The organism is Streptomyces sp. NPDC058758, from assembly GCF_042746075.1.
Classification (GTDB): domain Bacteria; phylum Actinomycetota; class Actinomycetes; order Streptomycetales; family Streptomycetaceae; genus Streptomyces.
The window spans coordinates 167,908-225,352 of sequence record NZ_JBHYPS010000001.1 but is presented as its reverse complement, the minus strand read 5'-3'; the positions used below and the strand labels follow the sequence as shown (position 1 = coordinate 225,352).

Genomic DNA, 57,445 nt, shown 5'->3' with positions numbered 1-57,445 from the left:
GCGGCGGCGGACACCGAGGACGCGGACGGCCGCGAGGACGCCGCGGACGGCGGCCCGGACGACTCCGACGCCTCCGGTGACTCCGACGGCGTGGAGAAGGGCGCGGGGAACGGCGCCGGGTCGGCCGCCAAGGGCTGACCCCCTCCCGCACGCACGACACGAGGGCCGCCGGGACCGCACAGGTCCCGGCGGCCCTCGCGCGTGCCCGGGGACGGCTCAGCAGACGCGCTCCGCGAGGGCGAGGACCCGGTGGGCGCCCGCCACCACCGCGGCGTCCACGAACCGCCCGTCCGCCAGGGCCAGCGCGCCCCGGTCGGTCTCGGCCGCCGCCACCACCGCGCGGGCCGCGTCGACCTCCTGCGGGGTCGGCAGGTAGGCCCGCTCGATGACCGGCAGCTGCCGGGGGTGGATGGCCGCCCGGCCGAGGAAGCCGAGCGCCCGGCCCCGGGCGCAGCCGGCGGCGAGCGCCGCGAGGTCCCCGACGTCGGGGTGGACCGACTGCACCGGAGGCGGCAGCTTCGCGGCACGGGCGGCGACCACGATCCGGCTGCGCGGCCAGTCGAGCCCGCCGTCCTCCCGCACCCCCAGGTCGGCGCGGAGGTCGGCCTCGCCGAGGGAGAGGCCCCGGACCGCCGGGTGGGCGGTGGCGATGGCGTACGCGTGCTCCACGGCCAGCGCGCTCTCCAGGAGCGGGTAGAGCGGCAGGCCCGGCGCCAGCTCGCTGATCCGGTGGATGTCGGAGGCGTGTGCCACCTTGGGGACACGGAGACCGCCGAGGCCGGGGAGGGAGGCCAGGACGGGGATGTCGCGCGGGGTGTGGATGCGGACGTGCACCGGGACCGGGTGGACGTCGGAGAGCAGGTCGGCGGTGGCGTCGAGGGCGTACGCCTTGCGGTCCGGGGCGACCGCGTCCTCCAGGTCCACGATGACGACGTCGGCGCCGGAGCCGAGCGCCTTGCCGACCACGTCGGGGCGGTCGCCGGGGGCGTACAGCCAGGTGAGGGGGAGGCGGCCGCGGTGCCGCCCGCCGTTCACGGAGCCGGGGGCGCTCATACCGCCCCCTGGGCGCGCAGGGCGCTGATCTCGGCCGGGGCGAAGCCGGCCGCCGTCAGGACCTCGTCGGTGTCGGCGCCGTGCGGGCGGCCGGCCCAGCGGATTCCGCCCGGGGTCCCGGAGAGCCGGAAGAGGACGTTCTGCATGCGGATGGGGCCCAGCTCCGGGTCCGGGACCTCGGTGACCGTGCCGAGCGCCCGGTACTGCGGGTCGTCGAGGACGTCCCGGACGTCGTAGACCGGGGCGATCGCCGCCTCCGCCTTCTCGAAGGCGGACATGGCCTCGTCACGGGTGTGGCGGGCGATCCAGGTGCCGACCGCCTCGTCGAGCTCCTCGGCGTGGGCGGCCCGGCCCGTGCCGTCGGCGAACCAGGGCTCGTCGATCAGCTCGGGGCGGCCGACCAGGCGCAGCACCCGCTCGGCGATGGACTGCGCCGAGGTGGAGACGGCCACCCAGGAGCCGTCGGAGGTCCGGTACGTGTTGCGGGGGGCGTTGTTGCGGGAACGGTTGCCGGTGCGCGGCTGGACGTAGCCGAGCTGGTCGTACCAGAGGGCGTGGGGGCCGATGACGGAGAGCATCGGTTCGATGATGGCCATGTCGACGACCTGGCCCTCGCCGGTCGTCGCCCGGGCGGCGAGCGCGGTCATCACCGCGTACGCGGTGGCGAGGGCGGCGATCGAGTCGGCGAGGCCGAAGGGGGGCAGGGTCGGCGGGCCGTCCGGCTCGCCGGTGATCGCGGCGAAGCCGCTCATCGCCTCGGCGAGGGTGCCGAAGCCGGGGCGGTGGGCGTACGGGCCGAACTGGCCGAAGCCGGTGACCCGGGCCAGTACCAGGCGGGGGTTGACCGCGGACAGCTCCTCCCAGCCCAGGCCCCAGCGTTCCAGGGTGCCGGGGCGGAAGTTCTCCACGATCACGTCGGCGTCGGCGGCCAGCCGGAGCAGGGCGTCCCGGCCGCCGGGGGCGGACAGGTCGAGGGTGACGGTCCGCTTGTTGCGGCCCAGCACCTTCCACCACAGGCCCACCCCGTCCTTGGCGGGGCCGTGGCCCCGGGACGGGTCCGGCTTGCGGGGGTGCTCGACCTTGACGACGTCGGCGCCGAAGTCGCCGAGCATCATGGCGGCCAGCGGCCCGGCGAAGAGCGTCGCCAGGTCGAGGACGCGCAGCCCGTGGAGGGGCGGGAGCTTCTCGGACGGGGGCGGGACGGTCATGCGGGATCGGCCTCCAGGGTCTCGGGGGTGCCGAGGGCCGCGTCGATCTCGGTGCGGTACGGCATCGAGGTCGACGCGCCCTCGCGCCGGACGGACAGCGCGGCGGCCGTGCCGGCCCAGGTCAGCGCCTCGGGCACGGGACGGCCCTCGCCGAGGGCGACCGCGAGGGCGCCGACGAAGGTGTCGCCGGCCGCGGTGGTGTCCACGGCCCGCACCCGGGGGGCGGGGACGGTGAGCAGCTCCGCGCCGCGCGCCGCGTAGAGGCAGCCGGCCGCGCCGAGGGTGACGACGACCTCGGGGACGGCGTCGAGGAGGGCGAGCGCGGCGGCGTGCGGGTCGGCGCGGCCGGTGAGCGAGGTGGCCTCGTGCTCGTTGGGCACCAACAGGTCGGTGACGTCGAAGAGTTCGGGTGGGAGCGGCTGGACGGGAGCCGGGGTGAGGACGGTCTTCACGCCGCGCCTGCGGGCGTGCGCGGCGCCGTCGACGACGGCGGAGAGCGGGAGTTCGAGCTGGAGGAGGAGCAGGTCGGCGGTGGCGATCAGGGCCTCGTCGCCCTGGCTGAGGGAGGTGACGGTGCCGTTGGCGCCGGGCACCACGACGATGGCGTTGCCGCCCTCGTCGTCCACGACGATGTGGGCGGTGCCCGAGGGGCCCTCGACGGTGCGGAGCAGGTCGGTGTCGACGGAGCAGTGCTCCAGGGTGTCGCGGAGCCGGTATCCGAAGTCGTCGGAGCCGACCGCGCCGATCATGGCGACCTCGCCGCCCGCGCGGGCGGCGGCGACCGCCTGGTTGGCGCCCTTGCCGCCGGGGATCGTGCGGAACGAGCGGCCGGTGACCGTCTCGCCGCGGGCCGGGGCCTTCGCCACGTAGGCCACGAGGTCCATGTTGGTGCTCCCGAGCACCACGATGCTGGTCATGGGCGTACTGCCTCCAGGTGGGTCAGATCGGCGAGGGCGTCGAAGCCGATGCCGTCGAAGGACGGCACCGAGGTCGCGAGCCGGTTCTTCAGGGGGACGGTCCAGCGGTCGGGGAGCCGGTCCGGGTGGCCGGCCAGGAGGCCGGCGACGGAGCCGGCGGTGGCGCCGTTGGAGTCGGTGTCCCAGCCGCCGGAGACCGCACCGCAGATCGAGCGGGTGAAGTCGCCGTCGGCGTGGGTGAGGGCCGCGGCGAGCAGCGCGGTGTTCGGCACGGCATGGACCCAGTGGTACCCGCCGTACCGGGCGTGCAGCCGGTCCACGACGGTGTCGAGGTCCGGGGTGGTGCGGGCGGCGGCGATGCCGTACCGGACCGCCTCGGCGAGCCGGGAGCGGGGCGGGACGACGGAGAGGCCGGTGGCCAGCGCCCGGTGGACGTCGGCGGTGCCGCCCGCGGCGGCGGCCACCGTGGCGGCGACGAACATCGCGCCGTGGACGCCGTTGCCGGTGTGGCTGAGGACGGCGTCCCGGTGGACCTGGGCGGCGGCCGCGGCCGGGTCCCCGGGGTGGGTCCAGCCGTGCACGTCGGCCCGGATCTGGGCGCCGATCCACTCCCGGAAGGGGTTGCGGCGCAGGGCGGTCAGCGGGGGCTCGACGCCGTCGAGGAGGTTGCGGTAGGCGATCCGTTCGGCGGTGAAGGCGCGGCCGGCGGGGAGTTCGTCCAGCCAGAGCCGGGCCACGTCGGCGGTGGTGAAGGAGCGGCCGTGGCGGCGCAGGAGCAGCAGGGCGAGGAGCGGGTAGTTGAGGTCGTCGTCCTCGGGCATCCCGTCGATGGTCTCGGCGAGCGAGGTGGCGGCGGAGCGGCGGTTCCAGGGATGGGCCGCGAGCAGCTCCGGCGGCACCCCGCGGGCGGTGAACCAGTCGCGGAGCGGCCAGTTCCCGGCGGCCCGGGCGAGGGCCCGGATCGCGTCGAGCGGCAGCTTCTCGACGGGCTTGCCGAGCAGGCAGCCGGCGGCGCGCCCGAGCCAGGCCGCGTGCAGCCGGTCGCGGAGGGCGGGGTCGTGGGCCGCTCCGCCGGGGGACGGGGCGGGCGGGGCGGGGCAGGCGGCGAGGATCGCGTCGAGCGCGGTGGGCTCGGCGTCGGCGAGGGGGGAGGGGAGGGCGGCGAGTTCGTCGAGCAGCTCCTCGGCGAGCGCCCGGAGCCCGGGACCGGCGCCGGGAGAGGCGCCGGCCGTGGGCGGCGCGGGGTGGCCGCCGGCCGCGAACCAGCGGCCGGCGATCTCCCCGGCCTCCCGCCCGTCCTCGGCGGCCTGCCGCAGCTCGTGCCCGACGAGGTCCTCGGGCTGCACCCAGGTGAGCCGTACGGGGGCGTCGCCGGGGGCCGGGGCGGCGGGCGTCACCGGGAGGCGTCCGTCAGGGCGGCGCGGGCGGACTCGTGGGCCCGGCGACGGGCGGTGTCGCGGGCGAAGACCTCGTGGGCCACGGCGGTCAGGGCCCGCGCCGGGGCGTGCAGGTCGAGGCGGCTTGCCTCCGCCACCCGCTTCGCCCAGTCCGCGGGGACGGCCGCCTCGCCGTGCAGGGCGCCGGCGACCGCGCCCGCCATGGTGGCGATGGAGTCGCAGTCGCGGCCGTAGTTGACCGCGCCGAGGACCGTGCGGCGGTAGTCGCCCTCGCCGACCAGCAGCATGCCGAGCGCGATCGGCAGCTCCTCGATGGAGTGGAGGCGGGAGGGGCGGCGGGCGTCCAGGCCCGGGTTGCGGTAGTCGGGGCCGACGGAGTCGTACGGGGCGACCGCCCTGCGCAGCGGGACCAGGGCGGACTCGAAGTCGCGGTGCCGGTCGGCGACTTCGGCGACCGCCTCGATCGCGGCGCGGGTGCCGTCCTTCGCGAGGGCGAGGACGGTGTCCACGACCGTGCGCGGGGTGGCGCCGGGGACGCAGGCCGCCGCGACCGCCGCCGCGAAGACGCCCGCGGCCTCGCGGCCGTACGAGGACTGGTGGGCGCCGGCGACGTCGAGGGCCTCGGCGTAGGCGCCGTGCGGGTCGGCGGCGTTCACCAGGCCGACCGGGGCCATGTACATCGCGGCGCCGCAGTTGACGATGTTCCCGGAGCCGGCCTCGCGCGGGTCGTGGTGCCCGTAGTGGAGGCGGGCGACGAGCCACTTCTCGGCGAGGAAGATCCGCTGGAGCGGGAGGGCCTCGGCCTCCAGCTCGGGGATCCACACGGGGGAGCCCATGAGTTCGGGGACGAGGTGGTCGGCGACCGCGTACGCGTCGAGGTGGTCGCGGACCGTCTCGTACACCCGGATCAGGGCGTGGGTCATCAGGGTGTCGTCGGTGACGTGCCCGTCGCCCTTGTGGTACGGGGCGATGGGGCGGGCGGTGCGCCAGGAGTCGCCGTTCCAGGGGCCGACGACGCCGGTGACCCGGCCGCCGTGGCGTTCGGCGATCTGCTCGGGGGTGTACCCCTCCACGGGGCCGCCGAGGGCGTCGCCCACGGCGGCACCGAGGAGACTTCCGGTGATCCGGTCATCCAGAGTGGGTGTCATGTCTGAATTGTCCACCTGGGGGCGCTGGTTCCGTGGCTCCGAGGAGCCCGGCGAGTTCCACCAGGTCGGTGCCGGCGAGCCGGGGGAGCGCGCAGCCCGAGAGCGTCCGGCAGGCGTCCCGCCAGCTCGCCGGGACCGAACGGCCGCCGCCCAGCGCGCCGGTGAGCGCGCCGGCCAGGGCGGGCGCGGAGTCCGCGACCCGGGACAGGCAGGCCGCGGCCGGGACCGCCGCCGCCATCGCGCCACGCGCGGCGACGGTCAGCGCGAGCGCCACGGGGACGGTCTCGGCGGCGGCGATGCCGTAGCTGTACACGTGGTCGACGATCTGGTGCTCCAGGAGGGGGACCAGTTCGAAGGCGGAGTCGGCGGTGCGGGCCAGCTTGACGGCGTGGCGGGCGTTGCGGCCGATCTCGGTGACCGGTGGGAGTTCGGCGAGCGCGGCCTCCACGGCGGTCCCGGCGTCCGCGCCGCCGAGCGCCGCGGCGACCGCCGCCGCGGTGGCCCGGGCGCCGTGCACGCCGTCGCCGTCCTGGGTGTACCGGGCGTCGAACTCGGCGAGTTCGGCGGCGGCGCGGGGGTCGCCGGGGTGGACGACCGCGAGGACGGCGGCCCGGACGCAGGCGGCGTCGTCGAAGTAGTGCGGGTTGTCGTGGCCGGTGGCGGGCGGGCGCAGACCGGTCGCGAGGTTGCCGAGGCCGGCGCGGACGGAGATGCGCGCGCGCAGGGGGAGGACGGCGGACTCGATCTCGGGGGCGCGGTCGGCCGCGGCGGCGACCTGGCCCGCGAGGTGGTTCCAGGCGAGGTCCACGGCGGCGTGGAGGCGGCGCTCGGGAGGGAGGGCGGCGAAGAGGGGGCCGTCGGCGGCCAGGACCGCCTCCGCCGTGAAGGCCGCCCACTCGGCGTCGTCGGAGGGGCCGAGGCGCAGCGGCTCGGGGGGCTGGTTCAGGGCGATCGGGACGGGGAGGGTGGTCGTGGCGTTCTGCTCCGCGAAGGTGTCGAGCTCGCGGGTGAGGCGGCGGGTCCACTCGGGCATCCGGGCGGCGCGGTGGCGGGCGGCGGGCCAGCCGGCGGCGTCGCCTGCGGCGAGGCCGAGCAGGAGGCCCTCGATCCTGGCGCGGCTCGCCCTCGTCCGGCCGGCCGGCCCCCGCTCCTCCCGGGGCCAGGCCCCCGCGTGGGCCTTCATGGCGGCGTCCGGCACCGGGGTGGCGTCCGGCGGGGCAGCCGTCACCGGGGCGGCCCCCCGCACCGGTGTCTGTGCCCGCCCTCCCCCGGAGGGGGAACCCCCACGCCCCGCGGAACGCCTGCCCACAGCGGGGGCGGGGGGAGCGGCGGGAGCCTGCGGGGCGACGGGCGCGCCGGAGGCGGCGGGGAGCGTGGGGGCGGCGGGAGCGAGGGGGCCGGGAGCCGCCGGGGCGGCGGGGGTGGCCGGCGTGCCGGAGAGGGCGGTGGGGGTGGCCGGCGCGCCTGAGGCGGCGGGGGTGAGGGGGGAGGTGGAGGACGCGAGGAGGCCGGGAGCGGCCGGGGCGGCGGGTCCGCCGGAGGCGGCGGTGGGAGAAGGGGGAGCGGCCGGGGCGGCCGGCGCGCCGGAGGTGGTGGGGGGAGTGGTGGCGGTGGTGGGGGGCGTCGTGGTGGTGGGGTCGGGGTTCATCGGGGGTGCTCCGGGGTGAGGAGGTCGGCCACGTCGAGGACGTGGTAGCCGCGCATGGAGGGGAGGCAGCTGCCGGTGACGGGGGCGATGGCCGTCGCCCAGGGCTCCGGGATCGCGGAGACGCCGCCCATCGCGCCGGCCAGCGCGCCGGCGACCGCGGCCGTCGTGTCGGCGTCGCGGCCCATGTTCACGGCGGTCAGGACCGCCGTGCGGAAGTCGCCGCGGGCCGCGGCGAAGGCGCCGAAGGCGAGGCCGACGGCTTCGGGGGCGAGGTCGGTCCAGGGGTAGCCGCCGATGACGACCGCCGAGCGGACCTGGCGCTCGCGGGTGAGCGGGTCCGGCTGGACGCGCTGCGCGGCGACCACCGCGCGGCGCAGGGAGCGGGCCGTCCAGGAGTCCATGGGGATCACCGAGAGGGCCGCCGCGATCACGGACGTGACGGTCGCGCCGGACATCGCCGCCGCGACGCCCGCGGCCACCGCCTGGCCGCCGTAGATGCCCTCGCCCTCGTGGCTGACGCTCCCGTCGACGGCGACCAGGCGGGCGGCCTCCGCCGGGCGGCCGGCGGCGAAGACGCCGAAGGGCGCCGCCCGCATGGCGAGGCCGTCCGACCACGCGTGGCGGTGCTGGGCGGAGATGGGGGCGGCCAGGCCCCGCCGGAGGTTCTCCAGGGTGCCGCGCTCGGAGAAGCCGGCGCCGCGGAAGGGGCCCTCGTCGAGGTCGGCGATCCAGTGGTGCCAGGCCCGCTCCACGTGGGCGACGGTGAGGGCCGAGCCGTGCCGGGCGAGCAGCAGCGCGGAGAAGATCGCGTACTCGGTGTCGTCCGTGCCGGCCGGACGGTCCGTCAGGAAGCCCTCGATCCGGCCCCACCGGCGGCGGATCTCGGACGGTTTCATGTTCTCGGCGGGGGCGCCCAGCGCGTCGCCGACGGCGAGGCCGAGCAGCGCCCCCCTCGCCCGTTCACGGGTGTCGCATGTCGTGGCCACCATCTCCGCGCGCCCTTTCCTCGGTGCGGGGCACCTCTTCGGCGGTACCCCCTCGCCTGGATCTGTGCCACGACGGGCCGACGACTCGCCGGTGGGCGGCTTCTGTCACCCGTCTGTCATCCGTCCGGCAGTGCGGAGCGCCCTGGTGAGGGGGCGTCAGGCAAGGCTTCCCACACTGAGGCGGGCCTTACTAAGTACGGCCTGCCTTGCTGGCGCGCCCCTTACATCGGGCGTATTTTCGAGGGTGTTGGGGGCGGCGGGTGCGACCCGGCCCGCCGGAACGAGGGGAGAACCATGTCCATCATCGAGGCCCAGGCACCACTGCACGAGGCGCACCGCGACAACCACACCCACCGCGACGTGAACGGCGGCTGGCTGCGGCCCGCGGTCTTCGGCGCGATGGACGGACTGGTCTCCAACCTCGCCCTGATGACCGGCGTCGCCGGCGGCGCGGTCTCCTCGGGCACCATCGTCGTCACCGGCCTCGCCGGACTCGCGGCCGGCGCCTTCTCCATGGCGGCCGGCGAGTACACCTCCGTGGCCTCGCAGCGCGAGCTGGTCCAGGCGGAACTGGACGTGGAGCGCCGCCAGTTGCGCAAGCACCCGATCGACGAGATGGAGGAGCTGGCCGCCCTCTACGTCTCCCGCGGGGTCGAGCCCGCGCTCGCCCGCGAGGTGGCCATGCAGCTGTCGAAGGACCCCGAGCAGGCGCTGGAGATCCACGCCCGCGAGGAGCTGGGCATCGACCCCGACGACCTGCCGTCGCCGCTCGTCGCCGCCGTCTCGTCCTTCGGTTCCTTCGCGCTCGGCGCGCTGCTGCCGCTGCTTCCGTACCTGCTCGGCGCCACGTCGCTCTGGCCGGCCGTGCTCCTCGCGCTCCTCGGGCTCTTCGGCTGCGGCGCGCTGGTGGCCCGGGTGACCGCGCGCGGCTGGTGGTTCAGCGGTCTGCGCCAGCTGGTCCTCGGCGGTGCCGCCGCGGCCGTCACGTACGGGCTCGGCATGCTCATCGGCGCCGCCGTGTGACCCCCGGGACCCGGTCCCGCCCGGCCTGATCCCGACCCGCGGGAGCCGCGACGGAATCCGTGCCACCGCAGAAGCCCGAGAAGCCCCCGGAAGGGACTTCTCGGGCTTTTCGGGGTGACATATCGGGGCGTATGCCCCATTCTCGCTGTGACGTATATCCCTGGTCGGAAGGCGTGCGGCGGTGAGACACTATGCAGGACGCCACATATGTAGCCGGTTACTCGGCGGTTTCGAACCCGTGACCAACGGGAAAGAGGCAGAAGCGTCGCGGGGCAACGAAGCCCTCCCCCGACGGACCGGTACGGTTCCGTCCCCCGCGGGGCGGTCACGGAGCCGTCACTGCCCCCGCACCCAGAGAAAACAGGTGAACGCACACCACCGCTCCGTGTCGGAGGTGTCCGCATGCTGGAACGAGCTATCCGCTAGGCGAGAAGCACTCCATCATGTAACCTGCACGAAATTTCGCGGAGGGCCAACGTCGTCCCTCGGCAGCTTCATATGCCACGACGACGACGGGAGAGCCGATGCGTTCCGACGCCTGGTCGCCCATGGACGGTCGCCCCGCCCCCCAGGGCATGTACGACCCCCGTAACGAGCACGACGCCTGCGGTGTCGGGTTCGTGGCCACCCTCACCGGTGTGGCCAGCCACGCGCTGGTCGAGCAGGCGCTGACCGTACTGCGCAACCTCGAACACCGCGGCGCCACCGGTTCCGAGCCGGACTCCGGCGACGGCGCCGGCATCCTGTTCCAGGTCCCGGACGCCTTCTTCCGCGAGGTCACCGACTTCGCGCTGCCCGAGGCCGGCGCGTACGCGGTGGGCATCGCGTTCCTCCCCGTCGACACCGCCGACGAGAGCGCCGCCGCGATCGAGGCCATCGCCGCCGACGAGGGCCTCACCGTCCTCGGCTGGCGCGAGGTCCCCGTCGCCCCCGCCCTGCTCGGCGCCACCGCCCGCTCCACCATGCCGGTCTTCCGCCAGCTCTTCGTCACCGACGGGGAGTCCACCGGCATCGCCCTGGACCGCAAGGCGTTCGTGCTGCGCAAGCGCGCCGAGCGCGAGGCCGCGACGTACTTCCCGTCGCTCTCCGCCCGCACCCTCGTCTACAAGGGCATGCTGACCACCGGCCAGTTGGAGCCCTTCTTCCCGGACCTGTCGGACCGGCGCCTGGCCTCCGCCATCGCCCTCGTCCACTCCCGGTTCTCCACCAACACCTTCCCGAGCTGGCCGCTCGCCCACCCGTACCGCTTCGTCGCCCACAACGGCGAGATCAACACGGTCAAGGGCAACCGCAACTGGATGACCGCCCGAGAGGCCCAGCTCGCCACCGACGTCTTCGGCGAGAGCCGCGACGGCAAGGGCCTCGACCGGATCTTCCCGATCTGTACGCCCGACGCCTCCGACACCGCCTCCTTCGACGAGGTCCTGGAGCTGCTCCACCTCGGCGGCCGCTCGCTGCCCCACTCGGTCCTGATGATGGTCCCCGAGGCGTGGGAGAACCACGACTCCATGGACCCCGCGCGGCACGCCTTCTACCAGTACCACTCCACGATGATGGAGCCCTGGGACGGCCCCGCCTGCGTCACCTTCACCGACGGCGTCCAGGTCGGCGCGGTCCTCGACCGCAACGGCCTGCGCCCCGGCCGCTACTGGGTCACCGACGAGGGCCTCGTCGTCCTCTCCTCCGAGGTCGGCGTCCTCGACATCGACCCCGCCCGGGTCGTCCGCAAGGGCCGCCTCCAGCCCGGCAGGATGTTCCTCGTCGACACCGCCGAGCACCGCATCATCGAGGACGACGAGATCAAGGCCGGCCTCGCCGCCGAGCAGCCCTACGCCGAGTGGCTGGAGACCGGGGAGATCGAGCTCTCCGACCTCCCCGAGCGCGAGCACATCGTGCACACCCACGCCTCGGTCACCCGCCGCCAGCAGACCTTCGGCTACACCGAGGAAGAGCTCCGCGTCATCCTCGCCCCGATGGCCCGCAGCGGCCTGGAGCCGATCGGTTCCATGGGCACCGACTCGCCGATCGCGGCCCTCTCCGAGCGCCCCCGGCTGCTCTTCGACTACTTCACCCAGCTGTTCGCGCAGGTCACCAACCCGCCGCTGGACGCCATCCGCGAAGAGCTCGTCACCTCGCTGCGCTCCTCCCTCGGCCCCCAGGGCAACCTGCTCGACCCGAACGCGGCCTCCTGCCGCTCGGTCACCCTGCCCTTCCCGGTGATCGACAACGACGAGCTGGCCAAGCTCATCCACATCAACCACGACGGCGACATGCCGGGCATGAAGGCCGCCACGCTCTCCGGCCTCTACCGGGTCTCCGGCGGCGGCGAGGCCCTCGCCGCCCGCATCGACGCCATCTGCGCCGAGGCCGACGCCGCCATCGAGGGCGGCGCCCGCCTGATCGTCCTCTCCGACCGGCACTCCGACGCCGAGCACGCGCCGATCCCCTCGCTGCTGCTCACCGCCGCCGTCCACCACCACCTCATCCGCACCAAGCAGCGCACCATGGTGGGCCTGCTGGTCGAGGCCGGCGACGTCCGCGAGGTCCACCACGTCGCCCTGCTCATCGGCTACGGCGCCGCGGCGGTCAACCCGTACCTCGCCATGGAGTCCGTCGAGGACCTGCTCCGCGCCGGCACCTTCCTGTCGGACATCGAGCCCGAGCAGGCCATCCGCAACCTGATCTACGCCCTCGGCAAGGGTGTCCTCAAGGTCATGTCGAAGATGGGCATCTCCACCGTCGCCTCCTACCGCGGCGCCCAGGTCTTCGAGGCCGTCGGCCTCGACGAGCAGTTCGTCGCCCGGTACTTCAACGGCACCGCCACCAAGATCGGCGGCGCCGGCCTGGAGGTCATCGCCAAGGAGGTCGCCGCCCGCCACGCCAAGGCGTACCCGGCCACCGGCATCGCCTCCGCGCACCGCGCCCTCGAGATCGGCGGCGAGTACCAGTGGCGCCGCGAGGGCGAGCCGCACCTCTTCGACCCGGAGACCGTCTTCCGCCTCCAGCACGCCACGCGGAACAAGCGGTACGACATCTTCAAGAAGTACACCGACCGGGTGAACGAGCAGTCCGAGCGCCTGATGACGCTCCGCGGCCTCTTCGGCTTCAGCTCCGACCGCCCGTCGATCCCCGTCGACGAGGTCGAGCCCGTCTCCGAGATCGTCAAGCGCTTCTCCACCGGCGCCATGTCGTACGGCTCCATCTCCCAGGAGGCGCACGAGACCCTCGCCATCGCCATGAACCAGCTCGGCGGCAAGTCGAACACCGGCGAGGGCGGCGAGGACCCGGACCGCCTGTACGACCCGGCGCGCCGCTCCGCGATCAAGCAGGTCGCCTCCGGCCGCTTCGGCGTCACCTCCGAGTACCTGGTCAACGCCGACGACATCCAGATCAAGATGGCGCAGGGCGCCAAGCCCGGCGAGGGCGGCCAGCTGCCCGGCCACAAGGTCTACCCGTGGGTCGCCAGGACGCGTCACTCGACGCCCGGCGTCGGCCTCATCTCGCCGCCGCCGCACCACGACATCTACTCCATCGAGGACCTGGCCCAGCTGATCCACGACCTCAAGAACGCCAACCCGGCGGCCCGCATCCACGTGAAGCTGGTCTCCGAGGTCGGCGTCGGCACGGTCGCGGCCGGCGTGTCCAAGGCCCACGCGGACGTCGTCCTCATCTCCGGCCACGACGGCGGCACCGGCGCCTCCCCGCTCACCTCGCTCAAGCACGCGGGCGGCCCCTGGGAGCTCGGCCTCGCCGAGACCCAGCAGACCCTGCTGCTCAACGGCCTGCGCGACCGGATCGTCGTCCAGACCGACGGCCAGCTCAAGACCGGCCGCGACGTCGTCATCGCCGCGCTGCTCGGCGCCGAGGAGTTCGGCTTCGCCACCGCGCCGCTCGTCGTCTCCGGCTGCGTCATGATGCGCGTCTGCCACCTGGACACCTGCCCGGTCGGCATCGCCACCCAGAACCCGGTCCTGCGCGACCGCTTCTCCGGCAAGGCCGAGTACGTCGTCAACTTCTTCGAGTTCATCGCGCAGGAGGTCCGCGAGCTCCTCGCCGAGCTGGGCTTCCGCTCGATCGAGGAGGCCGTCGGCCACGCCGAGCTGCTCGACACCAGCCGCGCCGTCTCCCACTGGAAGGCGCAGGGCCTGGACCTGGAGCCGCTCTTCCACGTGCCCGAGCTGCCCGAGGGCGCGGTCCGCCACGCCCTGGTCGAGCAGGACCACGGCCTGGAGAAGGCCCTCGACAACGAGCTGATCCAGCTCGCCGCCGAGGCCCTGGGCGCCGCCTCCGCCGAGGAGGCCCGGCCCGTCCGCGCCCAGGTCGCGATCCGCAACATCAACCGCACGGTCGGCACCATGCTCGGCCACGAGGTGACGAAGAAGTTCGGCGGCGCCGGCCTCCCGGCCGACACCATCGACCTCACCTTCACCGGCTCCGCCGGCCAGTCCTTCGGCGCCTTCCTGCCGGCCGGCGTCACCCTCCGCCTGGAGGGCGACGCCAACGACTTCGTCGGCAAGGGCCTCTCCGGCGGCCGCGTGATCGTCCGCCCCGACCGGGGCGCCGACCACCTGGCCGAGTACTCCACCATCGCGGGCAACACCATCGCGTACGGCGCCACCGGCGGCGAGCTGTTCCTGCGCGGCCGCACCGGCGAGCGCTTCTGCGTCCGCAACTCCGGCGCCCTGGTCGTCTCGGAGGGCGTGGGCGACCACGGCTGCGAGTACATGACCGGCGGCACGGCGGTCGTCCTCGGCGAGACCGGCCGCAACTTCGCGGCGGGCATGTCGGGCGGCGTCGCCTACGTCATCGACCTCGACCGGTCGAACGTCAACTCCGGCAACCACGGGGCGATCGAGACCCCGTCGGACGCCGACAAGGCGTGGCTGCACGACGTCGTGCGCCGCCACCAGGAGGAGACCGGCTCCACCGTGGCCGAGAAGCTCCTGGCCGACTGGGACGCGGCGGTGAGCCGCTTCAGCAAGATCATCCCGACCACGTACAAGGCAGTGCTCGCCGCCAAGGACGCCGCTGAGCTCGCCGGTCTCTCCGAGCGGGAGACCACCGAGAAGATGATGGAGGCGGCGACCCATGGCTGACCCGAAGGGCTTCCTCACCACCGGCCGCGAGGTCGCCGAGACCCGTCCCGTCGCGGAGCGCGTCCGCGACTGGAACGAGGTCTACGTCCCCGGCTCCCTGCTGCCGATCATCAGCAAGCAGGCCGGCCGCTGCATGGACTGCGGCATCCCGTTCTGCCACAACGGCTGCCCGCTCGGGAACCTGATCCCCGAGTGGAACGACTACGCCTACCGCGAGGACTGGTCGGCGGCGTCCGAGCGCCTGCACGCCACCAACAACTTCCCGGAGTTCACCGGCCGCCTGTGCCCGGCTCCGTGCGAGTCGGCGTGCGTGCTCGGCATCAACCAGCCGGCCGTCACCATCAAGAACGTCGAAGTCTCCATCATCGACAAGGCGTGGGACGGGGGCGACGTCAAGCCGCAGATCCCCGAGCGGCTCTCCGGCAAGACCGTCGCCGTCATCGGCTCCGGCCCGGCCGGCCTCGCCGCCGCCCAGCAGCTGACCCGGGCCGGCCACACCGTGGTCGTGTACGAGCGCGCCGACCGCATCGGCGGCCTGCTGCGCTACGGCATCCCCGAGTTCAAGATGGAGAAGCGGCACATCAACCGCCGCATCGAGCAGATGCGCGCGGAGGGCACCAAGTTCCGCACCGGCGTCGAGGTCGGCCGCGACATCACCGCCACCGACCTGCGCAAGCGGTTCGACGCGGTCGTGGTCGCCGCCGGCGCCACCACCGCCCGCGACCTGCCCGTGCCGGGCCGCGAGCTCAAGGGCATCCACCAGGCGATGGAGTACCTGCCGCTCGCCAACAAGGTGGTCGAGGGCGACTTCGTGGCCTCGCCGATCAGCGCCGAGGGCAAGCACGTCGTCGTCATCGGCGGCGGCGACACCGGCGCCGACTGCGTCGGCACCGCCCACCGCCAGGGCGCGGCCTCCGTCACCCAGCTGGAGATCATGCCGAAGCCGGGCGAGGAGCGCAGCGCCAACCAGCCCTGGCCGACCTTCCCCATGCTGTACAAGGTCACCTCCGCGCACGAGGAGGGCGGCGAGCGGGTCTACTCCGTCTCCACCACCCACTTCGAGGGCGACGAGGACGGCAACGTCCAGTTCCTCCACCTCGTCGAGGTCGAGTTCGTCGACGGCAAGCTGACCCAGAAGCCGGGCACCGAGCGGAAGATCCCCGCCCAGCTGGTCACCCTCGCCATGGGCTTCACCGGCACCGACGTCGTCAACGGCCTGGTCGCGCAGTTCGGCGTCGAGCTCGACGAGCGGGGCAACATCGCCCGCGACGCGGACTTCGCCACCAACGTCGACGGCGTGTACGTCGCCGGCGACGCCGGCCGCGGCCAGTCGCTCATCGTGTGGGCCATCGCCGAGGGCCGCTCCGCCGCCCGCGGCGTGGACCGCTACCTGACCGGAGCCAGCTCCCTGCCGGCCCCGATCCGCCCGACGGACCGGTCCCTGCTGGTCTGACGCGCCCCCGGATGTCCCGTACAACGACGTACGGAACCGAGCGACGCCCGCCCCGTCCCCGACCAAGGACTCAGGGGCGGGCGTCGTCGCGCGTCCGGGCGCGGAAGGACGGGACGACCCGCTCGCCCCACTGCCGGATCGTCTCCAGGCAGACCTCCTGCGGCACCGTGCCCCTCTGGATCGGGCACGTCACCTCGTCGACGCCGATCTCCCGGAGCCGCTCCACACGGGCGGCCGACTCTGCGGAGAAGCGCCGGCCGCGGGTGCCGAGCCGCAGCCGCCCGGCCTCGTACGTCCAGCCTCGTGCGCCTGATCGGAATACTTCTCATGGGCACGGGGAGAGGACGGGAGGGCCGTACACTGCGGTCCGTGGAGGACGACGACGCGACCGTACCCGGGCTCCCCGCGACGAGCCGGGCGGTGCTCGGACTGCTCTCCCTCGGACGGGAGTCGTCCGGGTACGACTGCAAGAAGTGGGCCGACCGCTCGCTCGGACTCTTCTGCTGGAACCCGTCCTTCAGCCGGATCTCCAGCGAGCCGCGGCGCCGACGAGGCGTGGGCCCACCCGCGGCCCACCCTCACCCGGGCCGAGCGGTACCACGCAGCCGAACGCGACCTGGCCGAGGCCATGCCCGCCGACATCGAGAGAGCCGAGGGGGAGCGCTGACATGGCACTGAGCCTGCGCAAGGTGGAGGAGACCGCGCCCGCGCTGGTGAGCCTCTACAAAACGGCGGGGGAGTCGCTGCGCCGGCACGGCGTCGACGGCCAGCGCGTCGCCGTCTACCTGGTGGTCGACTACTCCGGCTCGATGAAGCCGTACTACAACGACGGCAGCGTCCAGGCCCTCGCCGACCGGGTCCTCGGGCTCTCCGCCCAGCTCGACGACGACGGCCGGGTGCCGGTCGTCTTCTTCTCCACCGAGGTCGACGCCGAGACCGAGATCCGGCTCGACGACCACCAGGGCCGGGTGGACCGGATCGTCTCCGGCCTCGGCCACATGGGGAAGACCAGCTACCACCTCGCCATGGACGCCGTCATCGACCACTACCTCGACAGCGGCTCCACCGCGCCCGCGCTCGTCGTCTTCCAGACCGACGGCGGCCCCGTCAACCGGCTCGCCGCCGAGCGGTACGTGTGCAAGGCGGCCCGGCTGCCGCTCTTCTGGCAGTTCGTCGGCTTCGGCGACCCCGGCAGCAAGCAGTTCGACTTCCTGCGCCGGCTCGACGAACTCGCCGTCCCCGAGCGGCGGTGCGTGGACAACTCCGGCTTCTTCCACGCCGGCAGGGAGCCCGGCCGGGTCACGGACGCCGAGCTGTACGACCGGCTGGTCGCCGAGTTCCCCCGCTGGCTCGCCGCCGCCCGCGCCCAGGGCATCGTCCGCGGCTGAAACCGGTGGCCGCGGCGGGCGTGGGAGGAGACCATGGGCGCATGAGCTCTCTCGTACGCCACGTGACCATCGACTGCGCCGACGCCTACGCCCTCGCCGGGTTCTGGGCACAGGTGCTGGACGGCAAGCTCTCCGACGACGACCACCCCGGCGACCCCATGGCCCTCGTCGAGACGGAGGGAGCCGCCCTCCTCTTCATCCGGGTCCCGGAGCCGAAGGCCGTCAAGAACCGCGTCCACCTCGACCTCCAGCCGCAGGACCGCACCCGCGACGAGGAGGTCGAGCGGCTGCTCGCCCTCGGCGCGACCCTCGTCGGCGACCACCGCAACGCGGACGGGACCGGCTGGGCGACCCTGGCCGACCCGGAGGGCAACGAGTTCTGCGTGGAGCGCAGCAAGGCGGAGCGGTCCGCCTCCTGAGCGTGCGCGGTCCGCCCCCTGAGCACGCGCGGTCCGGAGCGACGACAATGGGCGGGTGTCAGCGACCAAGAAGAAGAACCAGGCGAACGCCGCCGCGCCCGAGCGGCGCCGCGAACTCCTCGACACGGCCGCCGAGGTGTTCGCCGCCCAGGGCTACAACGCCACCACCGTGCGGAAGATCGCGGACGCCGCCGGCATGCTCGCCGGCAGCCTCTACTACCACTTCGACTCCAAGGAGTCGATGCTCGACGAGATCCTCTCGTCCTTCCTCACGGAGCTGTGGGAGGGGTACGACGCCGTCCTCGCCGCCGACCTCGGCCCCCGGGAGACCATCGAGGCCCTGGTCACCGAGTCCTTCCGGGAGATCGACCGGCACCGCGCCGCGGTCGCCATCTACCAGAAGGAGTCCCGCCACCTCACCGACCTGCCCCGCTTCCACTACCTCGCCGAGTCGCAGCGCCGGTTCGAGAAGGCGTGGCTCGGCACCCTGGAGCGGGGCGTGGCGGAGGGGGCGTTCCGCGCCGACCTCGACGTCCGGCTCACCTACCGCTTCGTCCGCGACACCGTCTGGGTCGCCGCGTCCTGGTACCGGCCGGGCGGCCGGCACCGCCCGGAGGAGATCGCCCGCCAGTACCTGTCGATGGTGCTGGACGGCATCGCCACGGGCGGCTGACGCCCCCGTCGTACGCGGGCGGGCGCGGCCCCCGCACGGACCGCGCCGCGCCCGCGTCAGCCGACCAGCCGCTCCCGCAGGCCCGCGAGGGTGCGCGGGTCCAGGCCCAGGCCGGCCGTCACATAGCGGTACAGGCCGCCGTAGCCGGCGCGGACCTCGCCGAGGGCAGCGTCCAGGTACTCCCGGCGCACCTCCTGGAGGGGCACGATCAGCTCCGGGTTCCGCATCAGGCCGCCCTGCCGGAGGCCCTCGCGGACGCGGGCGTCGTAGGCGGCGCGGATCGTGTTGGAGGCCAGGTAGTCCTCGGTGGCGAACCGTTCCGGCACGCCGACGAGCCGGAGGAGCAGCCAACTGGTCCAGCCGGTCCGGTCCTTGCCCGAGGTGCAGTGGTAGAGCACCGGTCCGGAGCCGGGCGCGGCGATGTCGCGCAGGGTCCGTCCGAAGGCCTCCCGGTTCGCCGCGTCGGTGACGAAGGTCCGGTAGACGTCCGCCATGAAGGCCGCCGCCCGTCCGCCGCCGAGCAGCTGCTCCTGGAGCACCGGGTCGCGCGAGCCGATCGCGGCCGTCAGCCGCCCGAAGAGGCCGTTGTCGGTGATCGGCCGGGCCACGGCGGCGACCCCGGCGGGGAGCCGGTCGGCGCCGTCGTGCCCGACCTCCGTGGGGATCCGGAAGTCGACGGCCCGGGCGAGCCCGAGCCCGCCGAGGGTGACCAGGTCGGCGTCGGTGAGCTTCCCGAGGTGGTCGCCCCGGTAGACGAGGCCGTGCCGGACCCGCTCGCCGTCGAGGGTGGGGCGGCCCCCCAGGTCGCGGACGTTCACCGCCCCCTGGAGCGGGACCAGGCGGATCGGGGCGGCGGTCCGGGGGCGGGCGGCGGCCGGAGGGGCGACCGCGGCGAGGACGGCGGTGGCGCCGCCGGCGCCCAGCAGGGCGCGTCTCGACAGGGGCATGGCGGACTTCCTTTCCACCAAACATTAGTTAGGTGACATCGAGGGGAAGGTAGCAGCCCGGTGGTGCCGGGCGGGAGGGGTCGGGAAGGGGCGGGCGGCCCCGGTCCTCCCGCACGACCGTGACGGAGGCCGCCCGGGCCGTCAGCGGCCGCGCGGGGGGATCCACTCCAGCCGGGTCCTGACCCGGGCGTCGCGCACGAACTCCAGGGCGGCCAGCGCCGTCTCCCGGGGCGCGCCGTCCGGTTCGCCGTCCGCGAGGACCGCCGCCAGCGCGTCCACCGCCCGCGGGTCCTGGCGGATCGCCAGGCCGCGGGCCGCCTCCGCCGCCGTCTCCGGATCGGGGTCGGCGAGCCGCTCCGCCAGCGCCTCCCGCACCAGCGGGGTGTCGTCCGGCAGCTCGGCGAGGGCCAGCACCGCCCAGTCCCGCACCCGCGCGTCCCCGTCCCGGCTCAGCCCCAGCAGCACCCCGAGCGCCTCCATGTGCCCGGCCGGCACCAGCCCGGCCAGCGCGCCCGCCACCGCCCGCCGCACCTCCGGGTCCGGGTGGTCCGCGGCGGCGAGCAGCTCCGGCACCGCCGCCGGCTCCCCGCACGCCCCCAGCGCCGCCACCACCGACAGGACCGGCTCCCGCGCTGGGCCCGCCGCCTCCGCCGCCAGGCGCCGCAGCACCGGCACCGCGCTCGCCGCGAACCCCGGCAGCGCCCCGAGGACCCGCGCGCCGAGCGCCTGCCGCAGCGGATCGCGGTAGGCGCACCAGCCGGCCGCCGCCACGAAGGTCTCCTCGTCGGCCCGCCCCGCGAGTTCGGCCACCGCCGTCGTCCAGTCGTCCAGCTCCGGATCCCCGCAGCGCAGCGCCCGCGCCGCCAGCTCCTCGTGCGGGGTGCGCCGCCCGAGCGCCGCCTCCAGGAGCGTCGCGACGGCCGCGTGCCCGGTCTGCCGCTCGTCGCCGCTCCCGGGCCGGCCGTCCTCCCGCAGCAGCTCGACCACCACGGTCACCCCGCCGTCCTCCCGGACCCGCCGGACCACGGCCTCGTACGTCTCCCCGCCGCCGTTCCCGGCGACCAGACCGCGCCGCAGCTCGGCCGCCACGTCCACGCCAATCCACCGCCGCGCCTCCCGCAGCGCCGGCGCCGCCCCCCGCGCCCCGTGGTCGAGCAGCGCCCGCACGCAGGCGGTGGAGCCGCGCCGGGCGGCCGCGACCAGCGGGACCAGCCCGTCGGGGCCGGGGCGGTCGGGGTCGGCGCCGTGGTCGAGCAGTGCCCGCACGGTCTCCGCGTGCCCGAGCCGGACGGCCCAGGCGAGCGCCGTGAAGCCGAACTCCTCCTCCTGATCGGGGCGGGCGCCCGCCGCGAGCAGCGCCCGCACGGTTCCCGCGTGGCCGCCGCAGGCCGCCCCGCACAGCGGCAGGTCCCCGCCGTCCGGGCCGCTCGCCCGGCCGGGGTCGGCCCCGGCGGCGAGCAGCAGCCGGACGATCCCCGGCTCGTCGGCGACCGCCGCCCGGTAGAGGGCGGTCTCCCCGCCGTCGTCGGCCTCCGGGTCGGCGCCCCCGCGCAGCGCCCGTACGACCGCGTCCTCGTCCCCGGCGCCGATGGCGTCGAACAGCGTGCTCATGCACCGACCCTGACCCGCCGTCCGCTTCCGGCGCAAATCCGTCCCGGTCCGGTCAGGGCTTGCGGGCCTCGATGAGGAAGCGGGCGGTGTGCGCGGTGAAGGGGCCCTCCCGGCCGATCCGCTCGTGCAGCTCGCGCAGCCGGTCCCGGTACGCGTCCACCGTGAAGCCGGGCACCATCCAGATCACCTTCCGCAGGAACCAGACCACCGCGCCCACGTCCCGGAACTCGGTCCGCAGCCTCTCCGCCCGCAGGTCCACCACCTCCAGGCCGGCCGCCCGCGCGTCCCGCCGGGCGTCCTCGGGGTGCCGGGCGCGGCGGACCTCCTCCGGCTGCGGCCCGAGGAAGTACTCGACCAGCTCGAAGACGCTGGCCGGGCCCACCTGCTGGGAGAGGTAGGTGCCGCCGGGCCGCAGCACGCGCGCGATCTCCTCCCACCAGACGGTCACCGGGTGGCGGCTGACGACCAGGTCGAAGGCCGCGTCCCCGAAGGGCAGCGGCGGCTCGTCCTCGTCGTGCACGACGACCGCGCCGAGCGGGTGCAGCAGCCGGGTCGCCTTCGCCACGTTCGGCGGCCAGGACTCGGTCGCGGCGGTCAGCGCGGGGAGCGGCCCGGCCCCGGCGAGCACCTCCCCGCCGCCGGTCTGGATGTCGAGGGCGGCCGAGGCCCTGGCCAGCCGCGCGCCGAGCAGCCGCTGATAGCCCCACGAGGGCCGCTCCTCGGTGGCCCGCCCGTCGAGCCAGGAGAAGTCCCAGCCCTCCATCGGGGCCGCTTCGGCCTCCGCCACCAGTTCCTCGAAACTCCGCGTCATGCACGCATGGTCGCACCGGCGGCCGGAGGAGTCGCGGAGGTTTCACCCGGCGCAGTCGAGGAGCGTCCCGCACAGCCGGCAGCGGGCGCGCAGGGCGCGGCCGGCCGGGACGCGCAGCCGCTGGCGGCAGACCGGGCAGGGGAAGGTCACCGCGCTCGCCGGCGCGCCGCCGTCGAAGCCGTACGGGGCGCCGGGCGCGGCCCGTCCCAGGCGCCGCTCCCGGCCGTAGCGGCGCCGGTCCGCCCAGCCCGCCCCGGCCAGCGGGGGCAGCCGCCGCTCCCGGTCGGCCTCGGCCCGGCCCCGCCGCCACGCCTCGTACGCGACGGCGCTGGTGAACCACGGGGAGGGGTCCTCACCGAAGCGCTCGGCCCGCTGGGCGAGCACCCAGCCGAACTCCTCCGGGGTCAGGTAGCCGAGCTTCTGGCTCTCGGCGCCGTCCTGCCGGAAGGCGTCGAGAAGCAGCCAGCCCGCGCCCAGGTAGGCGGTCGCCACGTCGGTGAGGATCTCGTTGCGCCCGGCGTCGGGGAAGCCGAGGCCGAGGCGGTGCAGCAGGACGTGGGCGGTCTCGTGGGCGAGGGCGGCGCCGATGTCCCGGGTGCGGGTCCGGAAGCGCTCGTTGAGCTCGACGAAGTACTCGGGCCCCGCGGCGAGTTCGACGGTGGCGGCGTGCTCCATCGTGCGGAACGACACCACCATCCGGGCCTCCGGGAGGAGCAGGTGGCGCACCAGGACCCCGGCCACCCGGGTGGCGCCGAGGAGCGGGTCCTCGCCGGGGGAGAGGGCCACGTCGGCGGCGGCCACGGAGGTGGCGTACCGGTCGACGCCGTCGGGTCCCAGGCGGCGGTAGAGCGCGGTGAGCGAGGCCCGTACGGCCTCCCGGTGGGGGAAGCCGTGCCGCACCCCGTGGGCGTCCTCGCCGACCCGGTCGGCCCTGTGGCGGTCCGTCATGCGCGCTCCACCCCCGCTCCCACTGTACGGTCCGACTCGGGCGCTTGGCCGAAAAGGCTTCCTTGTGGCGGCAGTTGAGGGCTGTCCATAATCCGGACATGCCTTGACGGGCGCATGTCATCACCGGGCCTGCGCGACCCGCCGTCACGGCCGCACCCCCCATGCGTCAACCCCCCACGAGAGAAGGCAGACCGTGCAGAAGAACCGACTCGTCCGCACCCTGCAGAAACTCGCCGCCGCCGGCGCCGTGGCCCTCGCCGCCCTCAGCCTCCAGCCCGTCTCCAGCGCCACCGCGGCCCCCGCCCCGGTCGTCGGGGGCACCCGCGCCGCCCAGGGCGAGTTCCCCTGGATGGTCAGGCTCTCCATGGGCTGCGGCGGCTCCCTGATCAGCCCCCAGATCGTCCTCACCGCGGCCCACTGCGTCAGCGGCTCCGGCAACAACACCTCCATCACCGCCACCGCCGGCGTCGTCGACCTCCAGTCGAGCAGCGCCATCAAGGTCCGCTCCACCAAGGTCCTCCAGGCCCCCGGCTACAACGGCAAGGGCAAGGACTGGGCCCTCATCAAGCTCGCCAGCCCCATCACCTCGCTGCCCAACCTGAAGATCGCCGACACCACCGCCTACAACAGCGGCACCTTCACCGTGGCCGGCTGGGGCGCGGCCCGCGAGGGCGGCGCGCAGCAGCGCTACCTGCTCAAGGCGAACGTCCCCTTCGTCTCGGACGCTTCCTGCCAGGCCTCCTACGGCAGCGACCTCGTCCCGTCCGAGGAGATCTGCGCCGGCTACAGCCAGGGCGGCGTCGACACCTGCCAGGGCGACTCCGGCGGCCCGATGTTCCGCAAGGACAACGCCGGCGCCTGGATCCAGGTCGGCATCGTGAGCTGGGGCGAGGGCTGTGCGCGGGCCGGCTACCCCGGCGTCTACACGGAGGTCTCGACCTTCGCCGCCGCGATCAAGTCGGCCGCGGCCACGCTGTAACCCACCGGACGGGGGCCCCGGGGCGGCACAGCGCCCCGGGGCCCCTCCGCGCCTGAACCCCTTGTTCAATGTGAGAACGGACAGCCCAGCTCCACCGCCTCCGGCCCACCACCCCCCGCCGCCGGCTCCACCTCCAGCACCCACACCTCGTTCGCGCCCTCCCGCAGCACCGGCCCCGGCACGAACAGGCCCTCCTGCGGGCCCGCCCCCGGCCAGTACCGGCCCAGGCAGAAGCCGTTCACCCAGACGAAGCCCCGGCCCGCGCCCGGCAGCCGCAGCTCCGCGTCGCCGGCGCCCTCGACCTCCACCGAGGCCCGGTACAACCCCCGGCCGTCGCCCCGCTCCGCCGCCTTCCGGAACGGCACCCGGCCGTCCACCGCCTCCGGCGCGAACGCGTCCAGGCGCAGCCCCCGGGCCCGCACCCCGTGCACGTACTGCCGCTCGTGCAGCAGCCCGCCGGTGATCCCCTTCGGCTCGGCCAGCCGCGGCCCGTAGTTCACCCGGCCCAGCGACTCCACCCACAGGTCCACCACGGCCGGCCCCGCCACCGGCTCCGGCAGCGCCGCCTCCTCCTCCGTGAGCACCCCGGCGAAGACGCCGTCCACCCACACCTGCGCCCGGTCCCGCAGCCCCGTCACCCGGAGCGGATACGGCTGCCGGGGACCCGGCACGGAGAAGCGGTACCGCACCAGACCCCGGTCCACGCCCAGCTCCTCGAAGGACGGAGGCGCCCCCGCCTCGACCTCCGCGCCGCCCAGCGCCGCCAGCACCGCGTCCAGCGGCGCCCACTCCGCCAGGTCCGCCCGCACCGGCGCCGCCAGCCGGGCCGGCGGCGCCGGCACCTCCGGCAGCGGCCCCGCAGCGTACGGCGCCAGCACCTCCCGGAAGCGGTGGAACTTCTCCGTCGCCCGCCCCCACTCGTCCACCGGCGCGTCGTAGTCGTACGAGGTCACCGTCGGCAGCAGCCGCCCGTCGTGCAGCTCCCCGGAACGGTTCGCCCCCGCCCAGCCGCCGAAGTTCGAGCCCCCGTGCGCCATGTAGACGTTCACCGACGCGCCGCGCTCCAGGACCTCCCGCAGCGCCTCCGCCGCGTCCCCCGCGTCCCGCGCCGCGTGCCCCGTGCCCCAGTGGTCGAACCAGCCGCACCAGAACTCCATGCACATCAGCGGCCCCGACGGCCGGTGCCGGCGCAGCACCGCGAACCCCTCCTCCGCGCCCGAGCCGAAGTTCGCCGTCGCCAGCACCCCCGGCACCGAACCGCCCGTCAGCATGTGGTCCTCGGGCCCGTCCGAGGTGAACAGCGGCACCGTCACCCCGCACTCCCGCAGCAGCCCCGCCAGCCACTCCAGATAGCGGGCGTCGCTCCCGTAACTCCCGTACTCGTTCTCCACCTGGACCATCACCACCGGCCCGCCCCGGTCCGCCTGCCGCGCCACCACCTGCGGCAGCAGCCGCCGGAACCACCGCTCCACCGGCGCCAGGAACTCCGGGTCCCGGGTCCGCACCCGCCGGCCCAGCGGGCCCGTCACCCAGTGCGGCAGCCCGCCGTTCTCCCACTCGGCGCAGATGTACGGCCCCGGGCGCACCAGCGCCCGCATCCCGGCCGCCGCCACCGCGTCCAGGAAGCGGCCCAGCGCCTCCGGATCCGCCCACCGGCCCGGCTCCGGCTCGTGCAGGTTCCACGGCACGTACGTCTCGACGCAGTCCAGGCCCATCGCCCGCAGCATCCCGAGCCGGTGTCCCCAGTGCCCCTCGTGCACCCGGAAGTAGTGCAGCGCCCCCGACAGCAGCCGCACCGGCCGCCCGTCGAGCAGAAAGTCCTCGTCACCCACAGCGAACGTGCTCATGGCCCCACCCTCACCCCCTGGCGGCGAGCCGGTCCATGGACAAAGATCGTCGCAGTTTGGACCTTAGAAGGACGGGCGGAAGGGCAGGCCGGCGGATGTACCAGACCTGGATGCGCTACTTCACGCCCGGACCCGTCCACCACCGCCTCGGCCTCGTCTGCCTCGGCGTCGGACTCCAGCACGGCCGCCTCCCCGTCGTCGGCCCCCGCACCCTCGACCACCACGTCGCCGTCGTCGTCTCCGCCGGCGGCGGCTGGTACCGCTCCGCCGACGGCCGCCGCACCCCCGTCGCCGCCCCCGCCCTGCTCTGGCTCACCCCCGGCGTCCCCCACCACTACGGCGCCGACCCCGCCACCGGCTGGGACGAGTCCTTCGTCGACTTCACCGGGCCCGCCGCCGTCACCTACACCGAACTCGGCTACATCGAACCCGACCGGCCCGTCGTCCCCCTCGCCGACGCCGCCCCCGCCCGGGCCGCCATCGGCCGCATCGCCCGCGCCGCCCGCCCCGGCAACCCGCTCCTGGAGGTCGAGACCGCCGCCGCCGTCCACGAGCTCCTCGTCGCCCTGCGCCGCGGCCGCGCCGACACCGGCGCCGACGGCGACCCCGTCCTCACCGGCCTCGCCCGCGACGCCTTCCAGCCGCTCTCCGTCGCCGAACACGCCGCCCGGCACGGCATGACCCCCGCCGAGCTGCGCACCGCCGTCCGCCGCGCCGCCGGGTGCAGCCCCAAGGACTACCTGCTCACCGTCCGCCTCGGCCGCGCCAAGGAACTCCTCGCCGCCACCGAGCTCCCCGTCGCCTCCGTCGCCCGCCGCGTCGGCTACGACGACCCCGCCTACTTCTCCCGGCTCTTCACCCGAAGGGTCGGACTCGCCCCCGTCCGCTTCCGCGAGCAGCAGGGCCGCGCCGTCCACGGCGGCTGGAGCGACCGCGTACCGGATCCCGAACACCCGCCCACCCTCACCGGGGACTCCGGATAGGCTCGCTGACCATGAGCGACACCAGGAACGACTCCCGCGACATCGACCCCGCCGTCCGAGCCGAGCTGACCCGGCTGCGCGAGTCGATCGACAACATCGACGCCGCCGTCGTCCACATGCTCGCCGAACGCTTCAAGTGCACCCAGCAGGTCGGCGTCCTCAAGGCCGAGCACCAGCTGCCGCCCGCCGACCCGGCCCGCGAGGCCCGCCAGATCGCCCGGCTGCGGGAACTCGCCGAGAGCGCCAAACTGGACCCGGCCTTCGCGGAGAAGCTCCTCAACTTCATCATCGCCGAGGTCATCCGCCACCACGAGACGATCGCGGACGGAGCACGCTGATGGCACACCCCGCCGAGACGGTCACGGACGGAGCACGCTGATGGCCCGCGTCACGGTCTTCACCCTCGGCGGGACCATCTCCGCGCGGGGCGGCGACGCGGCCCGCATGACCGGCCCCGAGGTCCTCGCCGCCCTCGGCGCCCCCGAGGACGTCGAGCTGCGCGACTTCCGCCGGCTCCCCTCCTCCTCCCTCGCCCCCGAGGACCTCGCCGCCCTCGCCGCCGAGGTGAACGAGACGGTCGCGGCCGGCTCCGGCGTCGTCGTCGTCCAGGGCACCGACACCCTGGAGGAGACCGCCTTCCTCCTCGACCTGCTCTGCCCCACCGACCGGGCGCCCGTCGCCGTCACCGGCGCCATGCGCCGCGCCGACCTCCCCGGCGCCGACGGCCCCGCCAACCTCGCCGCCGCCCTCGCCGTCGCCGCCGACCCCGCCTGCCGGGGCCTCGGCGTCCTCGTCGTCCTCGCCGACGAGATCCACGCCGCCCGGCACGCCCGCAAGACCCACACCACCTCGGTCGCCACCTTCGCCTCGCCCGGCGCCGGCCCCCTCGGCAGCGTCGTCGAGGGCACCCCGCGGATCCTGCTCCGCCCCACCGTGCCCACCGCGCCCTGCCGCCTCTCCTACGACCCCGCGGTCCGGATCGCCCTGGTCACCCTCACCCTCGGCGACCGCGGCGAACTCCTCTCCGCCGTCGACGACCGCTTCCAGGGCCTCGTCGTCGCCGCCTTCGGCGCCGGCCACGCCCCCTCCTGGCTCGTCGAACCCCTCGCCGGCATCGCCCGCCGCATCCCGGTCGTCCTCGCCTCCCGGACCGGAGCGGGCACCGGCCTCAGCGACACCTACCGCGGCCCCGGCTCCGAGCACGACCTCCTCCACCACGGCCTGATCCCGGCGGGCCCGCTCGACCCCGCCAAGGCCCGGCTGCTGCTCGCCGCCCTCGTCTCCAGCGGCGCCGCCGGACCCGCGGGCTACGACCGGCCCCGGATCACCGCCGCCTTCGCCCACCTCGACGGCACCGGCCGCGCCTGACGGGCCCCTTTCGGCACCACCCCTGCCCGCCGACCGGACGATCGGGCAGCATAGGGCCCATGTCCGTACTGACGCGCGACGAAGCGCAGACCCGTGCCCAGCTGCTCGACGTCCACCACTACACGGTGGACCTCGACCTCACCACCGGCGACGAGACCTTCCGGTCCACCAGCCTCATCCGCTTCACGGCCCGCGCCGCCGGGGACACCTTCGTCGAAGTCAAGCCGGACGCCCTGCACTCCGTCACCCTCGACGGCAAGCCCCTCGACCCCGCCGACCTCGCCGGGAACCGGCTCGCCCTGAGCCTCACCGAGGGCGAGCACGAGCTGGCCCTCACCGCCACCATGCGCTACTCGCACACCGGCGAGGGCATGCACCGCTTCCTCGACCCCACCGACGGCGAGTCCTACGTCTACACCCAGCTCTTCATGGAGGACGTCCAGCGCGTCTTCGCCGCCTTCGACCAGCCCGACCTCAAGGCCGTCTTCGAACTGACCGTCACCGCCCCCGAGGGCTGGACCGTCCTCGCCAACGGCATCACCGAACGCCAGGACGACGGCCGCTGGAAGGCCGCCCCCACCCAGCCGCTCTCCACCTACTTCGTCTGCGTCGCCGCCGGCCCCTGGCACTCGGTCCGCACCGAGCACGCCGGACTGCCCTTCGGCATCCACTGCCGCCGCTCGCTCGCGCCCCACCTCGACGCCGACGCCGACGAGATCCTCGCCGTCACCAAGGCCTGCTACGACCGCTACCACGAGAAGTTCGACGAGCCCTACCCCTTCGACTCCTACGACCAGGCGTTCGTCCCCGAGTTCAACCCCGGCGCCATGGAGAACCCCGGCCTCGTCACCTTCCGGGACGAGTTCGTCTTCCGCTCCGCCGTCACCGCCACCGAGCGGATGACCCGCGCCATGGTCATCGCCCACGAGATGGCCCACATGTGGTTCGGCGACCTCGTCACCCTCCGCTGGTGGGACGACATCTGGCTGAACGAGTCCTTCGCCGAGTACATGGGCTACCAGACCGTCAACGAGGCGTGCTCCGACCTCTTCGCCGACACCTGGATCGACTTCGGCGTCGCCCGCAAGTCCTGGGGGTACGACGCCGACCAGCGCCCCTCCACCCACCCCGTGGCCCCCGACCCCGAGGCCGTCCCCGACACCGCCTCCGCCCTCCTCAACTTCGACGGCATCTCCTACGCCAAGGGCGCCTCCGCCCTGCGCCAGCTCGTCGCCTGGCTCGGCGAGGAGGACTTCCTCGCCGGCATCAACATCCACTTCAAGCGGCACCGGTTCGGCAACGCCACCCTCGCCGACTTCATCGACAACCTCGCCGCCGCCACCGACCGCGACGTCCACGCCTGGGCCGAGCAGTGGCTCCGCACCACCGGCGTCGACACCCTCACCCCCCGCCTCACCGGCGAGGGCAGCCGCTGGGACCTCACCGTCGAGCGCGCCGGCAGCCGCCCCCACCGCATCGAGGCCGGCCTCTACGACCGCCGCCCCGACGGGGAACTCGCCCTGCGCGAGCGCGCCCGGATCGACGTCCCGCAGCAGGAGCCCACCCGCCTCACCGGCCCCCGCCCCGCCCTCGTCGTCCTCAACGACGGCGACCACACCTACGCCAAGCTCCGCTTCGACGAGGTCTCCGAGGAGTCCGCCCTCCGCGGCCTCTCCCGCATCCCCGACCCGCTCACCCGGGCCGTGGTCTGGAACAGCCTCCGCGACATGGTCCGCGACGGCGAACTGGCGCCCGCCGCCTACCTGGAGACCGCCCTCGCCCACCTTCCCGAGGAGACCGAACTCGGCATCGTCCAGGGCGTCCTGGCCTTCGCCCGGCAGCAGGTCGCCGACCGGTACGTCACCGAGGACGAGCGCCCCGCCGCCCTCGCCGCCCTCCGCGAGATCGCCCGCTCCTTCCTGCGCCGCACCGAGGACGGCGACGACCCCGGCCTGCGCCTCACCGCCGTCCGCGCCCTCATCGACAGCGCCACCACCCCCGACCAGATCGCCTCCTGGCTCGACGAGGGCACCGTCCACGGCGGCCCCGAACTCGACCCGGAGCTGCGCTGGCGCATCCTCGCCCGGCTCGCCGTCCTCGGCGCCACCGACGAGGCCGCCATCGCCGCCGAGCTGGAGCGCGACCCCAGCGCCACCGGCCAGGAGGGCGCGGCCCGCTGCCGCGCCGCACTCCCGGACCCGGCCGCCAAGGCGGCCGCCTGGGCCGCCATGTTCGGCTCCGACGACCTGTCGAACTACCTCTTCACCGCCACCGCTCTCGGCTTCTGGCAGCCCGAACAGGCCGAACTGGTCCAGGAGTACGTGGACCGCTTCTACGACGCGGCCATCGCCCTCGGCGACCGCCGCGGCCCCGCCATGGCCGAGGCCGCCGGCCGCCACGCCTTCCCCGCGTACGCGGTCGACGCCGCCTCCCTGGCCCTCGGCGAGCGCCGGCTCGCCGACGGCACCATGCTCCCGGCCCTCCACCGCAAGCTCGTCGACCAGCTCGACGACCTCGCCCGCGCCCTGCGCGTCCGCGAGGGCTGAGCCCCCGGGACGGCACCCCGCAAGGTGCCGTCCCCCGTTCGGGTCACAACCGGCGACTCCCCGGACAGGGGAGCGCCGCCCCCGGCACGCTGTCGTCCATGCGTGCCGCACCCCCGCCACCCCTCGCCGCCCAGCCCACCCCGCTCAGCCGCCTCCTCGGCACCACCCTGGACGCCCTGCGCACCGGAGCGGAGGAACGGGGCGGCCCGCTGCCGGCCGGCGGGCCCGGTGCGGTCGCGGCCCGGGTGCGCGCCACCCTCGGCGACGTCCTCCCCGAGACCGGGACCGGCCAGGACGAGGCGCTGCGCACGCTGGTGCACCTGGTCGCCGCCGGCGCCGCCGACCCCGCCCACCCGCTCTGCGCCGCCCACCTGCACACCCCGCCGCTCGCGCTCGCCGCCGCCGCCGACCTGGCCGCCGCCGCGCTCAACCCCTCGATGGACTCCTGGGACCAGGCCCCGGCCGCCTCCGCCCTGGAGGCGGAGGTCACCGCCGCGCTCGCCGCCGAGGTCCACCCGGCGGCCGACCGCCCGGACGCGGTCGTCACCACCGGCGGCACCGAGTCCAACCAGCTCGCGCTGCTCCTCGCCCGGGAGCGCCACGGGCCCCGCCTCACCACCGTCACCGGCGCCGCCGCCCACCACTCCGTCCGCCGCGCCGCCTGGCTCCTCGGCCTCCCCGAACCCGTCGCCGTCCCCACCCCGCGCGGCCTCCTCGACCCGGAGGCCACCGCCCGGGTCCTCGCCGCGCAGGACGGGCCCGTCCTCCTCGCCGCCACCGCCGGCACCACCGACGAGGGCCTGATCGACCCGCTGCCCGCGCTCGCCGACGCCTGCGCCGCGCACGGCGCCGACCTCCACGTCGACGCGGCCTACGGCGGGCCCCTCCTGTTCAGCCGCGCCCACCGGCACCTCCTGGACGGCCTGGCCCGGGCCCGTACCGTCACGCTCGACCTGCACAAGCTCGGCTGGCAGCCGGTCGCCGCCGGGCTCCTCACCGTCCGCGAGGCGGGCGACCTCGCCGCCCTCGCCCACACCGCCGACTACCTCAACGCCGGAGACGACACCGAGGCCGGCCTCCCCGACCTCCTCGGCCGCTCCCTGCGCACCACCCGCCGCCCCGACGTCCTCAAGGCCGCCGTCACCCTGCGCGCCCTCGGCAGGACCGGGCTCGGCGCCCTGGTGGACCTCTGCCTGGAGCGCGCCCGGGACCTGGCCGACCTGGTGGAGAAGAGCCCTGAGCTCGACCTGCGGGACCGGCCCGTCCTCACCACCGTCCTCTTCCGCCCGGCCGGCGCCGACGACGCGACGGTCGCCGGGGTCCGCCGCCGGCTCCTCGCCGACGGCCGGGCCGTCCTCGGCCGCGCCGGGGCGGACGGCCGGCTCTGGCTGAAGGCCACCCTCCTCAACCCCCACACCACCCCCGACGACCTGGCCCAGCTCCTCACCCTCGTGGTGGAAACCGCAGCACTCGTGGAAGGCGACACCGACCGATGACCGGCAGCACCCCTCAGCAGGACCTCGACCGCCCGCACGACCTGGTGGGCGTCGGCATCGGCCCGTTCAACCTCTCGCTCGCCGCCCTCGCCGACGGCGTCCCCGGCGGACTCGCCGCCACCTTCTTCGAACAGCGTCCGGCCTTCCACTGGCACCCCGGCCTGCTCATCGAGGGCGCCACCCTCCAGGTGCCCTTCCTCGCCGACCTGGTGACCCTCGCCGACCCGGCCAGCCCCTGGTCCTTCCTCAACTACCTGCGTAGCCGCGAGCGCCTCTTCCCCTTCTACTTCGCGGAGAAGTTCCACATCCAGCGCGCCGAGTACGACGCCTACTGCCGCTGGGTCAGCGAGCGGCTGCCCGGCCTCCACTTCGGCCACCAGGTCGACTCGGTCCGCTGGAACCCCGAACGCCGCCTCTTCGAGGTCGACTTCACCCAGCTCGACCCGGACGGCGAGGCCGCCGCGCTGGGCCGCGCCTACACCCGGAACGTGGTCCTGGGCGTCGGCACCGAGCCGTACGTCCCCGAGCCGCTGCGCCCGCTCGCCGAGGCCCCGGGCGTGCCGGTGATCCACGCCGCCGACTACCTCGCCCACCGGGAGTCGCTGCTCGCCGCCGGGCACGTCACCGTCATCGGCTCCGGCCAGTCCGGCGCCGAGGTCTTCCTCGACCTGCTCCGGGGCCGCCCGGCGGGCGCCGAGCGGATCAGCTGGCTCTCCCGCACCGAGGCCTTCGCCCCGATGGAGTACTCGAAGCTGGGCCTGGAGCACTTCACCCCCGACTACACCCGCTACTTCCACGCCCTGCCGGAGCCGGTCCGGGGCGAACTCGTGCCCCGCCAGTGGCAGTTGCACAAGGGCATCGACGCGGAGACCATCGCCGCCGTCCACGACGAGCTGTACCGCCGCACGCTGCACGGCGGCTGGCCGGACGCGGTGCTCACCCCCGGCGTCCGGGTCCGCACGGCGGGCCGGGTCGCCACCACCCAGGTCGAGCTGCACCTGGAGCACGTCCAGCAGGGGACCCGTTCCCGGCTCACCACGGACGCCGTCGTCCTCGCCACCGGCTACCGGGAGCGCCCGGTCGACCGGATGCTGGCCGGCCTCGACCCGTACCTGCGGCACGACGCGGCGGGCCGGGCGAAGATCGACGAGCGGTACCGGCTGGTCCTCGACCCTTCGGTGACCGGCTCGGTGTACGTGCAGAACGCCGAGCGCCACACCCACGGCGTGGGCGCCCCCGACCTGGGGCTTGCGGCCTGGCGCAGCGCGGTCATCCTCAACGCGGTCACCGGCAAGGAGCCGTACCCGCTGCCGCGCAGGACCGCCTTCACCAGCTTCGGCCTGGACGCGCGAGAGGCGCCGAGCATCCCGTCCCAGGACCGGAAGCTGACGCCCCTCGTGCAGAGCTGAGGCTAGAAGACGGGCACGCCGTCCCGGGTCAGCCGCCAGTCCACCGACGCGAACCGCGCCGGGTCGACCGTGCCCTTGGCCTGCACCCACTGAATGATCGTGTTGCGGATCTCGTCCGAGTTCGCCCACAGCTGCTCGGCCCCGGCGACGTGCGGGAAGGCGCCGCCGCCGCTGGCGCGGTAGTTGTTGACGGCGAGGACGAAGCGCGCGGCCGGGTCGAGCGGCGCGCCCTCGAAGGACAGGTTCACGATCCGCTGCCCGACCGGCTTGGCGATGTCGATGTCGTACGTCAGGCCGGAGACGGCGTCGTAGTTGTAGTCCGGGGTGTTGTCCGCGTTGGTGAGCCTCGCGGTGTCGACGGGGGCGCCCGCCGGGGTCTGGACGTAGTACTTCGCCGAGTACTCCAGGTACTCCTTCAGCTGGGCGCCCGTCATCAGACGGGCCTCCAGGGTGTTCTCGAAGGGGTAGAGGCCGGCGGCGTCCTTGATGGTGATCTCGCCGGCCGGGATGCGGGCCGTGCGGGAGAAGCATGAGGCCTGCGAGAGCACCGGCAGGGCGGCGTGCGCGCCGCCGGCCAGGGCCGCCTTCACGGTCTCGGCCTGGACGACGTTGATCAGGTCGATGATCGGCTCGTCCTTCCACGGCGCGTCGGCCGTGGTCATGGCGGCGGTGGAGGTGCCGATGACCGTGTTGACGTAGGCCACGACCTTCTTGTGCTCGTCGGCGAGGAGGCCGGTGATCTCCGGGTCCTCCTCGACGGTGTTGGAGTTGAGGACCCGGGCGGCGACCTTCTCCACCGTCCAGCGGCCCTTCTCCCACACGAGGTCGAAGTCGAAGAGGGTGAGGCGCTGGCCCCACTTCAGCGGCTCGGAGAGGACGACCTCCTTGCCGGTCTCCTTGTTGGCGATCCGGTACTCGGGGATCTCGGTGTGGGCGTGGCCGACCAGGATCGCGTCGATGCCGGGGACCTGCTCGGCGACGAGCCCGGCCGCGTTCTCGACGTGGGGGAGCTGGTCGCCGTACGAGGAGGTGCCGCTGGAGCCGGAGTGCGCGGAGACGACCACGACGTCGGCGCCCATCGAGCGCAGCTTCGGCACCCACTTCGCGGCCTGCTCCTCCAGGCCGGGGAAGACCATCCTGCCGCTGACGTTGGCCTTGTCCCAGATGGCGATGCCGGGGTTGGTCAGGCCGAGCACCGCGACCCTGACGTCCTTGCCGTGCGGGGTGCGCAGCCGGTGGAAGCTGTACGGCGGGAAGGCCGGGCGCAGCGTCTTCGCGTCGAGCGCGTTGGCGCCGAGCAGCGGGAAGTCGCACTGCTCCTCGAACTTCCGCAGCACCGGGATGCCGTAGTTGAACTCGTGGTTGCCGAGCGCGGCGGCGTCGTAGCCGATGGCGTTCATGGCCTGGGCCATCGGGTGGACCGGGCCGCCGGCCTGCGTGATGGGGTCGATCTTGGCGTAGTAGTACGAGAGCTGGGTGCCCTGGATGGTGTCGCCGGCGTCGATGAGGAGCGTGTTGCCGCGGCCCTTGGCGGCGCGGACCTGGTTCACCAGGGTGGAGATCTTGGCGAGGCCGACGTCGTTGTGGGCCTTGTCGTCGAACTCCTTGTCCGTGAAGTAGTCCCAGTTGAGGACGTTGCCGTGCAGGTCGGTGGTGCCCATGACGGTGAAGGAGTACCGCTTGGCCGGCTTGGGGCGGGGCGCGTGGGCCTCGGCGGGAGCGGCGACCCCGGCGGTGAGGGCGGCCCCGGCTCCGATGGCTGCGGAGCTCTCCAGGAAGGTCCGGCGGTTCAGCGGCATGTGTGTCTCTCCTTGTTCCGTGACGCTGTTTCGGGTGCACAACGCGCGTAGATTCTGGCTCAGACCTTTCCTCGGCAACAGTCCTTTCGGGTTACGGAGTGGGAAAGTGTTCGCATGCCACCGATCCCCGGTCCCGAGGAGGACGCCGTGACGCACGCCCACCCCACCCCCCAGGCCCCGCAGGTGACGGTCCGCGGCGAGGGCCGCCTGGAGGTCGAGCCGGAGCTGGCCCGGATCGGCCTGTCGGTGTCCGCCCGGGGGACCGACAGGACCGCCGTGCTCGCGGACCTCACCCGCCGCAACGCCGAGGTCCTCGACCTGGTCAGGGCGCGCGGGGCGGCGGTGGAGAAGCTGGAGACGGGCAGCTTCTCGATCGCCCCGGAGCGGTCGAAGCAGGGGAGGGGCGAGCGGGTGCGGGCCTATCGGGGGCGGGTGCGGATCGGAGTCGAGCTGACCGACTTCACCGTCCTCGGCGAGCTGGTGCCCGAACTCGCCGACCGGGACCAGACGGAGGTGGACGGACCGTGGTGGGAGCTGCGCCCGGACTCGGAGGCGTACGCGCAGGCGCGCCGGCTCGCGGTGGCGGAGGCGGTGCGCAGGGCGCGGGCCTACGCCGAGGCGCTGGGCACCTCGCTGGGCTCACTCCTCGAACTGTCGGACGCAGGGCTGCCGGAGCCGGGCCCGTCGAGGAGGGACCTCTTCGCGACGGCGAGGGTCGCGTACGCGTCGGAGGAGGCGGGCGCCGCGCCCTCGCTCGACCTCGAACCGCAGCGGCGGACGGTGACCGCCGAGGTCGTCGCGCGCTTCACGATGCTGCCGCCCGCACTCTGAGACGAGGGGCCCGGAGGCGCGGAAAACGCTCATCGGAGCACTCCGGCGCACAGATTCAAGACTTGTCAACAGCGTTTCACGGAAAGGTTGTTGAGTAGTCATGCGGGACCCACCGGCTACTGATGGGTAAGGCCCTAGGCTCGCCTCATGCGCCGAGCGAAAATCGTTTGTACCCTTGGGCCCGCCACCGAAACATACGACCAGATCAAGGCGTTGATCGAGGCCGGAATGGACGTGGCCCGACTCAACCTCAGCCACGGCACCTACGCCGAGCACGAGGAGCGTTACCGGAGGGTCCGCAAGGCGGCCGACGAGACCGGCCGCAGCGTCGGGGTCCTCGCCGACCTTCAAGGCCCGAAGATCCGGCTCGGCCGCTTCCGCGAGGGTCCGGTACTCCTTGAACGCGGCGACGCGTTCACCATCACCGTCGAGCCCGCCGAGGGCGACCGCCACCGCTGCGGCACCACCTACTCCGGCCTCGCCGGGGACGTCACCGCCGGCGAGCGGATCCTCGTCGACGACGGCCGGGTCACCCTGGAGGTCACCTCCGTCGACGGGCCCCTGGTGCACACCCGGGTCGTCGAGGGCGGCATGGTCTCCGACCACAAGGGGCTCAACCTGCCGGGCGTCGCCGTCTCGGTCCCCGCACTCTCCGAGAAGGACGTCGAGGACCTCCGCTGGGCGCTGCGCACCGGTGCCGACGTCATCGCCCTCTCCTTCGTCCGCTCCGCCCGGGACATCGAGGACGTCCACCGGATCATGGACGAGGAGGGCCGCCGCCTCCCGGTCATCGCCAAGATCGAGAAGCCGCAGGCGGTCGAGAACATCGAGGAGATCGTCGCCGCCTTCGACGGCATCATGGTCGCCCGCGGCGACCTCGGCGTCGAGATGCCGCTGGAGCAGGTGCCGATCGTCCAGAAGCGCGCGGTCAAGCTCGCCAAGCGGAACGCCAAGCCGGTCATCGTCGCCACCCAGATGCTCGACTCGATGATCGACAACTCCCGGCCCACCCGCGCCGAGGCCTCCGACGTGGCCAACGCCGTCATCGACGGCACCGACGCCGTGATGCTCTCCGGCGAGACCAGCGTGGGCCGCCACCCGATCGAGACCGTCCGCACCATGAGCCGGATCGTCGAGGCCGCCGAGGAGGACGTCCTCGCCAAGGGCCTGCCGCCGCTGACCGAGCGGAACAAGCCGCGCACCCAGGGCGGCGCGGTGGCCCGCGCCGCCGCCGAGATGGGCGACTTCCTCGGCGCGAAGTTCCTGGTCGCCTTCACCCAGTCCGGCGACACCGTGCGGCGGCTCTCCCGCTACCGCTCGCCGATCCCGCTGCTCGCCTTCACGCCGGACCCGGCGACCCGCTCGCAGCTCAACCTCACCTGGGGCGTCGAGACCTTCCTCGGCCCGCACGTGGACTCCACGGACGCCATGGTCGCGCAGGTCGACGAGGAACTGCTCCGCATCGGGCGCTGCGCGAAGGGCGACGTCGTCGTGATCACGGCCGGCTCCCCGCCCGGCGTCTCGGGCTCGACCAACCTGGTCCGCGTCCACCACATCGGAGACCCGCTCTCCTAGCCCACGGGCACCGCGCACGCGACGGTATACCGAAAAGAACCCCGCCACCAGGGTCTGGTGGCGGGGTTCTCGCGTGTCCGGACGGAAAGGGATACCGAAGGGAACTGGTGGATCCGGAACCCTTGACGAGGACTCTCGGCGAAAACTACGTTCTGTCGGGCGGAAAACAAATTCCACTTCATGGAAAGCTCCAAACCCGCCCCCTACCTCCACCGGCCGCCCGGACCCCCTGCCGGGAGCCGCTTCCCCCGAAGCGCGCCCACGGGTCCCGCGACGGCCCCCGAGCACACGCGAGGGCCCCTGATGACTGCCCTGGACTCCACCCGGCCGCCCGGGACCGCACCCGCCGGGACCGAACCGGCCGACGGAACCGCCGACTCCGTCCTCTACACCTACGACCTGGCCCCCACCAAGCGGGAAGGGCGGCGCTGGGGCGCGTACAACGTCTTCACCCTCTGGGCCAACGACGTCCACAGCCTCGGGAACTACGCCTTCGCCATCGGCCTCTTCGCCCTCGGCCTCAACGTCTGGGGCATCCTGGCGGCCTTCCTCCTCGCCTCCGTCCTGCTCTTCCTGCTGCTCACCCTCTCGGGCTTCATGGGCCACAAGACCGGCGTCCCCTTCCCGGTCATGAGCCGCATCGCCTTCGGCATCCGGGGCGCGAAGATCCCCGCCGCCGTCCGCGGCATCGTCGCCATCGCCTGGTTCGGCATCCAGACCTACCTGGCCTCCACCGTCCTCGGCGCCCTGCTCATCGCGATGTTCCCCGGCCTGGACTCCCTGGACGAAGGCTCCTTCCTCGGCCAGTCCGCCCTCGGCTGGATCACCTTCCTCGCCCTCTGGGCCGTCCAGCTCGCCATCGTCAGCTACGGCATGCAGATGATCCGGCGCTACATGGCCTTCGCCGCGCCGACCACCCTGATCACCATGTGCGCCCTCGCCGTCTGGATGTTCGTCCGCGCCGGCGGCTCGATCTCCTTCTCGATCGACGCCCCGCTCTCCGGCGGCGAGATGTGGCTCCAGATCCTCCAGGCCGCCGCCCTGTGGGTGGTCATCTACGGCACCTTCGTCCTGAACTTCTGCGACTTCACCCGCTCCGCCCGCAGCCGCGCCGCGATCGTCCGCGGCAACGTCATCGGCATCCCGGTGAACATGCTCTTCTTCGCCGTGATCGTGGTCGGCCTCAGCGGCGCCCAGTTCAAGCTCGACGGCCGGATCATCACCAGCCCCACGGACATCGTCCGCACCATCCCGAACACGGCCCTCCTGGCCATCGCCTCGCTGGCCCTCATCGCCCTCACGGTCGCGGTCAACCTGCTGGCCAACTTCGTGGCGCCGATCTACGCCCTCATCGACCTCTTCCCGCGCAAGCTGGATTTCCGCAGGGCCGGCGTGGTGAGCGCGCTCGCCGGCCTGGTCATCCTGCCCTGGAACCTCTACAACAGCCCGGTCGTCGTCAACTACTTCCTCGGCGGACTCGGCGCCCTCCTCGGCCCGCTGTTCGGCGTGATCATGGCCGACTACTGGCTGCTGCGGAAGGCCAGGGTCAACGTCCCCGACCTCTACAGCGAGGACCCGGCCGGCGAGTACCACTACAGCCGCGGCTTCAACCCCCGCGCCGTCGCCGCCTTCGTCCCCAGCGCCGCGATCGCCGTCGCCGTCGCCCTGCTGCCGCTCTTCCACGCCGTCGCCGGATTCTCCTGGTTCGTCGGCGCCCTCCTCGGCGCCGCCGTGTACGCGGCGATCGCGGACCGCACCGCCCCGATGCGGGACGTGGACGGCGAGGCCATCGCCGTCGCCGCCGAGTGAACCAGCCCCCCCTCCTGACCGACCGAAAGCCCTCCCATGCGCATCCTCGTCGTCAACGTCAACACCACGCAGTCGATCACCGACGCCATCGGCCGCCAGGCGACGGCCGCCGCCTCGCCCGGCACCGAGATCGTCCCCCTCACCCCCGCCTTCGGCGCCGAGTCCGTCGAGGGCAACTACGAGAGCTACCTCGCCGCCGTCGCCGTCATGGAAGCCGTCCGCTCCCACCCGGAACCCTTCGACGCCGTCATCCAGGCCGGCTACGGCGAACACGGCCGCGAGGGCCTTCAGGAACTCCTCGACGTCCCCGTCGTCGACATCACCGAAGCCGCCGCGAGCACCGCCATGTACCTCGGCCGCAGCTACTCCGTCGTCACCACCCTCGACCGCACGGTCCCCCTGATCGAGGAACGGCTGCACGTCGCCGGCCTCAGTGCCCGCTGCGCCTCCGTCCGCGCCAGCGGACTGCCGGTCCTCGCCCTGGAGGAGGACGAGGAGACCACCGTCGAGGCCATCGTCGAACAGGCCGTCCGCGCCGTCGAGGACGACCGCGCCGAGGTCATCTGCCTCGGCTGCGGCGGCATGGCCGGCCTCGCCGAGCGCGTCGTCGCCCGCACCGGCGTCCCGGTCGTGGACGGCGTCAGCGCCGCCGTCACGATCGCCGAGTCCCTCGTCCGCCTCGGCCTCACCACCTCGAAGATCCGCACCTACGCGCCGCCGAGGCCGAAGAAGATCGCCAACTGGCCTCCGGTGGCGGTGAGCTGACGCGGCGGCACCTTGAGGCCCGGGCCCGACGGGCCCGGGCCTCGACCGGTTTATCAGTGCTTGGGGCCCACGTGGGCGTCCATGAGCGCGACGGAGGCCTTGCGGGCGACGGAGATGTCGTAGGGCCGCCCGGCGCGGGTGCAGTGCGTCCACTCGACGCCGAGCCCGTCGAGGGTGTCGGTGCAGAGGAGACGGATGTCGTCCGAGATGTTGGTGAAGAGATACCGGGGGTACTCGTACCGCTTCCGCCCGCCGCCGATGAGCCCCGGCCACCCGTCGCCGCAGAAGATCGACAAGTGGTGCTGCCTCGGCTTCGAGACGATGTGCCCGTCGCCGAGGTAAAGGCCGGGCAGGTACGCGTATGCGTGGTGGTCGAACTCGCGGGGGAGGCAGCGCGGGCAGTCGTTCGGTCGTACGTGCGCCTCGCCGCGTGCCTTGTGGTCCTCGTGGAGACACCAACCGACGGTTCCCCGCGGCACGTTGAGCCTCTCGGCGACGTACTGATCGGCCGCGCCCTCGCGGAGCAGGCCGATCGCTTCGGCCCGGAGGGAGGGGCTGTGCTGGTCCAGGCTCGCAGCGTGGCCGGATTTCCTAGGACGCGCGGCAATCGGAAGCGTGCCCACCTGAACGAGGGAGGGTCACCACCAGGACTGCGGCCTTTGAATTGAAGGTAAAGTACCCCGGGTGGGATTCGAACCCACGCTGGATGGTGTTTGAGACCATTGCCTCTAACCTCTGGGCTACCGGGGCTTCCTTCGAAACGAAGGTCGGTGGTTACCCGCCGTGCCCCCACCTTACAGGAGGTAGGTAGGCTCATGGGCAGCAGTAGTTGCCCCGCAACGAGGAGCCCCCGTGACCGCCCCCGAGTCGCCCCAGCCCGCCGACGACGCCGAATCGTCGCACGTCCCGCCGCTGACGACCCGCGTCGTCATCGCCGAGGACGAGGCCCTGATCCGCCTCGATCTCAAGGAGATGCTGGAGGAGGAGGGCTACACGGTCGTCGGTGAGGCGGGCGACGGCGAGGCCGCCGTCGAGCTGGCCCGCGAGCACCGCCCCGACCTCGTCATCCTCGACGTGAAGATGCCCAAGCTCGACGGCATCTCCGCCGCAGAGAAGATCGCCGGCGAGTCCATCGCCCCGGTCCTCATGCTCACCGCCTTCTCCCAGCGCGACCTCGTCGAGCGCGCCCGCGACGCCGGCGCCATGGCCTACCTGGTCAAGCCCTTCAGCAAGAGCGACGTCGTGCCGGCCATCGAGATGGCCGTCTCCCGCTTCGCCGAGCTGCGCGCCCTGGAGCAGGAGGTCGCCGACCTCAGCCAGCGCCTGGAGACCCGCAAGCTGGTCGACCGCGCCAAGTCGGTCCTCCAGACCCAGTACGGCCTCTCCGAGCCGGCCGCCTTCCGCTGGATCCAGAAGACCTCCATGGACCGCCGCATGTCCATGCAGCAGGTCGCCGAGGCCGTCATCGAGGACGCCGAGGAGAAGAAGGCCGCGAAGGGGCAGTAGGCCCCGGCCCCGGCCCGTACACGGCGGAAGGCCCGCCCCGCGCGATGCGGGGCGGGCCTTCTCGTTGCCGTACGGGCTCAGTCCTCGCCGAGGTACGCCTTGCGGACCGACTCGTCGTGCAGGAGGTCGCGGCCCGTGCCCGAGAGCACGATCTTGCCGATCTCCATCACGTGACCGTGGTCCGCCAGCGCGAGCGCGGCCTGGGCGTTCTGCTCGACGAGCAGGATCGTGGTGCCCTGGGCCTTCAGCTCGGCGATGGTCGCCATGATCTTCTGCATCATGATCGGCGAGAGGCCCATGGAGGGCTCGTCGAGCATCAGCAGCTTGGGCTGGGACATCAGCGCCCGGCCCATGGCGAGCATCTGCTGCTCACCGCCGGAGAGGGTGCCGGCCGCCTGCTTGCGACGCTCGCCCAGGATCGGGAAGAGGTCGTAGGCGCGCTGCACGTCCTTGGCGATGCCGGCCGTGTCCTTCCGGAGGAAGGCGCCGAGGAGGAGGTTCTCCTCGATGGTCATGCGCGGGAAGATGTGCCGGCCCTCGGGGGAGTGGGCCAGACCCAGCGAGACGATCTTGTGCGCGGGGATCTTGCGGAGGGACTTGCCCTCGAACCTGATCTGCCCGCCGACCGGCTTGAGGAGCCCGGAGAGGGTCCGCAGGGTGGTGGTCTTGCCGGCGCCGTTGGTGCCGATGAGGGTGACGACCTCGCCCGCCTCCACGGAGAAGGAGATGCCCTTGACGGCCTCGATCTTTCCGTAGGCGACGCGCAGGTCCTCGACTTCGAGCAGTGCGGTCATGCGTCGTTCTCCTTGCCCGGAGCGGCGTCCTTCGCGGCGTCCGCCGCGTCCGCCGGGGTGTCGTCCTCGGCCGGGGTCTCCTCCGCCGGGGCCTCGTCGTCCGCGTCGGGAGCGTCCGCGTCGGAAGCGTCCTCGGTGGTCTCGGCCTCGGGGGCCTCGGCCTCCGGGGCCGTCGCCTCGGCGGCCTCCGCCTTCGGGGTCTCGTCGATCGGCTCGCCGAGGTACGCGGCGATGACCCGCTCGTCGCTCTGGACGGTCTGGCTGTCGCCCTCGATCAGCTTCTGGCCCTGCACGAGCACGGCGACCCGGTCGCACAGGTTGAAGATGAAGCGCATGTCGTGCTCGATGACGAGCACGGCGATGCCCATGTCCCGGATGGCGAAGATGAGTTCCTCGGCGGCCCGGGTCTCCTGCGGGTTCATGCCGGCGGTCGGCTCGTCCAGCAGGATCAGGCCCGGGTCGCTGGCGAGCGCGCGGGCGATCTCCAGCTTGCGCTGCTCGCCGTAGGGCAGGTTCTTGGAGAGGTGCTGGGCCTTCTCCGCGAGCCCGACGAACTCCAGCAGCTCCATCGCCCGCTTCTCGGAGGCCGCCTCGGCCCGCTTGAAGCCCGGGCCGCGCAGCAGGGCGGACCAGAGGCCCTCCTTGGTGCGGGTGTGCCGGCCGACGAGCACGTTCTCCAGGACCGTCATGTTGTTGAAGAGACGGATGTTCTGGAAGGTACGGGCGATGCCGGCCGCGGTGACCTTGAAGGACTTCGGCGGCAGGACCTGGCCCTTGTAGCGGACCTCGCCCTCGGTGGGCACGTACAGACCGGTCAGGCAGTTGAAGAAGGTCGTCTTGCCGGCGCCGTTCGGGCCGATCAGACCGACGATCTCGCCGCTGTTGACGGTGAGGTTCACGTCGCGCACGGCGGTCAGGCCGCCGAAGCGCATGGTGACCCCGCGCGCGTCCAGCACGGTCTCGCGGGCGGCCGGCTCCGCGGTGGCGTCGGCCTTGGTGGTGGTCGTCGTCATGGTTCAGGCACCTGCCTTGGCGGGCGTCGCGGCGGTCGCCGGCTGCTCGTCGTGCTCGTGGAACTCCAGCTGACGGCGCTTGTCGGCGACGATGCCCTCCGGACGGAAGCGCATGATCAGCACGAGCGCGACACCGAAGGCGAAGAGCTGGTACTCGCCCATGAACTGGAGCTTGTTCGGGATGAGGAAGAGCAGGGCCGCGCCGACCAGCGGACCGCTCATCGTGCCCATGCCGCCGAGGACGACGGCCGCGAGCAGGAAGGCGGAGTTGGGCGGGATCGGACCGGCGAAGAGGTACTGCTCCGGGGTCACCGTGTAGGTGACGTGGGCCTGCACCGTACCGGCCAGACCGGCCAGACCGGCACCGAGCGCGAAGGCGATCAGCTTCACGCGGAAGCCGTTGATGCCCATCGCGAGCGCGGCGGTCTCGTCTTCGCGGATCGCCACCCAGGCGCGGCCGATGCGGGAGTCGCCGGAGCGCCGGAAGACCAGCACGACGACCGCCGTGATCAGCAGCATCAGGAAGAAGTAGTTGGCGAAGCGGCCGATGGTGAAGCCGGCGATGGTGTGCGCCTGCCCGAAGTCGAACCCGAAGAGGTTCAGGTTCGGGATGGACGCGATGCCGTTGGAGCCGTTGGTGATGTCCGGGCCCGAGGTGCCGTCCGTGTTCATCACCGTGATGCGGAAGATCTCACCGAAGCCGAGCGTCACGATGGCGAGGTAGTCGCCGCGCAGCCGCAGGGTCGGCGCGCCGATCAGGACGCCGAAGACCACGGAGGCCGCGGCGCCGACGAGGATCGCCGCCCAGAAGGGGAAGTGCACGCCGAACGGCGAGGTCGGGGCGCCCGAGACGAGGGCCGCCGCGTAGGCGCCGACGCCGAGGAAGGCGACGTAGCCGAGGTCGAGCAGACCGGCCAGGCCGACGACGATGTTCAGGCCCAGGGCGACCGTGGCGAAGATCAGGATGTAGACGCCGAGCGTCGCGTACTGGTCGTCGGTCTGGGTGAAGGGGAACAGCGCCGCGGCGATGAACGCGCCCGCGATCGTCAGGTTCTGGTGCTTCGCGGTGAGCTGCGTGACCTGCTTGAGCAGGCCCGAGGCGCTGATCGCGGCGAAGCCGAGGCCGGCCGTGATCAGGAAGCCGAGGAACAGCTCGTCGTACTCGGTGCCGATGCCGTAGGTGAAGACGCTCAGGGCCAGGCCGAGGACGACCGCGATGATCAGGATCTCGACGGCGGCCGGCAGCGGGGGGAGCTTCCGCGCCGGACGCGGGGCGGCGAAGGCGGCCTTGAAGGAGGCCCAGCCGTTGCCGGCCCGGTGCTTGAACTGGTCCCAGCCGGTGTCCTCCGGGTCGACCGGCAGTACGGTCGGACGCGTGAAGGGCAGGTCCAGGGCGGCCAGCAGGGTGACCAGGGTGGCCACCGCGAGGACGAAGCCGCCGGGCTCCAGGTTGACCAGCCCGCCGAGTTCGACGCTGATCGCGATGACGGTGAACCAGGCGGTGCCGAAGGAGGCCAGCGCGCCGAACTTGACCGCGCCGTCGGCGCCGGCCGGCGTCAGCCAGCCGAGGCCCTTGACGCCGTACGAGGAGAGGGCGAAGAGGGCGGTCAGGGCACCGAGCAGCAGGACCTGGAGCTGGAGTCCGGCCGGGTAGCCGTAGACGGTGAGGTCGCCGGGGAAGTCGGAGTCCCAGGTCCAGGCGAGGAAACAGCTCGCGACCGTCAGGACGGAGCCGCCGAGGGCGACGGCGCGGGCGACGCGCTCCGGCAGGACGCCGATCAGGCCGCGGCCGGCGGTCTTCACGGTCTCGTCGGTGGCGGGTGCCTGGGGGTTCTCGGAGATGGTGGTCATGGTGCTCACGCCCTGTCCGCGACGCGCTCGCCGAGCAGACCCTGGGGCCTGACGAGGAGGACGACGATGAGGAGTACGAAGGCCCAGACGTTCGCCCAGGACTGGCCGCCGAGCTGCTCCATGCCGGGGACCTGGTCGACGTAGGCGGTCGCCATCGTCTCGGCGATGCCGAGGACGAGGCCGCCGATCATGGCGCCGTAGATGTTGCCGATGCCGCCGAGGACGGCGGCGGTGAACGCCTTGAGTCCGAGGAGGAAGCCCATCTCGTACTCGACGACGCCGTACTTGAGGCCGTACGCGACGGCGCCGACAGCGGCGAAGACGGCGCCGAGGGCGAACGCGACCGTGATGATGCGGTCGGTGTTGATGCCCATGAGCTTCGCGGTGTCCGGGTCCTGCGCCGTGGCCTGCATGCCGCGCCCGATGCGGGTGCGCATGACGAAGAAGCCGAGGAAGCCCATGCAGAGCGGGGCCGCGATGGCGAGGAAGACGTCACCGGTCTGGATGGTGACCGGGCCGAGCTCGATCGGGCCGCCGGGGATCTGCGGGAAGGTGCGCGCCGACTTCGCCTCCGGGTACCAGACCCAGACGGCGTACTGGAGGGCGAGCGAGAGGCCGATGGCCGTGATGAGCGGGGCGAGGCGCGGGCCGCCGCGGAGCGGGCGGTAGGCGAATCGTTCCGCTCCGACGGCTATGGTCGTCGCGACGATCACGGCACCGATGATCATGAGGGGCAGGGCCACCCACATGCTGGTGCCGCCGGGCAGGATGAGCCAGACCGTCAGGGCCCCGAAGCCGCCGGTCATGAAGATCTCGCCGTGGGCGAAGTTGATGAGCTGGACGATGCCGTAGACCATCGTGTAGCCGACGGCGACCAGCCCGTACATGGATCCCAGTAGCAGGCCGTTGACCAGCTGCTGCGGCAGTTCGTTCACCGCATTGTCCTCCGAGACTTTCGACGGATATGACACCGCGCGGGGTGCCTGGTGTGTGCGGCCCCCCGCGCGGTGAAAGGGTGGTGCTGAGTTGGGGTGGAGCTGTGGATCAGCTGCCGGAGTGCTCGGTCACTCGCCGAAGGTGCCGGACTTGACCGGGGCGAAGGCGCCGCCCTTGACCTGGTAGACGGTGAGCTGCTTGTTGGTGGTGTCACCGAACTCGTCGAAGGCGACCGAACCGGTCACGCCCTCGAAGGAGACGCCCTGCAGGGCCTCGACGACCTTGGCGCGGGCGTCGTCGGGCAGCTTGCCGCCGTTGCCGTCGACGACCTTCTTGACGGCCTCGATGATCGACCAGGTCGAGTCGTAGGAGTAGCCGCCGTAGGCCTCGAAGGCCTCCTTGTAGTTCTCGGCCTTGTAGTTGGCCAGGAACTCCTTGGCGGAGGCGAGGGACTCGATCGGGGCGCCGACGGAGGTGGCGATGTCGCCCTCGGCCGCGGCGGCACCCGCCAGCTTGACGTACTCGGGGCTGAAGAGCGCGTCACCGCCGACGACGGTGACCTTGGCGCCGGCCTCCTTGATCTGCTTGGCCAGCGGGCCGGCGGCCGGGTACTCGCCGCCGTAGTAGACGACGTCCGCGCCGGAGTTCTTGACCTGGGTGGCGACCGCGGAGAAGTCCTTGGTGTCCGGGTCGATGTGCTGGGTGCCGACGGTCTTGCCGCCGAGCTTCTCCCACTCGCCCTTGAAGGTGCCCGCGAGGCCGGCGCCGTAGGTCTTCTTGTCGTCGATGATGAACGCCTTGGTCTTCTTGGCGTCGTTGAAGACGTACTGGGCCGCGAAGGGGCCCTGGATCGCGTCCGTGGTCGCGGTGCGGAAGTACGACTTGTAGCCGCGCTTCTTGTCGCCGGTGGCCCAGTTCGGGCCCTGGGACAGCGAGGGGTTGGTGTTGGCCGGGGAGACCTGGACCAGCTTCGCGTCGTCGAAGACCTTCTGCATGGACTCGGCGACGCCGGAGTTCAGCGGGCCGACCACGCCGAGGACGGTCTTGTCGGCGACCAGCTTGGTGGCGTTCTGCTGGCCGGCGGACGGCTGGGCCTGGTCGTCCAGGGTCTCCAGCTTGAAGGTCACGCCCTTGACGTACTGCTTCTTGTTGGCCGTCTTGACCGCGAGGTCGGCGGAGTTCTTGATGCCGAGGCCGAGGGCCGAGAGCTCACCGGTGAGGGGGGCGTCCAGACCGATGGTGACGGTGACGCCGCCGCCCTCGCCCGAGCTGTCACCGCCCTTGTCGTCGCGCGAACCGCAGGCGGTGAGAGTGAGTGCTCCCGCGGTGACCGCGGTGGTGAGTATGAGCAACGAACGGTTTCGCACGAAGGGTCCTTTCCCTGGCGCGGCCCCCTCTGCCGAGGCGGTGCCGTGGAGCTGCGGAGCAAGAGGTGCCGTTGGTGAATGCCGGGCCGTACTGAGTGCTGATACGAGGCCGTGCAGTAGGTCGCGCCGAGTGGCGCGGTGACTGGCGGTGACTCTAAGCGCAGGTGGGGAGGGTCGGGGAGCGCCGGGGGAAGGATGTGACTGTCTTGTTATGCCGACGGCTTGAGCGGGGCTGAGAGGTCCGGGTAAATCCGGTCATAGCGCCCTGTAACACGGTGTTCACATAGTGAGAACGCGCAGTTCCGCTAAGGGGCTTGAGGGAATCTTGGTACTGACGGGGAACTTCGGCGGCTCTCCGGATATCGGACGGGGCGCCCGAACTGAGCGGACGGATGTCAAGCCTCGGCCCCGGGGCCGCGCCCCCCGGCGGTCATTACGGAGCGTGACGGAAAGCGGTCCGCCGGGACCCGTGCGGACGGCCTTCCGGGCGGCTGGAATCCACCACTTTCGAACGTACCTCCGAGGCCCGCGAGTTGGGAGGGGCTGGCGTGAAAGCGACATGCGGGAGCGGCAGTTGGGGCGCGGACGGTGACCGAGGGCGCGGTCGCCGGCGTGGCGACGCGTCCGGATCCGGGGCCGGACGCGCCGGAGGGGGCGGTGCGCCCCTGCGCACCGCCCCCTCCGGGAAGGCCGGTCGAACTCGCCCCGGGTCAGGAGCCGTCGGCCCCCTCCGCCTTCGGCGCCCCCACCGCGGCGAGGGGGCCGACCTCCCGCAGCATGCAGGTCAGCCGCGCCGAGCAGACCCGGCGCCCCTCCTCGTCGCTGATGACGATCTCGTACGTCGCCGTGGACCGGCCCCGGTGCACCGGGGTCGCCACGCCGGTCACCAGACCGCTGCGCGCGCCCCGGTGGTGGGTGCAGTTCAGGTCCACGCCCACGGCGATCTTCGACGAGCCGCCGTGCAGCATCGAGCCCACCGAGCCCAGGGTCTCCGCCAGCACCGCCGAGGCGCCGCCGTGCAGCAGCCCGTACGGCTGGGTGTTGCCCTCCACCGGCATGGTGCCGACGACCCGCTCGGCCGACGCCTCCAGGATCTGGACGCCCATCCGGTTCCCCAGGTGTCCCGCCGAGAAGAGCGCCGGCAGATCCACGCCGAGCGCGGCGTACTCGTCGATGACCTCCTGCGGGAACTTCACGTGCTGCTGCTCACCCATGGCCCGGCTCCGTTCGTCTTCGTACGGCTGATCGTCCCGCCGCCCCGCTCGCTGAGCAAGCGCTCAGTCGGACGGCTGCGGCGATTCTTCCAGACGCACGACCACGGACTTGCTCGCGGGGGTGTTGCTGACGTCGGCCGTCGACTCCAGCGGGACCAGCACGTTCGTCTCCGGGTAGTAGGCCGCCGCGCAGCCCCGGGCCGTCGGGTAGTGCACCACCCGGAAACCGGGCGCCCGCCGCTCGCTGCCGTCCGTCCACTCGCTCACCAGGTCCGCGTAGGCCCCGTCGGCGAGCCCGAGCCGCGCCGCGTCCTCCGGGTGCACCATGACCACACGGCGGCCTCCCCGGATGCCCCGGTAGCGGTCGTCCAGGCCGTAGATCGTGGTGTTGTACTGGTCGTGCGAGCGGAGCGTCTGGAGGAGCAGCCGCCCCTCCGGCACCCGCGGGTACTCCACCGGCGCCGCCGTGAAGTTGGCCTTGCCCGTCTTCGTCGGGAAGCGGCGCTCGTCCCGCGGCGCGTGCGGCAGCGCGAAGCCGGCCGGGTCCGCCGCCAGCCGCGCGTTGAAGTCCTCGAAGCCGGGCACCACGCGGGCGATCCGGTCCCGCACCGCCGCGTAGTCCGCCTCGAAGGCCTCCCACGGCGTGGCCGACCGCTCGCCCAGCACCGCCCGCGCCATCCGGGCCACGATCGCCGGCTCGGACAGCAGGTGCGGACTGGCCGGCGGCAGGTTGCCCCGGGAGGCGTGCACCTGGCCCATCGAGTCCTCGACCGTGACGAACTGCCGCCCGCTCCTCTGCACGTCCCTGTCCGTGCGGCCCAGCGTCGGCAGGATCAGCGCCCGCCGGCCCGTCACCGCGTGCGAGCGGTTCAGCTTCGTCGACACGTGCACGGTCAGCCGGGCCCGGCGCATCGCCGCCTCGGTGACCTCGGTGTCCGGGGTCGCGCCGACGAAGTTGCCGCCCATCGCGAAGAAGACCTTCGCCTCGCCGTCCCGCAGCGCCTGGATGGAGCGCACCACGTCGAAGCCGTGGTGGCGCGGCGAGACGATCCCGAACTCCTTGTCCAGCGCGTCCAGGAAGGCCGGGGCCGGACGCTCGAAGATGCCCATCGTCCGGTCGCCCTGCACGTTCGAATGCCCGCGCACCGGGCAGACGCCCGCGCCCGGACGGCCGATGTTCCCCCGGAGCAGCAGCAGGTTGACCACCTCGCGGATGGTCGGCACGGAGTGCTTGTGCTGGGTCAGGCCCATCGCCCAGCAGACGATCGTCCGCTCCGAGGCCAGCACCATCTCCAGGGCCCGCTCGATCTCCGCCCGGGACAGCCCGGTCGCCGCGAGGGTCTCCTCCCAGTCGGCCTCCCCGGCCGCCGCCCGGAACTCCTCGAAGCCGTGGGTGTGCTCCCGTACGAACTCCTCGTCGACCGCCCCGGGCGCGTCGAGGACCAGCTTGTTGAGCAGCCGGAAGAGGGCCTGGTCGCCGCCGATCCGGATCTGGAGGAAGAGGTCGGTGAGCGCCGTCCCCTTCAGCACGCCCTGCGGGGTCTGCGGGTTCTTGAACCGCTCCAGGCCCGCCTCCGGCAGCGGGTTGACCGAGATGATCCGCGCCCCGGCGGCCTTCGCCTTCTCCAGGGCCGACAGCATCCGCGGATGGTTCGTGCCCGGGTTCTGCCCCGCCACGATGATCAGGTCCGCCCGGTGCAGGTCCTCCAGGGAGACGCTGCCCTTGCCGATGCCGATCGTCTCGGTCAGCGCCGAGCCCGAGGACTCGTGGCACATGTTCGAGCAGTCCGGCAGGTTGTTGGTGCCGAACTCGCGCGCGAAGAGCTGGAGCAGGAAGGCGGCCTCGTTGCTGGTCCGGCCCGAGGTGTAGAAGAGCGCCTCGTCGGGGGAGGAGAGCGCGGTCAGCTCCTCCGCGAGGATCGCGAAGGCCCGCTCCCAGGTCACCGGCTCGTAGTGCGCGGCGCCCTCCGGCAGGTACATCGGCTGCGTGATCCGGCCCTGCTGCCCCAGCCAGTAGCCGCTCCTCTCCGCCAGCTCCGCCACCGGGTGCGCCGCGAAGAACTCCGGAGTGACCCGCCGCAGCGTCGCCTCCTCGGCGACCGCCTTCGCGCCGTTCTCGCAGAACTCCGCCAGGTGCCGCTTGTCGCCCTCGGGCCAGGCGCAGCCGGGGCAGTCGAAGCCGTCCTTCTGGTTGACCTTGAGCAGCGTCCGCGCGGTGCGCGCGGTCCCCATCTGCTCCCGGGCGATGCGGAGCGTGTGCCCGATGGCGGGCAGGCCGGCCGCGGCGTGCTGCGGCGGCGTGACCTGCGGTGCGTCCTGGACCGGGTCACCGGCCGGCGGCTTGCTGACCATCGCGCTCTCCCTTGAGCGATCATCCTGCGGCGTACGTCTCCGATCCTGTCACGCGGCGCCGACAGTCCGGCACCCCGGCCGGTGTGGAGGGGATTGTCGGCGGCCCGTGGCAGGATCGTCCCGTGGCCGAGACAGCATCGAAGAACCCCGCAGACACCCGCCCCCGCCTGCTCCTCATGGACGGGCACTCGCTCGCGTACCGGGCGTTCTACGCACTGCCCGTGGAGAACTTCACCACCGTGACCGGGCAGCCGACGAACGCGATCTACGGCTTCGCGTCGATGCTGGCGAACACCCTGCGCGACGAGGCGCCCACCCACTTCGCCGTCGCCTTCGACGTGTCCCGCAGGACCTGGCGCTCGCAGGAGTTCCCCGAGTACAAGGCGAACCGCTCCAGCACCCCCGACGAGTTCAAGGGCCAGGTCGAGCTGATCGGCGAGCTCCTCGACGCCATGCACGCGCCGCGGTTCGCCGTCGACGGCTTCGAGGCCGACGACATCATCGCCACCCTCGCCACCCAGGCGGAGGCCGCGGGCTTCGAGGTCCTCATCGTCACCGGCGACCGGGACTCCTTCCAGCTGGTCAGCGAGCACACCACCGTGCTCTACCCCACCAAGGGCGTCTCCGAGCTGACCCGCTTCACCCCGGAGAAGGTCCAGGAGAAGTACGGCCTCACCCCCGGCCAGTACCCCGACTTCGCCGCCCTGCGCGGCGACCCGTCGGACAACCTCCCCGGCATCCCGGGCGTCGGCGAGAAGACCGCCGCCAAGTGGATCAACCAGTTCGGCTCCTTCGCCGAGCTGGTCGAGCGCGCCGACGAGGTCAAGGGCAAGGCCGGGCAGAACTTCCGGGACCACCTGGAATCCGTCAAGCTCAACCGCGTCCTCACCGAGATGGTCCGGGACGTCGAGCTGCCGAAGACCGTCGCCGACCTCGCCCGCGAGCCGTACGACCGCAAGGCCGTCGCCCTGCTCCTCGACACCCTGGAGATCCGCAACCCCTCGCTGCGCGAGCGGCTCCTCGCCGTCGACCCCGGCTCCGAGGAGGAGACCGAGCCCGCCCCCGCCCCCGGCGTCGAGCTCGACTTCACCGTCCTCGGCGCCGGCGAGCTCGCCCCCTGGCTGGCCGAGCACGGCACCGGGACCCTCGGCGTCGCCACCGTCGACAGCTGGGGCCTGGGCACCGGCAGCGTCGCCGAGATCGCCCTGGCCGGCGCCGGCGGCGAGGCCGCCTGGTTCGACCCCAGCGAGCTGGACGAGGCCGACGAGCGGGCCTGGGCCGCCTGGATCGCCGACCCGGACCGCCCCAAGGTCCTGCACAACGCCAAGGGCGCGATGCGGGTCTTCCCCGAGCACGGCTGGAGCGTCGCCGGCGTCACCATGGACACCGCGCTCGCCGCCTACCTGGTCAAGCCGGGCCGCCGCTCCTTCGCCCTGGACGCCCTCTCCCTGGAGTACCTCGGCCGCGAGCTGGCGCCCGCCGCCGCCACCGAGGGCCAGCTCGCCTTCGGCGCCGAGGACCACGCCGAGGCCGAGGCCCTGATGACCCAGGCGCGCGCCGTCCTCGACCTGGGGGCCGCCTTCGAGTCCCGGCTCGACGAGGTCGGCGCCCGCGAGCTGCTGTACGACATCGAACTGCCCACCTCCGTTCTCCTCGCCCGCCTGGAGCGGCACGGCATCGCCGCCGACCGCGACCACCTGGAGGCGATGGAGCAGCAGTTCGCCGGCGCGGTGCAGCAGGCCGTCAAGGAGGCCCACGCCTCCGTCGGCCACGAGTTCAACCTCGGCTCGCCCAAGCAGCTCCAGGAGGTCTTCTTCGGCGAGCTGAACCTCCCGAAGACCAAGAAGACGAAGACCGGCTACACCACCGACGCCGACGCGCTCGCCTGGCTGGCCGGCCAGACCGAGCACGAGCTGCCGGTGATCATGCTCCGCCACCGCGAGCAGGCCCGGCTCCGCTCCACCGTCGAGGGCCTGATCAAGACCGTCGCCGCCGACGGCCGGATCCACACCACCTTCAGCCAGACCGTCGCCGCCACCGGCCGCCTCTCCTCCACCGACCCCAACCTGCAGAACGTGCCGGTGCGGACGGACGAGGGCCGCGCCATCCGGCACGGCTTCGTCGTCGGCGAGGGCTTCGAGTCCCTCATGACCGCCGACTACAGCCAGATCGAGCTGCGCGTCATGGCCCACCTCTCCGAGGACGAGGGCCTCATCGAGGCCTTCACCTCCGGCGAGGACCTGCACACCACCGTCGCCTCCCAGGTCTTCGCCGTCGAGCGGTCCGCCGTCGACGCCGAGATGCGCCGCAAGATCAAGGCCATGTCGTACGGCCTCGCCTACGGCCTCTCCGCCTTCGGCCTCGCGCAGCAGCTGAACATCGACCCGGGCGAGGCCCGCGGCCTGATGGACACCTACTTCGAGCGCTTCGGCGGGGTGCGGGACTACCTGCGCCGGGTCGTCGACGAGGCCCGCGCCACCGGCTACACCGAGACCATGCTCGGTCGCCGCCGCTACCTGCCGGACCTCAACAGCGACAACCGCCAGCGCCGCGAGGCCGCCGAGAGGATGGCGCTCAACGCCCCGATCCAGGGCACCGCCGCCGACATCGTCAAGGTCGCCATGCTCAAGGTCGACCGGGCGCTCACCGAGGCCGGGCTCGCCTCCCGGATGCTCCTCCAGGTCCACGACGAAATCGTCCTGGAGATCGCCCCCGGCGAGCGCGAGCGGGTCGAGGCCCTGGTCCGCGAGCAGATGTCCGCCGCCGCCGACCTCCGCGCCCCGCTCGACGTCTCCGTCGGCGTCGGCCCGGACTGGGACTCGGCCGCGCACTGACCCGGTACCCGCCCCCGGTGGCCGCACCCCCCTCGCGGGGTGCGGCCACCGGCACGTGCGCCGGGTGACGCGCTCCGGCGGCGGAAGATCAGCGGACGCCCGGACGGGAGCGCGCCGTACGGCCGCCCGGCTCCCTTCCCTCCCCTTCCGCGGCCGCCCCGGGGCCGGGGTCCGGGACGGGACCGGCAGCAGGACCGGCAGCGGGGGCAGGCGCCGGGGCGGGGCCTGCGGCAGGCGCCGGGGCGGGTCCGGCGGCAGGACCCGTGGCGGGAGCGGCAGCCGGGGCCGGACCGGGCGCCGCCGGCCGCCCCCGCAGCCGGGCGGCCGTCCCGTACAGCAGCAGCCCCGCGACGAGCCCCGCACCCGCCCCGAAACAGGCGGTCGGGACGATGTCGAGCGGACTCTCGATCCGGCCCCAGCCCCAGTACGCCGCCCAGCGCAGCACCCGGTGCGCGACCCCGGCCGCCAGGCACGCCCCGATCAGCGCCAGTGCCGCCCGCCGCTCCCGCCGGCCCGGCACCCGCACCGAGGCGGGCACCGCCGCCCCGGCCGGCACCGACCGCAGCGCCCGGGCCGTGAACCAGCCGAGCAGACCGAGCGCCAGCGCCGAACCGCCGTACTGCGCGTACAGGTAGACCGGGAACCCGCCCACCACCTCCGCCAGGAACGGGACCGCCCGCGTCCCCCAGCGGTCGAGGTGCGTGAAGGCGTCCCAGACGACGTGGGTGGTCGCGCCGAGCACCGCGGAGACGGCGAACCACGCCACGAGGCCGACCGGCCGCCGCTCCCGCCACGGCCGGCCGCGCACCACCCCGTACACCCGGCCCCGCCACCGTGCGGGCAGCAGCCCGACCAGCGGCTCACGCACCGTCAGCCACAGTCCCACCAGGACGGCGGCGACGAGCACGTCGACGGTGACGAGCCCGGCGGGGGAGTGGGTGACGTCCCCGAACTCCATCGCCCCGGGCACCACCGACGCCGCGAAGTAGGTGAGGTCGGGGGAGAAGCTGCCGGCCACGAGGGCCGAGGCGACGAACGGGCCGCGCGCGGTGCCGTCCCGCCGCAGCCCGGGCAGGACGGCGGCGGCGTGACTCAGGGTGAAGGGCACGGAAGGAACCTCCCGGTCGTACGGATGATCGGCCCGAGTGCAAGAGGCGGCGCACCGCCGGGGCGGTTCCCGGGAACCGCCCCGGGTCCGGAGTGCGGACCTCCGTGTCCGGCCGCCGGGAGGCCAAGGGGTGACGAAAGCGTGAAACACGGTCAGGCCGTGGTGTCCTGTGATACGGACATCGCATAGGGTCGCCTGAGGCCACGCGCGGGGAGCGCGCGGCCGCAGTCGAATGGGGAGGGAGCACCGGTATGGCAGCGCAATTCGGCCGCCGTCTGCGCAGGGGAGCCACGAGCGGGGCCATCGTGGCCGCCGCGGTCGCGGCGCTGGCCGCCTCGCAGGGCCCGGGGGCGCTCCCGCCGCCGACCGACAACCTCGGCGGCGACCGGACCATCGGCGCCGGCGAGGCCACCACCGCGCCCGGCGGCGGGGAGGGCGGCTCGGCGACCGGCGACTCGCCGTACTACACCGACCTGCCGCCGCTGAACACGCCGAACGTCCCCGGGGTGGCGCCCACCGCGCCCCAGGTGCCGATCGTCACCGGCCCCGCCGAGGCCGGCATACCCGCGACCGTCCTCGCCGCCTACCGGCGCGCCGAGGCGTCGGTCCGGGCCTCCGACCCCTCCTGCAACCTGCCGTGGCAACTCCTCGCCGGCATAGGCAAGGTCGAGTCCGGGCAGGCCCGCGGCGGCCGCGTCGACGGCAACGGCACCACCCTCTCCCCGATCCTCGGCCCGGCCCTCGACGGCAACGGCTTCGCCCTCATCCAGGACACCGACCGCGGTGCCTTCGACGGCGACACCACCCACGACCGCGCCGTCGGCCCCATGCAGTTCATCCCGTCCACCTGGGCCGTCTGGGGCCAGGACGCCAACGGCGACGGGAAGAAGGACCCCAACAACATCTACGACGCCGCCCAGGCCGCGGGCATGTACCTGTGCGCCGGCGGCCGGAACCTGGCGATCAAGGCCGACCTCGACCGGGCGATCCTCAGCTACAACCGCTCCACGGAGTACCTGAACACCGTCCTCACCTGGTTCGAGTACTACAACCGCGGCGCCCACACCGTCCCGGACGGCACGGGCCGGCTCCCGGTCGACCGCAGCGACCGGCCCGGCCCCGACCGGACCGTGCGCCCGACGCGGCCCACCTCGCCGGCCCCGAGCACCACCCCGACGCCGGACAGGCCGTCGCCGAAGCCCACCGACCCGGCCCCGACCACGCCGTCGAAGCCATCGGAGACGACGAAGCCGCCGACCACCGACCCGACCCGGCCGCCGGCCGCCACGCCCGTCGAGGTCCCGCCGACCCTCAGGGTCGCCCGCCTCAAGGCCGGTACGGCGGTGCTGACCGCGGTCACCGAGAGCACCTTCGCGCAAGCCGCGACCGTCACCGCCGTGGACGCCTCCGGCCGCCCGGTCGCCGGCGTCACCGTCCGCTTCGTGCTCCCCGCCACCACCGACGCCCGCTTCCCCGCCGGCGCCACCACGGTCACCGTCACCTCGGACGCGCGGGGCGTCGCCAAGGCCCCCGCCCTGCGCGCCGGCGTGAAGGCCGAGCCCTTCACCATCCGCGCCACCGTCTCCGGCCGCTCCCTGCCGGCCGCCGAGCTGAAGGCCACCGTCGAGGTCCGCAAGGCCGACGCCCTCGCCCGCGTCGGCGACGCCGCCCTGACCGCCGTGACCGGTGCCGCCTACGCCGACGTCACCGTCGAGGGCCGCCTCGGCGGCGCCCTCGCCCCCGGCGTGACGGTCACCGCGGTCGTCACCGACTCGGAGGGGTCGGACCAGCAGAGCGCCGACGGCCCGTCGTTCGGCAAGGACGCCGCGGGCAACCCCATCCGCACCAAGGTCCTGAAGACCGACGCGAACGGCCGCCTGTCGATCGACGACCTCGTCGCGGGCGAGAAGGCGGGCTCCTACGTCCTGCTGCTCACCGCGCCCGGCGGCGGCACCGCGAAGCTGACGCTCACCGTCACCGCCCCGGCCACCACGCCGCCCGCCTCCCCGGACCCGACCCCCGACCCGGCGCCGACCGCGTCCGAGTCCCCGTCGGCCCCGTCCGGCTCCGCCTCGGCCTCGCCGTCCGCGAGCCCGTCGCCCTCCGCCTGACCCGCACCCCTTCCTCCGCGCCGCCCCCGCCGTCCCTCCCGGGACGCCGGGGGCGGCGCGCGTTTCGGTTCGCCCCACCGCGAGCTGTTCTCATCTCACGGCCGCGTTGCTACGGTGCCCCCGCCCTGACGACCCATCAGATCACCTGCCGGGAGGCCGACATGCGCGCCCTCGTCGCCGCCGCGATCGGACTTGTGCCCGTCCTGCTCTTCGTCCTGCTCGTCTC

At 73.6% G+C, this 57,445-nt stretch carries 44 protein-coding genes, 1 tRNA gene and 1 pseudogene (2 of these 46 running past the window's edge); 22 read left to right on the top strand and 24 right to left on the bottom strand.

The annotated features are described in order from the left end of the window. A protein-coding gene (gene lgt / locus ACFW6A_RS01000) for a prolipoprotein diacylglyceryl transferase (protein WP_386638041.1) crosses the window boundary here: on the top strand, positions 1–138 show its final stretch. The gene continues 864 nt to the left of window position 1, outside the view; the window shows 138 of its 1,002 coding nt (coding positions 865–1,002); its start codon lies beyond the left edge, outside the window; the stop codon is at positions 136–138. A gap of 78 nt (positions 139–216) precedes the next feature. Here lgt and ACFW6A_RS00995 read toward each other — a convergent pair whose 3' ends face one another. Genes ACFW6A_RS00995 through ACFW6A_RS00965 form a run of 7 tightly spaced genes read right to left on the bottom strand, consistent with a single transcriptional unit; the run spans position 217 to position 8,360 of the window. Beyond that, on the bottom strand, positions 217–1,053 hold the full coding sequence (locus tag ACFW6A_RS00995; RefSeq protein ID WP_386478912.1) for an HpcH/HpaI aldolase/citrate lyase family protein: 837 nt from the start codon (positions 1,051–1,053) through the stop codon (positions 217–219). Next, positions 1,050–2,261, bottom strand: a complete 1,212-nt coding sequence (locus ACFW6A_RS00990; RefSeq protein ID WP_351841124.1) for a CoA transferase — start codon at positions 2,259–2,261, stop codon at positions 1,050–1,052. The genes ACFW6A_RS00995 and ACFW6A_RS00990 overlap by 4 nt, the downstream gene beginning before the upstream one ends. Further along, entirely contained in the window at positions 2,258–3,178 is a 921-nt protein-coding gene (rbsK, locus tag ACFW6A_RS00985) for a ribokinase (protein ID WP_386638038.1), read from the bottom strand. Before rbsK ends, ACFW6A_RS00990 begins: the two co-directional genes overlap by 4 nt. Continuing rightward, the gene (locus ACFW6A_RS00980) at positions 3,175–4,575 is read right to left on the bottom strand and encodes an ADP-ribosylglycohydrolase family protein (protein ID WP_386638035.1); all 1,401 of its coding nucleotides are present in this window, start codon (positions 4,573–4,575) and stop codon (positions 3,175–3,177) included. Before ACFW6A_RS00980 ends, rbsK begins: the two co-directional genes overlap by 4 nt. Further along, complete coding sequence (locus tag ACFW6A_RS00975) at positions 4,572–5,723, bottom strand: ADP-ribosylglycohydrolase family protein (RefSeq protein ID WP_386478907.1); 1,152 nt, start codon at positions 5,721–5,723, stop codon at positions 4,572–4,574. The genes ACFW6A_RS00980 and ACFW6A_RS00975 overlap by 4 nt, the downstream gene beginning before the upstream one ends. Beyond that, positions 5,704–7,371, bottom strand: a complete 1,668-nt coding sequence (locus tag ACFW6A_RS00970; protein WP_386638032.1) for an ADP-ribosylglycohydrolase family protein — start codon at positions 7,369–7,371, stop codon at positions 5,704–5,706. The genes ACFW6A_RS00975 and ACFW6A_RS00970 overlap by 20 nt, the downstream gene beginning before the upstream one ends. Further along, complete coding sequence (locus tag ACFW6A_RS00965) at positions 7,368–8,360, bottom strand: ADP-ribosylglycohydrolase family protein (RefSeq protein WP_351841132.1); 993 nt, start codon at positions 8,358–8,360, stop codon at positions 7,368–7,370. Before ACFW6A_RS00965 ends, ACFW6A_RS00970 begins: the two co-directional genes overlap by 4 nt. Before the next feature lie 291 nt (positions 8,361–8,651). On the opposite strand from ACFW6A_RS00965, the gene ACFW6A_RS00960 reads away from it, so the two are divergent. The 3 genes from ACFW6A_RS00960 (at position 8,652) to ACFW6A_RS00950 (ending at position 15,929) form a co-directional block, all read left to right on the top strand. Further along, positions 8,652–9,380 (top strand): VIT1/CCC1 transporter family protein, encoded by a 729-nt coding sequence (locus ACFW6A_RS00960; protein ID WP_351841134.1) that lies wholly within the window; start codon positions 8,652–8,654, stop codon positions 9,378–9,380. 524 nt (positions 9,381–9,904) lie between these two features. Then, positions 9,905–14,476, top strand: a complete 4,572-nt coding sequence (gltB, locus tag ACFW6A_RS00955; RefSeq protein WP_351841136.1) for a glutamate synthase large subunit — start codon at positions 9,905–9,907, stop codon at positions 14,474–14,476. Then, a complete protein-coding gene (locus tag ACFW6A_RS00950) occupies positions 14,469–15,929 on the top strand; it encodes a glutamate synthase subunit beta (RefSeq protein ID WP_351841138.1) in 1,461 nt (486 codons plus the stop codon). The genes gltB and ACFW6A_RS00950 overlap by 8 nt, the downstream gene beginning before the upstream one ends. Positions 15,930–15,999: 70 nt before the next feature. On the opposite strand, the pseudogene ACFW6A_RS00945 reads toward ACFW6A_RS00950, so the two are convergent. After that, positions 16,000–16,161, bottom strand: a pseudogene (locus ACFW6A_RS00945) (LLM class flavin-dependent oxidoreductase); the annotation flags it as partial. A gap of 436 nt (positions 16,162–16,597) precedes the next feature. Here ACFW6A_RS00945 and ACFW6A_RS00940 point away from each other — a divergent pair. From ACFW6A_RS00940 to ACFW6A_RS00930, 3 genes are read left to right on the top strand one after another with little or no spacing between them, the layout of a single operon-like run. After that, positions 16,598–17,317: a VWA domain-containing protein gene (locus ACFW6A_RS00940; RefSeq protein ID WP_351841142.1), complete on the top strand. Its 720-nt coding sequence runs from the start codon at positions 16,598–16,600 to the stop codon at positions 17,315–17,317. 41 nt (positions 17,318–17,358) lie between these two features. Further along, positions 17,359–17,736 carry a VOC family protein gene (locus ACFW6A_RS00935; protein ID WP_351841144.1) on the top strand — a complete coding sequence of 126 codons (378 nt, stop codon included), beginning with the start codon at positions 17,359–17,361 and terminating at the stop codon, positions 17,734–17,736. Positions 17,737–17,791: 55 nt separating this feature from the next. Next, positions 17,792–18,409: a TetR/AcrR family transcriptional regulator gene (locus ACFW6A_RS00930; RefSeq protein WP_351841146.1), complete on the top strand. Its 618-nt coding sequence runs from the start codon at positions 17,792–17,794 to the stop codon at positions 18,407–18,409. Positions 18,410–18,465: 56 nt separating this feature from the next. Here ACFW6A_RS00930 and ACFW6A_RS00925 read toward each other — a convergent pair whose 3' ends face one another. From ACFW6A_RS00925 to ACFW6A_RS00910, 4 genes are all read right to left on the bottom strand, one after another. Further along, positions 18,466–19,356, bottom strand: coding sequence for a tyrosine-protein phosphatase (locus tag ACFW6A_RS00925; protein WP_386638026.1), 891 nt, complete (start codon positions 19,354–19,356; stop codon positions 18,466–18,468). A 141-nt stretch (positions 19,357–19,497) separates the two neighbouring features. After that, on the bottom strand, positions 19,498–20,967 hold the full coding sequence (locus ACFW6A_RS00920; protein WP_351841150.1) for an ankyrin repeat domain-containing protein: 1,470 nt from the start codon (positions 20,965–20,967) through the stop codon (positions 19,498–19,500). 52 nt (positions 20,968–21,019) lie between these two features. Beyond that, on the bottom strand, positions 21,020–21,778 hold the full coding sequence (locus ACFW6A_RS00915) for a methyltransferase domain-containing protein (protein WP_351841152.1): 759 nt from the start codon (positions 21,776–21,778) through the stop codon (positions 21,020–21,022). A gap of 42 nt (positions 21,779–21,820) precedes the next feature. Then, positions 21,821–22,726, bottom strand: a complete 906-nt coding sequence (locus tag ACFW6A_RS00910) for a hypothetical protein (protein WP_351841154.1) — start codon at positions 22,724–22,726, stop codon at positions 21,821–21,823. A 193-nt stretch (positions 22,727–22,919) separates the two neighbouring features. Between ACFW6A_RS00910 and ACFW6A_RS00905 the strand changes: the two genes are divergently transcribed. Next, entirely contained in the window at positions 22,920–23,705 is a 786-nt protein-coding gene (locus ACFW6A_RS00905; protein WP_351841156.1) for a serine protease, read from the top strand. A 65-nt stretch (positions 23,706–23,770) separates the two neighbouring features. Here the strand turns inward: ACFW6A_RS00905 and ACFW6A_RS00900 are convergent, their stop codons facing one another. Next, a complete protein-coding gene (locus tag ACFW6A_RS00900) occupies positions 23,771–25,552 on the bottom strand; it encodes a beta-galactosidase family protein (protein WP_351841158.1) in 1,782 nt (593 codons plus the stop codon). A 95-nt stretch (positions 25,553–25,647) separates the two neighbouring features. On the opposite strand from ACFW6A_RS00900, the gene ACFW6A_RS00895 reads away from it, so the two are divergent. The 6 genes from ACFW6A_RS00895 (at position 25,648) to ACFW6A_RS00870 (ending at position 33,354) form a co-directional block, all read left to right on the top strand. Then, positions 25,648–26,535, top strand: coding sequence for an AraC family transcriptional regulator (locus ACFW6A_RS00895; RefSeq protein WP_351841160.1), 888 nt, complete (start codon positions 25,648–25,650; stop codon positions 26,533–26,535). Between the two features lie 11 nt (positions 26,536–26,546). Then, complete coding sequence (locus ACFW6A_RS00890) at positions 26,547–26,873, top strand: chorismate mutase (protein WP_189945232.1); 327 nt, start codon at positions 26,547–26,549, stop codon at positions 26,871–26,873. Positions 26,874–26,913: 40 nt separating this feature from the next. Then, positions 26,914–27,903 (top strand): asparaginase domain-containing protein, encoded by a 990-nt coding sequence (locus ACFW6A_RS00885; RefSeq protein WP_351841162.1) that lies wholly within the window; start codon positions 26,914–26,916, stop codon positions 27,901–27,903. Positions 27,904–27,962: 59 nt separating this feature from the next. Further along, positions 27,963–30,449 carry an aminopeptidase N gene (gene pepN, locus ACFW6A_RS00880; RefSeq protein WP_351841164.1) on the top strand — a complete coding sequence of 829 codons (2,487 nt, stop codon included), beginning with the start codon at positions 27,963–27,965 and terminating at the stop codon, positions 30,447–30,449. A gap of 98 nt (positions 30,450–30,547) precedes the next feature. Then, complete coding sequence (locus ACFW6A_RS00875; RefSeq protein ID WP_351841166.1) at positions 30,548–31,945, top strand: aminotransferase class V-fold PLP-dependent enzyme; 1,398 nt, start codon at positions 30,548–30,550, stop codon at positions 31,943–31,945. Continuing rightward, entirely contained in the window at positions 31,942–33,354 is a 1,413-nt protein-coding gene (locus ACFW6A_RS00870) for a SidA/IucD/PvdA family monooxygenase (RefSeq protein ID WP_351841168.1), read from the top strand. Before ACFW6A_RS00875 ends, ACFW6A_RS00870 begins: the two co-directional genes overlap by 4 nt. 2 nt (positions 33,355–33,356) lie before the next feature. Here ACFW6A_RS00870 and ACFW6A_RS00865 read toward each other — a convergent pair whose 3' ends face one another. Next, positions 33,357–35,153 carry a 5'-nucleotidase C-terminal domain-containing protein gene (locus tag ACFW6A_RS00865; protein ID WP_351841170.1) on the bottom strand — a complete coding sequence of 599 codons (1,797 nt, stop codon included), beginning with the start codon at positions 35,151–35,153 and terminating at the stop codon, positions 33,357–33,359. 114 nt (positions 35,154–35,267) lie between these two features. Here ACFW6A_RS00865 and ACFW6A_RS00860 point away from each other — a divergent pair, with 114 nt between their 5' ends. The 4 genes from ACFW6A_RS00860 to ACFW6A_RS00845 all read left to right on the top strand — a co-directional run bounded on the left by ACFW6A_RS00860 (position 35,268) and on the right by ACFW6A_RS00845 (position 40,133). Continuing rightward, complete coding sequence (locus ACFW6A_RS00860) at positions 35,268–35,984, top strand: SIMPL domain-containing protein (RefSeq protein WP_351841172.1); 717 nt, start codon at positions 35,268–35,270, stop codon at positions 35,982–35,984. A 147-nt stretch (positions 35,985–36,131) separates the two neighbouring features. Continuing rightward, positions 36,132–37,559: a pyruvate kinase gene (pyk, locus tag ACFW6A_RS00855; protein WP_351841174.1), complete on the top strand. Its 1,428-nt coding sequence runs from the start codon at positions 36,132–36,134 to the stop codon at positions 37,557–37,559. 303 nt (positions 37,560–37,862) lie between these two features. Then, positions 37,863–39,368 (top strand): NCS1 family nucleobase:cation symporter-1, encoded by a 1,506-nt coding sequence (locus tag ACFW6A_RS00850; protein ID WP_351841176.1) that lies wholly within the window; start codon positions 37,863–37,865, stop codon positions 39,366–39,368. Between the two features lie 36 nt (positions 39,369–39,404). Then, the gene (locus ACFW6A_RS00845; protein ID WP_351841178.1) at positions 39,405–40,133 is read left to right on the top strand and encodes an aspartate/glutamate racemase family protein; all 729 of its coding nucleotides are present in this window, start codon (positions 39,405–39,407) and stop codon (positions 40,131–40,133) included. A 53-nt stretch (positions 40,134–40,186) separates the two neighbouring features. On the opposite strand, the gene ACFW6A_RS00840 is transcribed toward ACFW6A_RS00845, so the two are convergent. Both ACFW6A_RS00840 and ACFW6A_RS00835 read right to left on the bottom strand, forming a co-directional pair. Then, positions 40,187–40,702, bottom strand: coding sequence for a hypothetical protein (locus tag ACFW6A_RS00840; protein ID WP_351841209.1), 516 nt, complete (start codon positions 40,700–40,702; stop codon positions 40,187–40,189). Positions 40,703–40,809: 107 nt separating this feature from the next. Next, positions 40,810–40,883, bottom strand: a tRNA-Leu gene (locus ACFW6A_RS00835). A 102-nt stretch (positions 40,884–40,985) separates the two neighbouring features. On the opposite strand from ACFW6A_RS00835, the gene ACFW6A_RS00830 reads away from it, so the two are divergent. Further along, positions 40,986–41,639 carry a response regulator gene (locus ACFW6A_RS00830; RefSeq protein WP_351841180.1) on the top strand — a complete coding sequence of 218 codons (654 nt, stop codon included), beginning with the start codon at positions 40,986–40,988 and terminating at the stop codon, positions 41,637–41,639. A gap of 77 nt (positions 41,640–41,716) precedes the next feature. Here the strand turns inward: ACFW6A_RS00830 and ACFW6A_RS00825 are convergent, their stop codons facing one another. The 7 genes from ACFW6A_RS00825 to ACFW6A_RS00795 form a co-directional block, all read right to left on the bottom strand. Continuing rightward, on the bottom strand, positions 41,717–42,433 hold the full coding sequence (locus ACFW6A_RS00825; protein ID WP_351841182.1) for an ABC transporter ATP-binding protein: 717 nt from the start codon (positions 42,431–42,433) through the stop codon (positions 41,717–41,719). Continuing rightward, positions 42,430–43,446, bottom strand: a complete 1,017-nt coding sequence (locus ACFW6A_RS00820) for an ABC transporter ATP-binding protein (RefSeq protein WP_351841184.1) — start codon at positions 43,444–43,446, stop codon at positions 42,430–42,432. Before ACFW6A_RS00820 ends, ACFW6A_RS00825 begins: the two co-directional genes overlap by 4 nt. A 3-nt stretch (positions 43,447–43,449) precedes the next feature. After that, positions 43,450–45,306 carry a branched-chain amino acid ABC transporter permease gene (locus ACFW6A_RS00815; RefSeq protein ID WP_386476496.1) on the bottom strand — a complete coding sequence of 619 codons (1,857 nt, stop codon included), beginning with the start codon at positions 45,304–45,306 and terminating at the stop codon, positions 43,450–43,452. Further along, complete coding sequence (locus ACFW6A_RS00810; RefSeq protein ID WP_351841188.1) at positions 45,303–46,232, bottom strand: branched-chain amino acid ABC transporter permease; 930 nt, start codon at positions 46,230–46,232, stop codon at positions 45,303–45,305. The genes ACFW6A_RS00815 and ACFW6A_RS00810 overlap by 4 nt, the downstream gene beginning before the upstream one ends. 129 nt (positions 46,233–46,361) lie before the next feature. Next, the gene (locus ACFW6A_RS00805; protein WP_351841190.1) at positions 46,362–47,600 is read right to left on the bottom strand and encodes a branched-chain amino acid ABC transporter substrate-binding protein; all 1,239 of its coding nucleotides are present in this window, start codon (positions 47,598–47,600) and stop codon (positions 46,362–46,364) included. Between the two features lie 710 nt (positions 47,601–48,310). Then, positions 48,311–48,814 carry a PaaI family thioesterase gene (locus tag ACFW6A_RS00800; RefSeq protein WP_386476491.1) on the bottom strand — a complete coding sequence of 168 codons (504 nt, stop codon included), beginning with the start codon at positions 48,812–48,814 and terminating at the stop codon, positions 48,311–48,313. A gap of 63 nt (positions 48,815–48,877) precedes the next feature. Continuing rightward, positions 48,878–51,166: an FdhF/YdeP family oxidoreductase gene (locus ACFW6A_RS00795; RefSeq protein WP_351851242.1), complete on the bottom strand. Its 2,289-nt coding sequence runs from the start codon at positions 51,164–51,166 to the stop codon at positions 48,878–48,880. Between the two features lie 122 nt (positions 51,167–51,288). On the opposite strand from ACFW6A_RS00795, the gene polA reads away from it, so the two are divergent. Next, positions 51,289–54,000: a DNA polymerase I gene (polA, locus tag ACFW6A_RS00790; protein ID WP_386638018.1), complete on the top strand. Its 2,712-nt coding sequence runs from the start codon at positions 51,289–51,291 to the stop codon at positions 53,998–54,000. 88 nt (positions 54,001–54,088) lie between these two features. Here polA and ACFW6A_RS00785 read toward each other — a convergent pair whose 3' ends face one another. Then, on the bottom strand, positions 54,089–55,108 hold the full coding sequence (locus ACFW6A_RS00785; RefSeq protein WP_351851244.1) for a DUF4184 family protein: 1,020 nt from the start codon (positions 55,106–55,108) through the stop codon (positions 54,089–54,091). 251 nt (positions 55,109–55,359) lie between these two features. On the opposite strand from ACFW6A_RS00785, the gene ACFW6A_RS00780 reads away from it, so the two are divergent. Both ACFW6A_RS00780 and ACFW6A_RS00775 read left to right on the top strand, forming a co-directional pair. Further along, entirely contained in the window at positions 55,360–57,219 is a 1,860-nt protein-coding gene (locus tag ACFW6A_RS00780) for a lytic transglycosylase (protein WP_351851247.1), read from the top strand. A 161-nt stretch (positions 57,220–57,380) separates the two neighbouring features. Then, positions 57,381–57,445, top strand: partial view of an SPW_0924 family protein gene (locus ACFW6A_RS00775; RefSeq protein ID WP_107063131.1) — the 5' end (the start) only. Its footprint extends 76 nt past the window's final position; the window shows 65 of its 141 coding nt (coding positions 1–65); its start codon is at positions 57,381–57,383; the stop codon falls past the right edge of the window.

Coding starts and splice junctions, on each gene's coding strand:
- ACFW6A_RS00995 (WP_386478912.1), bottom strand. CDS start 1,053: ATGAGCGCCCCCGGCTCCGTGAACGGCGGGCGGCACCGCGGCCGCCTC.
- ACFW6A_RS00990 (WP_351841124.1), bottom strand. CDS start 2,261: ATGACCGTCCCGCCCCCGTCCGAGAAGCTCCCGCCCCTCCACGGGCTG.
- rbsK (WP_386638038.1), bottom strand. CDS start 3,178: ATGACCAGCATCGTGGTGCTCGGGAGCACCAACATGGACCTCGTGGCC.
- ACFW6A_RS00975 (WP_386478907.1), bottom strand. CDS start 5,723: ATGACACCCACTCTGGATGACCGGATCACCGGAAGTCTCCTCGGTGCC.
- ACFW6A_RS00970 (WP_386638032.1), bottom strand. CDS start 7,371: ATGAACCCCGACCCCACCACCACGACGCCCCCCACCACCGCCACCACT.
- ACFW6A_RS00965 (WP_351841132.1), bottom strand. CDS start 8,360: ATGGTGGCCACGACATGCGACACCCGTGAACGGGCGAGGGGGGCGCTG.
- ACFW6A_RS00960 (WP_351841134.1), top strand. CDS start 8,652: ATGTCCATCATCGAGGCCCAGGCACCACTGCACGAGGCGCACCGCGAC.
- gltB (WP_351841136.1), top strand. CDS start 9,905: ATGCGTTCCGACGCCTGGTCGCCCATGGACGGTCGCCCCGCCCCCCAG.
- ACFW6A_RS00950 (WP_351841138.1), top strand. CDS start 14,469: ATGGCTGACCCGAAGGGCTTCCTCACCACCGGCCGCGAGGTCGCCGAG.
- ACFW6A_RS00940 (WP_351841142.1), top strand. CDS start 16,598: ATGGCACTGAGCCTGCGCAAGGTGGAGGAGACCGCGCCCGCGCTGGTG.
- ACFW6A_RS00935 (WP_351841144.1), top strand. CDS start 17,359: ATGAGCTCTCTCGTACGCCACGTGACCATCGACTGCGCCGACGCCTAC.
- ACFW6A_RS00925 (WP_386638026.1), bottom strand. CDS start 19,356: ATGCCCCTGTCGAGACGCGCCCTGCTGGGCGCCGGCGGCGCCACCGCC.
- ACFW6A_RS00920 (WP_351841150.1), bottom strand. CDS start 20,967: ATGAGCACGCTGTTCGACGCCATCGGCGCCGGGGACGAGGACGCGGTC.
- ACFW6A_RS00915 (WP_351841152.1), bottom strand. CDS start 21,778: ATGACGCGGAGTTTCGAGGAACTGGTGGCGGAGGCCGAAGCGGCCCCG.
- ACFW6A_RS00910 (WP_351841154.1), bottom strand. CDS start 22,726: ATGACGGACCGCCACAGGGCCGACCGGGTCGGCGAGGACGCCCACGGG.
- ACFW6A_RS00900 (WP_351841158.1), bottom strand. CDS start 25,552: ATGAGCACGTTCGCTGTGGGTGACGAGGACTTTCTGCTCGACGGGCGG.
- ACFW6A_RS00895 (WP_351841160.1), top strand. CDS start 25,648: ATGTACCAGACCTGGATGCGCTACTTCACGCCCGGACCCGTCCACCAC.
- ACFW6A_RS00890 (WP_189945232.1), top strand. CDS start 26,547: ATGAGCGACACCAGGAACGACTCCCGCGACATCGACCCCGCCGTCCGA.
- ACFW6A_RS00885 (WP_351841162.1), top strand. CDS start 26,914: ATGGCCCGCGTCACGGTCTTCACCCTCGGCGGGACCATCTCCGCGCGG.
- pepN (WP_351841164.1), top strand. CDS start 27,963: ATGTCCGTACTGACGCGCGACGAAGCGCAGACCCGTGCCCAGCTGCTC.
- ACFW6A_RS00875 (WP_351841166.1), top strand. CDS start 30,548: ATGCGTGCCGCACCCCCGCCACCCCTCGCCGCCCAGCCCACCCCGCTC.
- ACFW6A_RS00870 (WP_351841168.1), top strand. CDS start 31,942: ATGACCGGCAGCACCCCTCAGCAGGACCTCGACCGCCCGCACGACCTG.
- ACFW6A_RS00865 (WP_351841170.1), bottom strand. CDS start 35,153: ATGCCGCTGAACCGCCGGACCTTCCTGGAGAGCTCCGCAGCCATCGGA.
- ACFW6A_RS00860 (WP_351841172.1), top strand. CDS start 35,268: ATGCCACCGATCCCCGGTCCCGAGGAGGACGCCGTGACGCACGCCCAC.
- pyk (WP_351841174.1), top strand. CDS start 36,132: ATGCGCCGAGCGAAAATCGTTTGTACCCTTGGGCCCGCCACCGAAACA.
- ACFW6A_RS00850 (WP_351841176.1), top strand. CDS start 37,863: ATGACTGCCCTGGACTCCACCCGGCCGCCCGGGACCGCACCCGCCGGG.
- ACFW6A_RS00845 (WP_351841178.1), top strand. CDS start 39,405: ATGCGCATCCTCGTCGTCAACGTCAACACCACGCAGTCGATCACCGAC.
- ACFW6A_RS00825 (WP_351841182.1), bottom strand. CDS start 42,433: ATGACCGCACTGCTCGAAGTCGAGGACCTGCGCGTCGCCTACGGAAAG.
- ACFW6A_RS00820 (WP_351841184.1), bottom strand. CDS start 43,446: ATGACGACGACCACCACCAAGGCCGACGCCACCGCGGAGCCGGCCGCC.
- ACFW6A_RS00800 (WP_386476491.1), bottom strand. CDS start 48,814: ATGGGTGAGCAGCAGCACGTGAAGTTCCCGCAGGAGGTCATCGACGAG.
- ACFW6A_RS00795 (WP_351851242.1), bottom strand. CDS start 51,166: ATGGTCAGCAAGCCGCCGGCCGGTGACCCGGTCCAGGACGCACCGCAG.
- ACFW6A_RS00780 (WP_351851247.1), top strand. CDS start 55,360: ATGGCAGCGCAATTCGGCCGCCGTCTGCGCAGGGGAGCCACGAGCGGG.